This is a genomic window from Pseudomonas sp. ATCC 13867 (assembly GCF_000349845.1).
GTDB lineage: Bacteria > Pseudomonadota > Gammaproteobacteria > Pseudomonadales > Pseudomonadaceae > Pseudomonas.
Genome location: NC_020829.1, coordinates 1483906 through 1541207, shown reverse-complemented (window position 1 = coordinate 1541207; position 57302 = coordinate 1483906). Strand labels below are relative to the sequence as shown.

Below are 57302 nucleotides of genomic sequence, written 5' to 3'. Positions count from 1 at the left end.
CGCCCGGACGGCACCTCGACGGGCATGATCTCGCCGGCGAAGAAACCGGCCTGCAGCGCCGCCTGGTAGCGCGCCTGGGAGGCGGCGGCGAAGCGGTCCGCATCCTCCCGGGCGATGCCGAACTCGCGCGCCACGTTGTCGCCGGTCTCCGGCATGCTGTCGTTGCCATGCCGCTCGACCAGCCGCGGATTGGCGAAACGCGCGCCGATGGTGCTGTCGAAGACGTTCAGCGCCCGGCTGAAGGCGCTGTCCGCCTTGCCCATGACGAACGGCGCGCGCGACATGCTTTCGGCGCCGCCGGCCAGGTACAGCCGGCCCTCGCCACAGGTGATCGCGCGCGCCGCGTCGATCACCGCCGACAGGCCGCTGGCGCACAGGCGGTTGACCGTCTGCCCCGGCACCCGCCAGGGCAGGCCGGCGGCGAGCAGGGCGTTGCGCGCCAGGTTGCGGCTATCCTCGCCGGCCTGGTTGGTGCAGCCGAGGATCACATCCTCCAGGTCGTCGACAGCGAAGCCGGAGGTTTCCACGACCCGCGCCAGCAGCGCGCCGACCAGGTCGTCTGGGCGTACCCGGGACAGGGCTCCGGCATGGCGGCCGAACGGAGTGCGCAGGCCGGCGTATATATAGGCATCGAGCATGATCAGGTTCTCGCAGGGAAAGAGGGATGGTCAGGCCGGCAACGGGTTTTCCGGCTGGCACAGGGAAATCCCCAGGCTGGCGCGGCGGCGCAGCCAGGGGCTCGGGCGGTAGCGCGGGTCACCGTTGAGCGCGTGGATGCGTTCGAGGATGCGCAGCAGGCGCGCGGCGCCCAGCCGGTCGCCCCACTCCAGCGGCCCGTGGGGATAACCCAGGCCGAGACGCACCGCCAGGTCGATATCGGCCACCGAGGCGATGCCCTGCTGGGCGATGTCGCAGGCCAGGTTGACGATCGACGCGAGCGTGCGCTGGACGATGAAGCCCGTGCTGTCGCGGATCACCGTCACCCCGGCGCCATCGCGGGCGAACAGCGCGTGGGCGGCGCGCTGCATGTCCGCGCGGGTCAGCGGGTTGAGCATCAGGCAGCGATGCTGCGCGAGGTCCGCCAGGGTATCGACGGCCACCACTCGCGCCGGATCGACGGCGAAACGCTGCGCGGCATGGGTGGCATCGTCGCCGAGCGGCGCCAGCAGGCACAGCGCATCGTCGGAGGGACGCTCGCCGGACTCGACTTCGGCGCCCAGGCGCTCCAGCAACGCCAGCAGGCGGGTACGGCCGAGCTGGTCGTCGGCGCCCAGCCACACCGGCGGCGACACCGTGCAGGCCGGCGCGGCCTGGGCCGTAGCACGCGGCGCCGCGCCTTCGCCGTCATATGGATAGAAGCCCTGGCCGCTCTTGCGCCCCAGGTGCCCGGCCGCGAGCATCTGCCGCAGCAGTGGATGCGGCCGGTAGCGCGGCTCCTCGTAGAACTGCCGGTAGACCGACTCCATCACCGGCAGGCTGACGTCGAGCCCGATCAGGTCGAGCAGCTCGAACGGTCCCATGCGGAAGCCGGCGCTTTCGCGCAGCACGGCGTCGATCGCCGCCGCGTCGGCCACGCCCTCGCCGAGGATGCGCAGCGCCTCGGTGCCGAACGCGCGTCCGGCGTGGTTGACGATGAAACCGGGAGTGTCCCTGGCGCGCACCGGCTGATGGCCCATGACGCTGACCAGCTCGCACAGGCGTGCGCCGACCTCGCCGTGGGTGGCGAGGCCTTCGATCACCTCGACCAGGCGCATCAGCGGCACCGGGTTGAAGAAATGCAGGCCGGCGACGCGGCCGGAATCGCGGCAGACCGAGGCGATGGCGGTGATCGACAGCGACGAGGTATTGCTCGCCAGGATGGTTCCCGCGTCCAGCACCTCCTCCAGCTGGCGGAACAGCGCCTGCTTGGCTTCGAGGTTCTCGACGATGGCCTCGACCACCACCTGGCAGTCGCGCAGCGCCTCCAGGCTCTGCGCGACGTGCAGGTTGCCGACCGCCCGGTCGGCGGCCTCGGCCGTCAGCCGGCCCTTTTCCACCCGCTTCGCGAGGATCGCCGCGATACCGTCGCGGGCACTCTGCGCCGCGCCGGCGCGGACATCGAACAGGTACGCCTGCAGCCCGGCCTGCGCCGCGACCTGGGCGATGCCCTGCCCCATGGCGCCGGCACCGACGATGCCGACGCTGGTGATCGGTTGACTGCTCATTCTCCGCGATACTCCGGCTTGCGCTTGTCGAGGAAGGCGCGCATGCCTTCCTTCTGGTCCTTCGAATCGAACAGCAGCTGGAAGGCCTTGCGCTCCAGCGCCAGGGCGTGGTCCAGCGGCATATCCATGCCGGCCAGCACCACCTCCTTGATCTGCGCCAGCGCCAGCGGCGGCATGGCGGCCATGCCGCGGGCCAGTTCCAGCGCCCTGGGCAGGGTCTGGGCGTCGGCCACCACCTCGCTGACCAGCCCCATCGCCAGCGCCTCTTCGGCGCGCACCATGCAGCCGGTCAGCAGCATGCGCAGCGCCTGGTACTTGCCGACCGCCCGCACCAGACGCTGGGTGCCGCCGGCGCCGGGCATCACGCCAACCTTGATCTCTGGCTGGGCGAAACGCGCGGAGGCACCGGCGACGATCAGGTCGCAGTGCATCGCCAGTTCGCAGCCGCCGCCCAGGGCGTAGCCGTTGACGGCGGCGATGACCGGCTTGGCGCAGCGGGAAATCGCCTGCCAGTGGCGCTCGACGTGGCGCCGGTAGATCTGCAGCGCGCCGGCATCGACCATTTCGCCGAGGTCCGCTCCGGCGGCGAATACTTTGTCGCCGCCGGTGACGACGATCACCCGGGTCTCGGCGCAGTCGTTCAATTGCACGAAGTGCTCGGCCAGCTCCTCGCGCAGGGTCATGTTCAGGGCGTTCAGCGCCGCCGGGCGGTTCAGCCGCAGCAGGGCCACACCCTCCTCCGGACGTTCCAGCAACAGCGTGGATTCGGGGCGCACGGCCCCCTGGCAAGAGCTCATGACGATCTCCGGCTATTCGATTCGGGAAGTCGGCGGCCGGCGATGCCCGGCCGCTTCGACGGAGGCGCGTTTCAGCCGCGAACGATGCCGCGCTGGAACAGGGTCTCGATCACCTCGGGGGCAGGGCCGAGGTCTTCGAGCACCTCGCGGGTGCTTTCGCCCAGCGCCGGCGGCGGGCTGCGGTAGCTGGCGGGGGTGCGCGACAGCTTCACCGGCGAGGCGAGGCCACGGTAGTCGCCCATTTCCACCAGCAGCCCGCGATGGCGGGTGTGCGGGTGCTCGACCACCCGGTCCACCGTGGCGATGGCGCCGCAGGGCACGCCGAGTCGGATCAGCCGCTCGGCCAGCTCGCGGCCGTCGTGCGCCGCCAGATGGCCTTCCAGCACCTGCTTCAGCGCCAGGCGGTTGACCGAGCGCTTGCCGTTGTCGGTGAAGCGCGGGTCTTCCAGCAGTTCGCCGGCGCCCAGGTATTCGCACAGCCTGGCGAACTGCCGGTCGTTGCCGACCGCGAGGAAGATCGGCTCGGTGCCGGTACGGTAGCTGTCGTACGGAGCGATGTTGGGATGGGCGTTGCCGGTGCGCTGCGGCGTGCGGCCGGAAGCGAAGTAGTTCGGCATGTGCGGATGCAGCAGGGAAATGCCGCAGTCGTACAGGGCGATGTCGATGGACTGCCCGTGCCCGCTGAGCTGGCGCTCGTTCAGCGCCAGCAGGATGCCGACCATCGCGTTCAGCCCGGTGACCATGTCGACGATCGGCAGGCCGATGCGCAGCGGCTCGCCCTGCGCATCGCCGTTCACGCTCATCAGCCCGGCCATCGCCTGGATCGCCGCGTCGTAGCCGGGCAGCCCGCCGAGCGGACCATCGGCGCCGAAACCGGAAACCGCGCAGTGGATCAGCCGCGGGAAGCGCCTGCTCAGCACGTCCTGGTAGTCGATGCCCCAGCGCGCCAGGGTGCCGGGCTTGAAGTTCTCGATCAGCACGTCGGCGCCTTCCAGCAGTTGCAGCAGCACCTCGATGCCTTCCGGCTTCGACAGGTCGACGGCGATGCCCTTCTTGTTGCGGTTGACGCCGATGAAGTAGGACGCCGTGTCGCCTTCGAAGGGCGGCCCCCAGCCACGGGTCTCGTCGCCGCCCAGGGGTTCCAGCTTGATCACTTCGGCGCCGTGGTCGGCCAACGCCTGGGAACAGTACGGGCCGCCCAGGACCCGGCTCAGATCGATGATTTTCAGGCCACGCAGGGCACCGGTCGCATTGTTCATGGCAGCTCTCTGATTGTTATTGGTTGAGCGCGGTCAGGCCGGCAGCAGTTGCATGGCCTCGGCCTGCGACAGGCTCGCTTCGCCGACCACCCTGGCCAGCAGCTCCGCCCTGCCTGCCCAGTCCGCCAGGCGCAGCGGGTCGCGCGGCAGCAGCTTGTGTTCGAGGAGCAGGTGGGCCAGCGCCAGGCGGCGGTAGTCGGGCGCCTGACGGCCGGCTTCCCAGGCCATGAAGATCGCCGTGCAGATGTGATAGAGCGCGCTGCCCGCCTGGCGGACCTGCTCGTCCTGGCGCTGCCCGGCCACTTCGCGCATGCAGTCCAGGGTGCGTTCCAGGACCGACTCGAAGAGCGCGCGGCTGTTCTCCGCCAGCCCGCTGTCATCCAGCAGCCCGCGCAGGTACTGGTGCAGGGGCTCCAGGGCCTGTTCGCGGGTGACCGCGCGGGCGATGTCCAGCGCCACGATGTTGCTGGTGCCTTCCCAAATCGAGCCGAGGTGGGCGTCACGCACCAGGCGCGGGTCGCTCCACTCCTCGATGTAGCCCACGCCGCCGCGCACCTCCATGGCGTCGCCGGTCACCCGGCGGGCGTCGCGGCAGGCGCGGAACTTGATCAGCGGGGTGAGGATGCGCACGCATTTCTGCGCGCCGACGTCGCCGCCGTCGGCACGCGGCAGCAGCGTGGCGATCTGCATGAACATGGAGCGCGCCTGTTCGGCGGGCAGCATCATCTTCAGCAGTTGCTTCTGCATCAGCGGCATGTCGATCAGGTGCTTGCCGAAGGCGCGGCGGTTGCGCGAGATGAACAGCGCTTCGTTCAACCCACGGCGCATCAGGCCGGCGGCGCGCACGCCGTTGGACAGGCGCGACATGTTGACCATGTCGGCCATCTGCTGGAAGCCACGGCCGATCTCGCCGATCAGGTAGGCGGTGGCGCCTTCCAGGCAGATCTCGCCGCTGGCCATGGAGCGGCTGCCCAGCTTGTCCTTCAGGCGCAGGATGCGATAGGCGTTGCGCGAGCCGTCCGGGCGGATCTTCGGCAGGAGGAACAGGGTGACGCCCTGCATGCCTTCCGGCGCGCCTTCGGGGCGGGCGAGGACCATCGCCAGGTCGGCGTCCGGGTTGGAGCAGAACCACTTGTCGCCGTACAGCTTCCACTCGCCGTCCTCCAGCCGCGCGCGGGTCCGGGTGCGGGCGACGTCGGAGCCGGCGGCCTGTTCGGTCATGAACATCGCGCCCTGGAACAGGCTGTCGAAGTCACGCGAGGCCAGCGACGGCAGGTAGCGCTCGACCAGTTCCGGCGAGCCGTACCTGCGCAGGGTGCGGGTCAGCGAGTCGGTCATGCTGACCGGGCAGCAGAGGCCGAACTCGGCCTGCACGAACAGATAGGTGAGCGCGTATTTCACCAGCGGCGGCGGGCCGTCCGGGCGGTGGCTCATGGACGCCAGGCCGAGTTCGGAGTAGGCCACGCGCTCCAGCGCGACGAAGTCCGGGTGCTTGTGGATGCTCTGCACATCCTCGCCGCGGCGGGTGCGGGCGGCCAGCAGCGGCGGGTTCTTGTCCGCCGACAGCGCCAGCATGTCCAGTTCGTCCCCCGCCCGCGCGCCGAGCTGCTGGAGAACCGGCAGCCACTGGGCGAGCACATCGGGCTGCAGGTAGACATCGAGCAGCCGGCGCAGCCCCGGATCGCAGGAATACAGGTTCATCCCGCGGCTGTCCGGAATGTTCAGGTCATCTACGGGAAGTACTTCGGGCATGGACGTCATGGCGTAGCTCCTACTTGTTTTACGCCGAGACTAGGGGAAGGTTTCGATAAGTATCCAATACAATAAAAATCACCTACGATAAGAAAAACAAATCGTAGAAATGCGTGCGCCCCCTATGGACCTCAAGCAACTCCGCTACTTCATCGCCGTCGCCGAAGAGCTGCATTTCGGCCGCGCGGCGGCGCGCCTGTTTATCTCCCAGCCGGCGCTGAGCTTCGATATCAAGAAGCTGGAGGAGCAACTGGGCATCCAGTTGCTGGTGCGCAACAACAAGTCGGTGAAGCTGACCACCGCCGGCCAGGTGCTGCTGGAGGAGGCGCGCAACCTGCTGCTGCAGGCCGAGCAGGTGAAGCGCCTGACGCAGTTGTCCGCCAAGGGCACGGTCGGCCGGCTGCGCGTGGGGTTCGTCAACTCCATGCTCTATCGCGGCCTGCCGAAGGCGGTGACGCGCTTCGAGGAAGAGCACCCCAACATGGAAGTGGTGCTGATGGAGATGAACACCTCGGAACAGGCGCTGGCGCTGCAGCGCGGGCAGATCGACATCGGCTTCGTGCACTGGAGCAAGCTGCCGCCGGAGATCGTCTCCGAATGCCTGATCGCCGACCCGTTCCTCTGTTGCCTGCCCCCGCAGCACCCGCTGGCCAGCGGCTCGCGGATCGACCTCGCCGAGCTCAGGGAGGCGGATTTCATCCTCTTCCCGCGCACCGTGTCGCCGCACTACCACGACCTGATCATCGCTCGCTGCGTGGATGCCGGCTTCAGCCCGCACATCCGCCACGAGGCGCGGCTCTGGCAGACCATCGCCACCATGGTCAGCCTCGGCATGGGCGTCGCCCTGCTGCCGAAGACCCTGTGCCTGGCCTGGAAGGACCAGGTGAGCTGCCTGGAGATCGAACAGCCCGGCGCGCTCTCCGAACTCCACGCCATTCTCTCCGCCAATGACGCGCCGCAGGCGGCGGAAGGCTTCCTCGCGGTGATGAAGACCTGCCTGGCCGCCCCGTAGAGCCCGCGCGGCCCGCGCCATATGGAATCGATTATCGAACAATAAGATTAAAAGATTATTTATTTCACCAGGTGCCGCATAGACTCCGCTCACCCCGGGGCAAAACCGACCGCACGCAAGACGGCGAAACCTCTCGTTTCGCTTCCCCCGCCGCACCCAAACGACGCGGCAAGGACCTGCGTATCTGCGGAAAACAAAAATAACCAGGACTTGCCCTATGCACAGCACAACGCCCCGGGACGACTCCGTCCTCCACAAGAAGGCCCGCAAGGCGGGTATCGCCTCCTTCATCGGCACCACCATCGAGTGGTATGACTTCTACATCTATGGCCTGGCTGCCGCACTGGTATTTGGCAAGGTGTTCTTCCCCAGCGACATGGACCCGGGCCTGGCCACGCTGCTGTCCTTCGTCACGCTGTGGTCCGGCTTCATCGCCCGCCCGCTCGGCGGCATCATCTTCGGCCACCTCGGCGACAGGATCGGCCGCAAGAACACCCTGGTGATCACCCTGATCATGATGGGCATCGCCACCACCTGCATCGGCGTGCTGCCGGTCTATGCGGACATCGGCATATGGGCGCCGATCGCGCTGGTGGTGCTGCGCATCATCCAGGGCATCGCGGTGGGCGGCGAATGGGGTGGCGCCATCCTGATCGCCAGCGAGAGCGCGCCCAAGGGCAAGGGCATCCTCTACGCCGCCTTCGCCCAGCAGGGCTCGCCCACCGGCAACCTGCTGGCGACCGTGGTGTTCTTCGCCCTCAGCAGCCTGCCGGCCTCCGAGTTCATCCTCTGGGGCTGGCGCATTCCCTTCCTGCTCTCGGCGGCCCTGGTCATCATCGGCATGGTCATCCGCCTGCGGCTGGAAGAGTCGGAAGACATGAAGCGCCTGCTGCAACAGAAGAAGACCGTGAAACTGCCGATCGCGGAGGTGCTGAGCAAGCACTGGCGGATCGTCCTGCTGGGCGCCGGCGTGCTGCCGATCATCCACGTCACCTACTTCAAGAGCACCTTCGCCCTGTCCTGGGCGACCAAGACGCTGGGCTACAGCCAGGGCACCTTCCTCAGCATCATCGTCATCGCCCTGGTGGTGCAGTTCATCAGCCAGCCGATCGGCGCGCTGCTCACCTCGCGGATCGACATGCGCAAGGCCGTCTGCCTGATGGTGCTGCCGGAGTTCATCCTGATGCCGGCGATGTTCTTCGCGGTGGAAACCAAGATCTACTGGATCGCCGCCGTCGGCATGTGCCTGGCCACCGTGCCGCACGCGATGTTCTACGGCGCGGTGGGCGGCATCCTGGCCCGCGCCTTCCCCGCCCGCGTCCGCTATACCGGCCTGTCGCTGGCCTACCAGCTCTGCTCGCTGCTGATCGGCGGCGGTACGCCGGTCCTCGCCCAGTGGATTCTCAACAGCACCGGCAGCATCGTCGGCGTGGCCATCGCCTCGGCGATGTACGCGGTGGTTTCCCTGGCCTGCACCCTGATCCTGCTCAGGCTCACCGGCTTCCGCGCCAGCGACCTGTCCACCGCCGAGCAGGCCGACGCCGAGGAACTGCGCGAGGAAAGGAGCGCAGCCAGCAAGCAGGAACCAGTCGCTCATCAACCCGCTGCGCGACGAGCTCTCGCCTGAGTTCGGCGCGCGGCACCGACTACGCCCTCTTCCGGAAACAGCAGAGGGCGTTTTTCATGGTTCATCGCGCCTTCCCAGGCTCTGCGGAGAGCCCAAAAAAAAGACCCGCCATTGCTGGCGGGCCAAGAACGTTAACGATTGACTAGTCGATCAATCATTAGGGCGCCCTGTAGGAACAGGGCACGGACATATGATCCAACAGCTGACAGCCACCTCCAAGCCCAGATATCCGCGTAAGAAAAAACCTCAGAAGATTGGGATAAAGACTACATCGTCGGCATTTTCCTGAGGCACATGGACCTCAGGCTTCCGAACAGTAGATATTTCCCACTTCGTCCTCCGAAGACTGAGATTGAAGGGCGCAGGAACAGTGAACGAAAAAAGCCCATCCTCGCGGATGGGCTTCAGGGGGCTAACGGATGCAACGTCTTTCTCGTCGTCAGATGCCGCTGACGCCACGAGATGGGGATCGACGCGGCGTTGGGGCAATCATTGATCAGCAGCGCTGATTGACAAAGAAAGCCACAAGCAAAAAAGAAACTTCCCACATAGCTTGAGATCGTTTTCGCAAAACACGCACTGATCTCCCGGCACGTCCCGAATGCCGCTACGCCATCGCCCTGGCCGGGACGCAATCACGGCACCTTGGCCTCGGCGGCCCGGGCGTGTTCCGCCGCCCACTGCTCATCGCGCTCGCGCACGCGGGCGAAAGCCGGCCGCGCCGTGACGAGTTCGACGTAGCGTTCGAATACCGGCAGTTTGGGCACCACGCCGAAACCGATGGTCCAGCTCAGCGCCGACCCCCACAGCACGTCGGCAGCCGTCATGCGGCCGCCCAGCAGGTAAGGCCCCTGCTCCAGTTGCGCGGCCAGGGTTCTGATCACGCTGTCGTAGTCGCCGTACGGACTCATGGCCGGCGGCGGCGGGTCGCGCTTGAGCGCGCGGTCGAGGATGGCCGGCTCGAAGCTGGAGCCATAGAACACCAGCCAGCGCAGGTACGGGCCGCGCAGCGAGTCATCCAGGGCGGGCGCAAGGCCTGCGCGGGGGAACAGGTCGGCGAGGTAGAGGTAGACCGCGCCCTGCTCGGTCACCAGCGCCTCGCCGTGGCGAATCGCCGGGACCTTGCCCATCGGGTTGATGGCCAGGTATGCCGGCTGGCGCTGCTGGCCGGCCTTCATGTTGATCAGTTCGAGGTCATAGTCGGCGCCCAGCTCCTCCAGCAGCACCAGGGTGCCGCTGGAGCGAGTCTGGGGCGAATGGTACAGGGTGATGCGGGACATGGCGGGGGCTCCTCGGGCACCGCATGGAGCCCCCAGCATAGCCCCGCCAGACCGTTATGCCTCGTCGAAGTGCATCTCCGGCGGTTGCTCGCGGAAACCGCCGGTGATCACCGCCAGGTAGACCACGCCGATCGCCAGCCAGGATGCGCCGAGCCAGATCGCCAGGTGGTCGAGACTGACCATCAGCCACAGGTCGGCAAGCAGGCCGATCAGCGGGAACAGCAGGAACAGCACCCGCTCGCGCAGGCCACGGCGCTCGGCGTTCAGGTAGTAGTGGAAGATCACCGAGAGGTTCACCAGGCTGAAGGCCAGGAAGGCGCCGAAGTTGATGAACGAGGTGGAGGTGGTGACGTCCATGCGCAGCGCCAGCAGCGCCACCACGCCGCACAGCACGATGCTGTTCACCGGGGTCTCGAAGCGCTTGCCGATGCGACCGAAGAACGGGCGCGGCAGTACGCCGTCGCGGCCCATCGCGAACAGCAGGCGCGAGGCGCTGGCCTGGGCCGACAGTCCGGAGGTGAACTGGCCGACGATCAGGCCGACGAGGAAGAAGCTGACGAACAGATCGCCACCGATGTTGCGGGCAATTTCGTAGGCGGCGGAATCGGCGTTCTGGAACTCCAGCGACGGATGCGCCAGTTGTACGAAGTAGCTGGCGGCGATGAAGATGCCGCCACCGATCAGGGTGATCAGCAGGATCGCGCGCGGAATGGTCTTGCGCGGCTCATGGGTTTCTTCGGTCAGGGTGCTGACCGCGTCGAAGCCCAGGAAGGAGTAGCAGGCGATGGCCGCGCCGCCCATGATCAGCGGCAGTTGGGTGCCTTCCTTGAGGAAGGGCTCCAGGGTCCACAACGGACGGCTGGCGTCGCCCATCACGTAGTGGATCGCCAGGCCGACGAAGGCCAGCAGCACCAGGAACTGCACCAGCATCAGCACGCCATTGATGTTCTTCGCCAGGCGCAGGCCGACCACGTTGATCGCGGTGGTCACGCCGATGAACGCCAGCACCCAGAGCGCCTGGGGCACCGCCGGGAAGGCGGAGTGCAGGTAGGCCGCGCCGATCAGCCAGATGGCCATCGGCAGGAACAGGTAGTCCAGCAGCACCGCCCAGCCGGCGAGGAAGCCCAGTTTCGGGCTGATCGACTTGCGCACGTAGGTGTAGGCGGAGCCGGCCACCGGGAAGGCGGCGGCCATGCGCCCATAGCTGAGCGCGGTGAAGAGCATCGCTACCGAGGCGACGAGATAGGCCGAAGGCACCACGCCACGAGTGACGTCGGCGAGGATGCCGAAGGTGCCGAGGACGATGATCGGGGTCATGTAGGCGATGCCGAACAGCACCACCGAACCCAGCGACAGGGTTCGTTTCAGTCGAGCCATTACTGCTTACTCCGCATTGTGTTTGTTATGGCAGCGCAAAGTTGCTGGCCTGCGCTCACCCGCAGGCCTCGCGGGCGCTCTCGTCGCCCGTCGATCGTGGAACAACGCTGTGTCGGCGCGGCCCTGCGCCCCGGCTCCGCAGAAGCCGGATGGGACACTCAGGTGGGAATGATCAATTCGCGCAGGCCGCCGTCGTGCTCGCGCATCTCGCCCGGCAGTACGAAGCGGCGCTCGGCCAGGTAGCTGTAGTCGCGGCGCGCCTGGGCCAGGCGTTCGAAATCCAGCTCGACGATCTGCCGGCACTCTTCGCGGCCGGCCTCGCAGAGCAGTTGGCCGAAGGGATCGACCGCCGCGCTGCCGCCGACGAACACCAGCTCGTCGTCACCCTCGCCGACGCGGTTGACCATCACGGCGTAGGCCTGGTTTTCCATCGCGCGGCCCATGATCGCGGTGCGGTGGGTCGGGCCGTAGGGGTCCATGTTGCCGTTGGTCACGATGATCAGCTCGGCGCCCAGTTGGCCGAGGGCGCGTACGGACTCGGGAAACTCGATGTCGAAGCAGATCACGATGCCGACGCGGATGCCGTTCCACAGGCAGGTGGCGTAGCGGTCGCCGGGGGTGAAGATGCCGCGGTCCGATGCCCACAGGTGCGTCTTGCGGTATTGCATGGCGATACCGTCGGGGGTGACCAGCAGCGTGGTGTTGTAGAAGCGGCCGTCGGCGGCTTCGGCAAAACCCACGGCGACCGAGATGTTCTTCTCCCGTGCGGCACGCAGCACGGCCTGCACGCTGGGACCGTCGATCGGTTCGGCGATGGCAGCGATGTTGGCCTCGGTGGGGAAGCCGGTCAGTTGGGTTTCGGGGAACACCACCAGTTGACTGTCCGGGGCGCAGGCGTGGATGGCGTCGAGGGTACGCGCCAGGTTCCAGGCCACATCGCCATCACGGCCAGCGAGTTGAACGAGTTCGACTTTCATGGGGGCTCCTCGGGTGTTTCATGGACGGGCGCGAAGACATGACCCGATGCCGCAAAAGGGTCAGAATGCGCACCGCGCCGGCGTAAAGGCATTCACCGAGTATGCCGGCGGCGCCCTCACCGGGTAATTACGCCCGCGTGGTAACCCAACGGGGGTAGAGTCATGGGCCTTTCCCTGCAGGACATCGCCTGGCACCGCTCGGTCGGGCAACTGATCGAGGCGCTGGACAAGCCGAACTTCTGGACCTCGCTGGTGCGCCTGCTGGGTCAGTATGTGCCCTTCGACAGCTGGGTGGTGCTGCTTTTCAGCAATGGCAGGCCGCAGGTGTTCGCCGAATGTCCCGGCGAAGATGGCGGGCCGGACCCGCTGTTCCAGGACTACCTCAGGGGCCTCTACCTGCTCGACCCGTTCTACATCGCCAGCCGCGAGGCCCCCGGCAGCGGCTTGTTCCGCCTGGACGACGTGGCCCCGGAAATGTTCGAGCAGACCGACTACTACCAGCGCTACTTCAGCCTCAACGTGGTGGCCGACGAAGTGCAGATCAACGTGCAGCTCGACGGCGAACGCACCCTCTGCTGCTCGCTGGGCAGCAAGGGCCGCTTCACCCCGGAGCAGATCGCTTTACTCGCGCTGGTGCAGCCCTGGGTCGCGGGCCTGATGCGCCAGCGCATGGCCTTCGAGCGCGAAGTGCAGGAAGCGCCCCCGCCGCCGCGCTGGCAGAACCGCCTGGAAGCCACCGCCCAACAGGTGGAAACCCCACTCACCGCCCGCGAACTGGAAGTCGGCCGCTTGATGCTCAGTGGCTGCTCCAGCAAGGAAATCGCCCGCAAGCTGGCCATTTCCGCCGAAACGGTGAAGGTCCACCGCAAGCACATGTACGCCAAGCTCGGGATCAAGTCGCAGTCGGAATTGTTCTCGCTGTTTTTGCAGGCGCAGGGGTGACATCGCACCTTACGCGTTTGTAGGAGCGAGCTTGCTCGCGAACCGCGCGCCAGCGGAGATACCTGGAAATTCTGTTCGCGAGCAAGCTCGCTCCTACAGAAAGCAGCCAGCCGTCGAGCAGCCGGTGAGCAACCGCGGCATTGCGGGTCCATGCTTGAGGACAGGAGGAATCCCCCATGACCCTCAGTGTTTTCGACATGTTCAAGCCCGGCGTCGGGCCATCCAGCTCCCACACCGTGGGGCCGATGCGCGCTACCCGCGAGTTCGTCGACCGCCTGCGGGCGGACGACCGACTGGAGCGGGTGGCGGCGATCGAGGTGCACCTCTACGGCTCCCTCAGCGCCACCGGCAAAGGTCACGCCACCGACCGCGCCTGCCTGATCGGCCTGCTCGGCATCGATCCGGCGGAAGCCGATCCAGCCGCCCTGGCGCCACAGGTGGACGACATCCTGCTGCGCCGTCGCCTGCGCCTGGGCGGCGCGCGGGAGATCGACTTCGATCCGGCGCGGCACCTGGTCTTCCACGACGGCAGCCTGCCCGCCCATCCCAACGGGCTGCACCTGCGCGCGCTGGACGACGACGGCCGGTTGCTGGCCGAGCGCGTCTGCTATTCCGTGGGCGGCGGTTTCGTGGTGGACCAGGCCGACTTCAACACCGACCGCGCCCTGCCCGGCAACCCCACGCCCTACCCCTTCCACAGCGCCGAGGAGCTGCTGCGCCTGTGCCATCAGCATGAGTTCAAGCGCATCAGCGACCTGATGTGGGCCAATGAACTGGCCGTGCGCAGCGCGGCGGAAATCCACGCCGGCCTGGCCCATATCTGGGACGAAATGCAGGCCTGCGTGCGCCGTGGACTGGAAACCGAAGGCACCCTGCCCGGCGGGCTCAAGGTGCGCCGTCGCGCCCCCATGCTCTACCGCCGGTTGAACGAAGCGGACAGCGGCAACCTGATCGCCAGCACCCTCGGCGCGATGGACTGGGTCGATCTCTGGGCGCTGGCGGTGAACGAGGAGAACGCCGCCGGTGGCCGGGTGGTGACCGCGCCCACCAACGGCGCCGCCGGCATCGTTCCGGCGGTGCTGCACTACTACGCGCGCTACGCCCCCCGGGCCGACGCGGAGGCCATCGAACGCTACCTGCTGACCGCCGCCGCCATCGGCATCCTGTGCAAGCTCAACGCCTCGATCTCCGGCGCCGAAGTGGGTTGCCAGGGCGAAGTCGGCTCGGCCTGCGCGATGGCCGCCGGCGCCCTGGCGGAAGTCCTCGGCGGCAGCCTGGAACAGGTGGAGAACGCCGCCGAGATCGGCCTGGAGCACAACCTCGGCCTGACGTGCGACCCGGTGGCCGGCCTGGTGCAGGTACCCTGTATCGAGCGCAACGCGATGGCTTCGCTCAAGGCCATCAACGCCGCCCAACTGGCCCTGCGCGGCGACGGCCAGCATCTGGTCAGCCTCGACAAGGCCATCGACACCCTGCGCGACACCGGGCGGGACATGATGGACAAGTACAAGGAGACCTCCAAGGGCGGGCTGGCAGTCAACGTGATTGCCTGTTAATCCGGCTGAATGCGGGTTCGCGAGCAAGCTCGCTCCTACGAAGTGCAAGCCGGTGCCAACCCTGTAGGAGCGAGCTTGCTCGCGAACAGCCCAGGTACGGATGTGGCCGTTTCTCGCAGCTCCCGAAACACCCTTTCTCAGTCCCGGAAAAAATCGTTAGCCAGCTTTCTTTTTCCCCTGCTTCGGGCTACCGTCGGTGCCCGCCAGAACTGGAATGACCTCCGAAAGCCCATCGCCTTGCCCTTTGTCCAGGCACGTTCGCGCAATACCTGCCATGCTCTGTGACGGCCCTTTCGACCCAACCTGACCGTGATAAGCCCAACGACTGGAGACTCCATGAACCTGTCGCTGCTCAGCCGCTACGCCTTCTTCGCCGCCTGCATCCTGTTTACCCTGATCAGCCTGCCCTTCCTCGGCCACGTCTGGCCCCTGACCCTGCTGACCTTCGCCCTCAGCGTGCTCGGCGTCATCGACCTCCGCCAGCAGCACCACGCGGTACGGCGCAACTACCCGATCCTCGGCAACATCCGCTACCTGGTGGAAGGCATCCGCCCGGAAATCCGCCAGTACCTGCTCGAGGGGGACAACGACGCCCTGCCCTTCTCCCGTGCCCAGCGGGCGCTGGTCTACTCGCGGGCGAAGAACGAGAGCGCCGACAAACCGTTCGGCACCCTGATCGACGTCTACCAGTCGGGCTTCGAGTTCATCGCCCACTCCATCCGCCCGGCGCCGGTGGCCGATCCCTGCACCTTCCGCGTCGACGTGGGCGGCCCGGAATGCAAGCAGCCCTACTCCATCTCGGTGTTCAACATCTCGGCGATGAGCTTCGGCTCCCTCAGCGCCAACGCCATCCGCGCGCTGAACAAGGGCGCGAAGATGGGCAACTTCATCCACGACACCGGCGAGGGCAGCATCAGCCCCTACCACCGCGAGTACGGCGGCGACCTGACCTGGGAACTGGGCAGCGGCTACTTCGGCTGCCGCACCCCGGATGGCCACTTCGACCCGGAGCGCTTCGCCAGGCAGGCGGTCGACCCGCAGGTGAAGATGATCGAGATCAAGCTCAGCCAGGGCGCCAAGCCCGGCCACGGCGGCATCCTGCCCAAGCACAAGGTGACCCCGGAAATCGCCTCCACCCGTGGTGTACCGCTGGGCCAGGACTGCATCTCGCCCTCCTCCCACAGCGCCTTCAGCACGCCCAAGGAGCTGCTCGACTTCATCGTCAAACTGCGCGAACTCTCCGGCGGCAAGCCGGTGGGCTTCAAGCTGTGCATCGGCCACCCGTGGGAGTTCATGGGCATCGCCAAGGCCATGCAGGAGACCGGCATCCTCCCCGACTTCATCGTGGTCGACGGCAAGGAAGGCGGCACCGGCGCCGCGCCGCTGGAGTTCACCGACCACATGGGCCTGCCGATGCGCGAGGGCCTGTTGTTCGTGCACAACACCCTGGTCGGCCTGAACCTGCGCGACAAGATCCGCATCGGCGCCAGCGGCAAGATCGTCAGCGCCTTCGATATCGCCAGCGTGCTGGCGATGGGCGCCGACTGGGCCAACTCGGCGCGCGGCTTCATGTTCGCCATCGGCTGCATCCAGTCGCAGAGCTGCCACACCAACAAGTGCCCGACCGGCGTGGCCACCCAGGACCCGCTGCGCCAACGCGCCCTGGTGGTGCCGGACAAGGCCGAGCGGGTGCGCAACTTCCACCGCAACACCCTCAAGGGCCTGGCCGAGATGATCGCCGCGGCCGGCATCGAGCATCCCTCGCAACTGGAAGCCAGGCATCTGGTGCGTCGCGTGTCGGCCACCGAGATCCGCCTGTTCTCGCACCTGCACTACTTCCTCAAGCCCGGCGAACTGCTCTCGGGCAACATCGAGGGCGAGTTCTACGAGCGCATCTGGCGTATGGCGCGCAGCGACAGCTTCGAGGCGGCGGCGGGCTGACGCCGGCACGAAAAAAGCCCCGGCAACCTGCAGGTTGCCGGGGCTTTTCCTGGCTCAGATGGTCCGCGAGAAGCGCTCCTGCTGCCCACCGCCCAGGTAGGCATCGAAAGCCATCGCCACGCTGCGCATCATCAGTTGCCCCTGGGGCAGCAGCACCAGCGCATCGCCGTGCAGCTCGATCAGGCCGTCGCCGACCTGCTCCTGCAACTGCTGCAGCGATTCCTCGAAATACTCCCTGAAACGGATACCGTGGCGCGCTTCCAGCGGTGCGTAGTCCACGCGGCCATGACACATCAGCGCGCCGATCACCTCGCGGCGCAGGCGGTCGTCGTCGGTCAGGCGGTAGCCCTTGTGCACCGGCAGCAGCCCCTCGTTAAGGCGCGCGTAGTACTGCGACAGCTCCTTCACGTTCTGCCCGTAGGTGTCGCCGACCTTGCTGATGGACGACACGCCCAGGGCGATCAGGTCGCAGTCGGCGTGGGTCGAGTAGCCCTGGAAGTTGCGTTGCAGCGTACCGTTGGCGCGGGCCACGGTCAGCTCGTCGTCGGGCAGCGCGAAGTGGTCCATGCCGATGTAGGCATAGCCCTCCCCGGTCAGCCGGCGGATGGTCAGTTCCAGCAGTTCCAGCTTGCGCTCGGGCGGCGGCATGTCCTCGCGGCGGATCAGCCGCTGCGCGCGCACCCGCTCGGGCAGGTGGGCGTAGCTGTAGGCGGCGATGCGGTCGGGACGCAATGCGACGATCTTGCTCAGGGTGGCGTCGAAGCTCTCCACCGTCTGCAGCGGCAGGCCGTAGATCAGGTCCACGGAAACCGACTTGAAGCGCGCCTCGCGGGCGGCGTGGATGAGGTCGAAGATCTGCTGCTCGCTCTGTACGCGATTGACCGCCGCCTGGACCTTCTCGTCGAAATCCTGCACGCCGAAGCTCAGGCGGTTGAAGCCCTGGGCGCGCAGCTCGGCGATGCGTTCGCGGCTGATGGTGCGCGGATCGACCTCGATGGAGAACTCATGGTCGTCGCTCTCGTCCAGGTTGAAATGCTCGCGCAGGCAATCCATCAGCTCGGTCAACTGTGCACTGGTCAGGTAGGTGGGCGTACCGCCCCCCAGGTGCAATTGGGTGAGCTTGCGCGAACCGTCGAACAATGCCGCCTGCATGGCGATCTCGCGCTTGAGGTAGTCGAGGTATTCGACGGCGCGGTGGGTCTTCTGGGTGATGATCTTGTTGCAGGCGCAGTAGTAGCACAGGCTCTGGCAGAACGGGATGTGGATGTACACCGAGAGTGGCTTGGACGGTGCCTCGTTGCTGCGCCGGGCCGCTGCGCGGTAGTCGTCGGCGGCGAAGGCGCCGTGGAACTGCGGCGCGGTGGGGTAGGACGTATAGCGCGGGCCGGGGCGGTCGTACTTCTCCACCAGCGCGCGGTTGAAACTCATAGATTCGGGCATGACACGGCTCCTCTGGCGCTGGCAGTCTGTCGCTGCAAGTCGCCGACGCACAATACACCGATCACGCTACGCCGCTCCTGTGCAGGATCAAGAACTTCCCACTCGATGCCGCCCGAAGCATCCTCCGGACGGGGCATGCCAGGCGCAGCCGGACAGCCTGTAGCGCCTCAAAGGATACCGGTGCGCCGCAGCGCCTCGCGCAGGTGTTCGATGAACGCATGGATCTTGCGCGTGGCCCGGCGGTTGCTCGGGTACACGGCGAGGATCTGCGAGCCGAAGGTGTCCGGCTCGAAGTAGAACGCATCCAGCACCGTGACCAGCCGTCCGCAGCGCAGGTGATCCAGCACGCTCCAGCGTGGGCACGGCAGCAGGCCGTGTCCGGCCAGGCAGGCGGTGAGCAACATGGCCTGGTTGTCGCTGCTCAGGCGTCCGCTGCGCGGCGTGGAGTAGCGCTCGCCGTCCAGGTCGAACCACCAGCGGTCGTCCAGCGCCGGGTGGCGGTAGATCAGGCAGTCGTGCTCGATGACCTCGCGCGGATGCTGGGGCGTGCCGCGCCGTGCCAGGTACAGGGGACTGGCGCAGACAGCGATGCGGCTTTCCGCCAGTGGCTGCGCGATCAGCCCCGGCAGGTCGCTGTTGCCCATGCGCAACGCGAGGTCGTAGCGGCCGTCGAGCAGGTCGAGGTAGCTGTCGGAGAGGTCCACCTGCAGGCGTACGTCCGGGTGCAGGGCGAGGAAGTCCGCGCAGGCCTGGTCGAGGAAGGCCGGGCCGAACAGCAGCGGCGCGGTGATGCGCAGCACGCCCCGCAGGCTGTGCTGCAACTGGGCGATCTCCTCGGTGGTCTCGCGCATCCGCTCCAGCACCTCGCGGGCGCCGTCCAGGTAAAGCTGGCCGGCCTCGGTCAACGACATGCTGCGCGTGGTGCGCTCGAACAGCCGCGCGCCCAGTTCGCTCTCCAGCAGGCCGATGGCCTTGGTGACGGCCGAGGGAGTCTTGCCCAGTCGCTCGGCTGCGCGGCTGAAACTGCCGGTTTCAGCGCTGGCAACGAACATCGTCAGGCTGCTGAACTTGTCCATATTATTTCCAGATTTTCACAAGTGTTATGAGCCGTTGCGCCTTCCTGGCCGCTGGCCGCCCCGATAGCCTCTTGCGCAGACCAATAAAAATCAACCGGTACACAAGGGGAAGTCATGCACACGTTGCTCAAAGGCGCGCTGGCCGTTGCAATCGCGCTCGGCACTTTGGAAGCACAGGCACAGAACGCGGACCTGATCCTGCTCAACGGCAAGGTTTTCACCGCCGAGCCGGGCCAGGCGCTGCAACAGGCGGTCGCGGTGGCCGATGGCAAGGTGCTGAAAGTGGGCACCAACGACGAGATCCGCGCCCTGGGCGACGCCGGCAGCAAGGTCGTCGACCTCGGTGGCAAGGTGCTGATGCCCGGCTTCATCGACAGCCACTCGCACTCCATCTTCGGTGGCCTGGAGCTGATCTCCGCCAGCCTGCAGGATGAGGAAATGGACCTCGACGCCTTCGTCAAGCGCTTGAAGAAGGACCGCGACAGCGGCAGGGCGATGGCGGGCGACGTGGTGGTGATGAACGGCATGAACTCCACCTACTGGTCCCAGTCCGAGGGCCTGGCGCAGCGCCTGAACAACGGCGAGTGGGAGAACGTGCCGGTGATCCTGATCGGCAGCGACCACCACACCGCCTGGGCCAACGCCGCCATGCTCAAGCGCGCCGGGCTCGATGCGCAGCGCCTGCGTGGCCTGAGCGCCCTGGAACAGCAGAACATCGCCCACGACAAGCACTTCAATCCCACCGGCTTCCTCGTCGATTCCGGCTTCGACCTGGCCGCGGCCGCCATGCCCGTCGCCGACACCCAGACCATGAAGCGTGCGGGCGTGGCCGCGGTGAAGTACAACAACAGCCTCGGCATCACCGCCTGGATGGACCCGGCGGCCAACGGCGCACCGGGTGAGGCGCTGTTCAACATCACGCCCACCGAGAAGAGCGTCGGCGTGCTGCCGGTGTACCGCGACCTGGCCCGTGACGGCCAGCTCAGCGCCCACGTCGCGGCGCTGCTGGTGGCCAATCCGAAGAGCCGTCCGGCCGATCTCGCGGTGCTGGACAAGGTGCGCCAGCAGTTCCAGGGCATCCCCAACCTGACCCTGCCGGGGATCAAGATCTTCGCCGACGGCGTGATCGAGTTCCCGGCGCAGTCCGCCGCGCTGCTGGAAGACTACAAGAACAGCCACAAGCCCGGCGAACTGCTGATCGACCCGCAGCATTTCGGCGAACTGGTCAGCGCCGCCGACGCCCGTGGCTGGCTGGTGCACATCCACGCCATCGGCGACCGCGCGGTGCGCGAATCGCTCAACGGCATCGCCCAGGCGCGCAAGGACCGGCAGAGCGGCATCCGCCACTCGATCACCCACCTGCAACTGGTCAGCCCGCAGGACTTCCCGCGCTTCAAGTCGCTGGGCGTGATCGCCTCGATGCAACTGGACTGGGCCACCGCCGAGCCCTACACGGTCGAGTTGGTGAAGCCCTACATCGCCGACGACGCCTATCGCTACATGTACCCGGCGAAATCGCTGCTGGACAACGGCGCCACCATCGCCGGCGCCAGCGACTGGCCGGTATCCACCCCGGACCCGCTGAAGGCCGTCTACCAGGCGGTGACCCGCCAGGGCGAGCAAGGCGTGCTGAATGCCGCCGAGCGCGTCGACCGCCAGACCATGTTCTACGCCTACACCCGCAATGCCGCGCAGGCCATCGGCCTGGAGCGGAAGATCGGCAGCCTGGCCCCCGGCAAGCAGGCCGACATGGTCGTCCTCGACCGCGACGTGTTCAGCGTGCCCGAGCAGCAACTGGCCGAAGCCCGCGTGCTGCACACCCTGTTCGAAGGCCGCGAAGTCTACCGCGCCGACGACGCTCCGGCTCTCTGACGAGCCGGGCTCCTGCGTCGGGACCTGAACACCCCCGGCGCCCTGCCCGCCAGCCCAGCCCTTCCTCCAAGCCCCCGACGACGCCGGGAGGGCTGGCGCTGCGCGGGCCTTTTCGCCCTGCCCCACAGACAATCACAACAAAGGGACAACCGCATGAACCGCCCGCAATGGCTCATCGGCGCGCTGCTCGCCTGCGCGCCGCTCACCCCCGCCCTGGCCGTGGAGCTCAGCCAGGACTTCGCCCTGCAGATCGACGCCGCGCTGCTCAGCGACTACCGCACCCGTGGCATCTCGCAGACCCAGGGCGACCCGGCCGCCCAGCTCGGCCTCACCCTGCAGCATGCCAGCGGCCCGTACCTGGGGGCCTGGACCTCCAACGTCGACTACGGCTACGACCACAAGACCCGCCAGGAAATGGACTACTACCTCGGCTGGTACTGGCAGGCCAACGACGATGTCGCCCTGGACCTGGGCTATCTCAAGTACAGCTACCCCAAGGAAAGCCAGTTCAACCAGAGCGACGTGTACGCCATCCTCCACGCCTATGGCTTCGAGCTGGCGGCCTACTACGGTGACGACTACCCCACCTATTTCGGCGAGAAGCAGAGCAATCTCTACACCTACCTGGCCTACAACGCCGAACTGCCGGCCGAGTTCCAGTTGCGCGTGCGCTATGGCCGCAACGACGCGAAGGACCCGCTCTACCTTTCCGGCGGCGAAGACACCCGCGACACCTACCACGAGTGGGAGGTCAAACTGAGCCATGAGCTGGTGGGGCTGGATTGGGCGGTGAGTTACATCGATACCGACCTGTCCCGGTACGAATGCCTGAACAACTTCGGCTTCAAGGACGCCTGTACCGCCACGGTGGTGGCCAGCGTGGCGAAGAGTTTCTGAGGCGAAAGCCAACCGGGGCGCCGCGTGAATCGCGGCGTCCCGATGCACACGGGGAGTTCGCGTTGCGCCCGCCGGCCTCAGAACTTGTAGTTGACCTCCAGCGTCAACGAGCGCTCGGGGGCGGGCTGCCGTCCCCAGGGGCTGGTGTCGATGCCACGGAAGTAATACTGGCGATTGAACAGGTTGCTGATACCGGCCGACGCCGTCAGGACACTCTGGTCCTGCAGGGGAAACTCCCGCTGGATCGCCGTATTCCACAGCCAATAGGCTGGCAGTTCCCCGACCGTCGCATTGGCATCCTCGTCAGCGCTATTCGCGGCGTCGGTATAGGCGCTGCTGACATACAGACCATCCAGGCTGTAGGTCCAGAACTCGGCGAAGCGGTACTGGCCATCCACACCGAACTGCTGCCGGGAGGCATAGGGCACGTCGTTCCCCTTGAACTCCCCACTGCGCTGCTCGGCATCCAGGTAGGCATAGCTGGCGTGCAGATCGAGCTCGGGCAGGGCTTCCGGCGTCCAGAACACCTCGGTCTCGATACCCTGGTGCCGGGTGCTGCCGATGTTCTGGAAGCGGTCGGTGGTCGCCGAATAGACGATCTGGTCGTCGAAATCGATGCGGTAGACACCGAAGTCCACACGCAAGCCATCCCAGGGGATGTAGCGGACCCCGGTTTCATAGTTCCAGGCCAGTTCCGCGCCGACATCCCCCTCCTTCACGATCTGCGTCACTTGCGGCGGGCGCAGGGACTTCTGGGCATTGGCATACAGGTACCACTCGTCAGTGGCCTGGAAGCCGATGGTCAGCCCCGGAAGCCACTCTTCGGATCGGTTGTCCTTGCGGACCTGGGTCAGGCCGTCGTCATAGTCCATGCGGGCGTTTTCATAACGCACCCCCGGCGTGATGGTGAGGCGGCGATCCATCAGGCCGATGGCATTGCTCAGGTAGACCGCCTGGGCGTCATCGTTGAACTTCCAATCACGGAACGGCGTGGTGACGCCCGTCGCCAGGCTCTGCCTGTTCACCTTGTAATCGATGTCCTCGCTGACGTAGCGCGCCCCGACCAGCCAGGTCTGGCTGACCTGCTCGTCGTCGATGCTCAGGCTCAATCGCGGCTCGCTGCCCCAGACCTTGAAGTCACGCGGGCCATCCTGGCGGGTCAGGGGCGACGCATCGGGGGTGAACGGCAGGCCGACCACGAAGTTGCGGTAGCTGTCGTGGGCGAAGTTGGTCCAGCTGAACTCCACCGAGTCGAAGGGCCCGATGCTGCCCAGTTGCTCGGTGTAGGTGCCCCAGACTCGCGTCGTATCGCCTTCGAAGCGGTCAAGCGGACGGGTGGACTGGCGCGGATCGTGTCGATAGTCCTCCGGCGACAGCGCGCCGGCCAGGTCCATGTCGGCCTTGTAGTACTGGACGCCAAAGCTCAGATCGCGGTAGTCGTCGATATTCCACTGTCCGCGTAGCCGGTAGTTCTGCACATCGGTATCGGAATGCTCGCGCCCGGCCTCGCCGCTGAGCGTATTGAGGTCCAGTTGCAGGCCGAAGTTGTCGGTCAGGAAGCCGCCGGTGCCGACATAGGTGTCCCACAGCTGCCGCCCTCCGGGGTAGAAGGTCGCCTTCTCCTTGAGGTTGGTTTCCCAGGTGCGCGGGATCGGCCGGCTGATGAAGTTGATCACGCCCCCGACGTTGTTGGGGCCGTACTGGACGGCCGCGCCGCCCTTGACCACGTCGATTCGATCGACCATCGCCAGCGTCACCGGAAACAGGGAAAGACCGGTTTGCCCATAGGGCGCCAGCGCCAGCGGAATGCCGTCGGACAGGGCCTGGATGCGGCCACTGCGGCTTTCATAGAGGCCGCGGACGGCAATCTGCGGCAGTGCGCCCGTACCGGTCTCGTCGAAGATCTTCACCCCTGGCACGCGCTGGAGCGCATCGTCCACGCCCCGCACGCTGGGCTTCTGCAATTGGGCGGAATCCACCAGGGTACGGCTGCCGGCATAGCTGATGACCTCCGGCGCGCTGGCATTCCCCAGCACATCGCCGGTGATCACCATCGGTGCGAGAGGGGCAGGCGCTTCCGCCTGGACGTTCTGCCCGGTGGCAGTCCCCGGCACGATGATGAAGGTTCCATCCTCCTTGGCGACGGCGTGCAGCCCGGTGCCTTCCAGCAGTTTCTGCAGGGCCTGCTCGAGGGTGTAGCTGCCCTTCAGCGCCGGGCTGGGCCGGTCATTGGCGATATCGCTGGCGAACAGGATTTGCGACGAGGACTGCCTGGCCAGGTCGTTCAGGGCGTGTTCCAGCCTGGAGCTGGGCAGGTCGAGGGTGAAGGTGTCCTGGGCACTCGCATAGGCGGCCAGCAACAGATTGCCGGCCAGCACGGAAAGCGACAACAGGGCTCGGGGCACAGGGGTGCGCATGGGGAGGGATTCCTTGTGAATGATTCTGGTTTCCCTCCATGCCGCTGCCCGAACGGCAAAACCCTACCTCCGCCCTGATTATTTTTTCGCAGGTCGCCTTTGCAGGTGCGCCGTGCCATCCGAATCGAAGCTCAGTTCGACGGGCAGGACACCCGGCAGCAGCTTGAGCAGCGACTCCACGTTCTCGCTCTTGAACACCCCGTTGATCGGCAGGTCGGCCAGCTCCGGATCGTCCAGGACAATCCTCGGCCCCCGGTAACGCTGCATCGCCTCCAGCGCCTGTTTCAGCGGAGTACGCTTGAAGACCAGCTTGCCGTCCTGCCAGGCCGTCGCTGTGGCGGTGTCCACGGTTCTGGGAGCGGAAAGCCGCCCGTCATGCGTGATGGCCTGCTGCCCGGGCGCAAGGTGCGCTTCGCTGTCCCCCGCGCCAACCAGGACGCTGCCACGCAACAGGGTCACCTGCACGTCCGCTCCCGCATTCAGCACATTGAACAGCGTGCCCTTGACCTGTACCCGGGTGGTGCCGGCGAGGACCTGGAACGGGCGCAGGCGCGCCCTGGAGACATCGAACAGGGCTTGCCCGTCCTGCAACTCGGCGCGGCGCGAGCGAAGGTGCCAGGCCAGCGACACGCGGGTGCCGCCGTCGAGGGTCAGATGGGAGCCATCGGCCAGCGCCAGGGTTCGACGCTGCCCCGGCTCCGTCGCGAACTGCTCGTGACGGTAGGCGGGGTCCAGCCAGAACAGCAGCGCGATGAGCAGCAACGACGCTACGCCGGCCAAGGGCGCACGGGGTTTGCGCGGCTTCGGCACGGGCAGGGGGAAACGTTCGCGGAGCAGGTCGCGGTGACGCTCCAGGACGTCCTCTTCGGGCTGGAAGGGTTGCTTGTTCGGACCGGATGCACTCACGGCGATTATCCTTTTCGCTCCAGATGCGCGCGACACGCCAGCATGCCCAGGCGCAAGTGCTTCTCCACCGTCTTCAGGGATATGCCCATCTGCCTGGCAACCTCGCCCTGCGGGAGGCCGTGGATCTTGTGCATGACGAACACCATCCGGCAACGGACCGGCAACGCTTCGATCGCCTCGACCAAACGCTCCAGTTCACGCTCGGACTCGCAGTGCCGATAGGGCGAAGGCGCCGGGCAAACCGGCTCGGCCGCCTCGACCAGAGGGGCCGTCAGCGCGCGCCGGCGGCGCTCGCTACGGTAGCGGTCCACCGCGCGGTCGCTGGATATCTTCCGCAGCAGCGCCAGCGGCGATTGTATGCCGTGCCGTTCGGAGCGCTCCAGCATCTCCACGCAAACGTCGTGCACCACTTCCTGGGCAAATCCACGGTCCCCGAAACGGCGGCGTACATGCTCCACCAACTCATCGTAGTGATGGACCAGCGCAGCGAGTAAAGACGGCTTGGCGGACATGGATGGCAGCGCGGACGGATGAGTGGGTAGGCAGCCGTCGATCATAAATGATATTTAATCGCATTGGTAACCTATTCTCTATTGATCCGTCGCCTCGAACGCTCGACGCCAGGTGGAGCTCGCCTGCCCGCTGCCTCACGGCCACCGGCAGGGCCGCGCTACCCATTGCCCAGGAAACGGCCCCGGTACTCCGCCGAAGGCATCAGGCAGCGGTCCTCGCGGCCGAACAGGCGATAGCGGTTGCGGGCGATACGGTCGTAGAGCCCGTCGCGCAACGACATCGGCACCAGCCACAGGACGCGCAGCCAGTTCCACGGCGCCGGCAGTTGGCCGATCACCCGCAGGAAGGCTTCGCTGCGCTCGTAGCCGCAGTGGCCGTCGATGTACAGCAGGGTGTCGAAATAGTCGGTCGGCAGCCCGAACCAGTCGAGGATCGCCTGGCCTTCCGGGGACTGCACGCTGCACAGTTTCAGGCGCCGGTCGCGATCATGGCGCAGCAGGAAGCGGCTCCAGCCCGTGCAGAGGCGACAGACGCCATCGAACAACACAACCTTGTCACCGGGAAGCATGTCGGGGGGCAGCGGCATGGCGTCGTCTCCAGAACCCTGGTACGCACACTCTGCCCGCCGTATGTGACAACTACGGACTTTCGTCGCTCACCCCATTGGCCAGTGAATACAACCGGTACTCCACCCAGCCCGGTCCCAGCCGCCCCTCGCCCACCGCGAGCAGATGGTTCAGCCAGCGGTAGCGCTCATCCCCGACTTCGAAGCGCGGCTGGATCATGAAATAGGTATCGCCATACTCCGTGCTCTCGCCCCGGGACACCGCCGTGATGACCCTCGGATTGGCCACCAGCAGCCCGTTATGCTGCATCAGTATCCGCGCCCCATCGTCGGTGCGCAGCACCAGGCGCACCTCCAGGTGCCAGCCGCCATCGTTATCCACCAGGATCCAGTCGCCCCCGCCGGGCAACACGTCGCCGCTCAGGCGCCGCCCCTGGAAGGTCCCCCCGCCGGCCGCCGAGATCAAACGCTGACCGTGGGGCACCCGGCCGATCTCCAGCGGCACGCTCGCCTTCACACTCATGGTCATCAGCGGCTCGAGTTTCATCGACAGCTCCTGTCAGGCATCTTCATGGCCCCTTGAGTAAAGCAGCCGCCCCCGACACCGGCCACGCTCAGCCGAAGCGATAGCGCAGCAGCCGCCCCATGCGCCGCAGCGCCGGAATCGCCAGGGTGATCCGGTAGAGCAGGCGTACGCCCAGGGACATCCGGGCGATCTGCGCCTCGTCGTAGGGCTCGACGGCGTCGACGAAACGCAGGCCGGGCACCTGCGCCTCCAGTTCGGCATTGTCGTCGATGCCCCAGTGCAGGATGGCGCCGGTCTTGCGAATCATCGGATGGTATTGCATCCAGCGGATGCCCTGCCGCGTGTAGCCGTCGAAGATCAGCTCGCCGCTGCCGCAATGGGCGACCAGCGCGCGCAGCAGCCAGGGCAGCGCATCGCTTTCCACATAGGGCAGCACACCCTCGGCGACGATCAGCACCGGCTGGCCGACCGGCACCACGCGCCACCAGTCCGGCTCGGTCAGCGCGCTGGATACCAGGTGGCAGTTCTCCCGCTCCGGATACAGGCGCTCGCGCAGGGCGATCACCTCGGGGAAATCCACCTCGAACCACTGCACCGTGGAGGGCGGATCGATACGCCACACCCGGCTGTCGAGGCCGCAGCCCAGTTGCAGGATCACCGCCGCAGGGTGGCGCGCGAGAAAGTCGCGCACCCAGTCGTCGAACAGCTTGGCACGCAGCGCCACGCCGATCTGCCCGGCACGGCCGATGTGCAGGCGGGCGAAGTCATAGTCGACCCGGTCCAGCGTCCGGCGGGCGACGTGGTCGTGCAGCAGGCTGTCCGCCAGCTCGCTCTCCTTCGCCTTGGCATAGAAGGTGATCAGCAGCGTTTCCGGCGTCCCGTGCAGGTCGATGCGTTCCACGTCACGGGTGCAGGTAGTAGAGCTTGTTGATGATCGACCACTGCGAACCGATGCGCAGCAGCGACAGGTAATCGGTGAAGTGCATGCCGAGGAAGTCGTCCGTCACCTTCGCCACCGCGCTGTCGCCGGTGACATCCAGCGACTTCAGCTCCCACACCGGCGGAGCCCCGGTCGGCGGCGGCGACTCGGCCTTGATCGCGCCGATGAAATCGTCCAGCGAGGCCCACTCCAGGTCACCGTGGTAGTTGCCGATGATCTTGCACGACGGATGGAACGCCTGGCGCAACCTGGCCTCGTCGGCAAAGGTCATGCCCTCCACGTAATCCGCAAGGACCCGGTTGATGGCGGCGCTGTCCGCCGTGTAATTGCTCATCTGTGCTGCCCTCCCTGCCGGTGCGTCCGGTCATCGGGCAAGGCTAGCACCGTGCCCCGGCCGCGCCGTTCGCGGCGACGACCGGGGACGCGCTTCGCAAGGGCGTCAGACCACCGCCAGATGCCGCTTGCGCGTGGGCGGCGGGAAGGCGGCGTCGAGCGCTTCGAGGTCCTCGGGCGTCAGGCGCAGTTGCAGCGCGGCGGCGTTGTCACGCACGTGCAGCGGCTCCACGGCCTTGGGAATGGCGATCACGCCCGGCTGGTGGATCAGCCAGGCCAGCGCCACGCGGGCCGGGGTGGCGTCGTGGCGGCCGGCGATTTCGGCCAGGGTACGATGGCGCAGCAAGCGACCGCCCTGCCCGACCGGACAGTAGGCCATCAGCGGCATGCGCTCCTCCTGGCACCAGGGCAGCAGGTCCCACTCGATGCCGCGCTCCTCCAGGCTGTACTGCACCTGGTTGGTGGCGCAGGCCGGCTCGTTCAGTTCCTGCATGTCGTCGAGGTCGAAGTTGGACACGCCCCAGCGGCGGATCTTGCCGGCCTCGCGCAGGCGCTCGAAGGCTTCCACCGTTTCCTCCAGCGGATACTGGCCGCGCCAGTGCAGCAGGTAGAGGTCCAGGCAGTCGGTGCGCAGGCGCTTCAGGCTGCGCTCGCAGGCTTCGGGGATACCGCGCCGGCTGGCATTGTGCGGATAGACCTTGCTGACCAGGAAGACCTGGTCGCGCAGCCCGGCGATGGCCTCGCCAACCACTTCCTCCGAGCCCCCTTCGCCATACATCTCGGCGCTGTCGATCAGGGTCAGGCCGCGCTCGATGCCTTCGCGCAGGGCAGCGACTTCGCGCTTGCGCTGGAAGCTGTCTTCGCCCAGGCGCCAGGTGCCCTGGCCGATGGCGGGAACGGCGGTGCCGTCGGCGAATACCACAGTGTTCATCTCGTGCTCCTTGTTGCGGCTGTCATGCTCGCGATTGTCATGGCGACACGGGGCCAGCCGCCCGAAACCGGACGACGGGCACACAGGGTAGCGCAGAAGCAGGAGCCAGGTTGCGGATCAGCGGTTGGTCTGCAGATGCCGGCGCGCGGCGTGGCGCTCGATGGCCAGGTCGATCAGCCGGCTGACCAGCTCGCTGTAGGTCATCCCGGCGGCCTGCCAGAGCTTGGGGTACATGCTGATGCGAGTGAAACCGGGCAGCGAGTTCAGCTCGTTGACCAGTACCTCGCCGCTGTCGGTGAGGAACACGTCGACCCGCGCCAGCCCCGAGCACTCCAGGGCGAGGAAGGCCTCCACGGCAAGCTGACGGATGCGCTCGCTGGCCTCTGCGGGAATGTCCGCCGGCACCACGACCTTGGCGGCATCCTCGTCGATGTACTTGCTGTCGTAGGAGTAGAAGCCACTGCCCACGACGATCTCGCCACAGCCGCTGGCGATGGGCTGCTCGTTGCCCAGTACCGCGCACTCGATCTCGCGGCCCTGCACGGCGGCCTCCACCAGCACCTTGTCGTCGAAGGCCAGCGCGAGGCGCACGGCTTCGTCGTAGGCGGCCTCGTCTTCGACCTTGCTCACGCCCACCGAGGAACCCATGTTCGCCGGCTTGATGAACAGCGGCAGGCCGAGCTTGCGCTGCGCCTCGTCGAACGACGTGCGCGAGACATTGGCGCGGGTCAGGGTGACGAACGGCGTGATGGCGATGCCGGCGTCGCGCAGCAGGCGCTTGCTCACGTCCTTGTCCATGCAGATGGCCGAACCGAGTACGTCGGAGCCGACGAAGGGAATGTCGGCCATGCGCAGCAGGCCCTGCAGGCAACCGTCTTCGCCCTGGGTGCCGTGGACGATGGGGAAGATCACATCGACGTGATCGAGCAGTTGGCGGCTGCCGGTTTCCACCAGTTGCTGCTCAGCCTTGCCCGGCACCACGGCCAGTTCGCGGTTGGAGCGGTTGAGGGCGATCAGTGCCGGGTTTTCCTGGTTGAGCAGGTAGTCGGAGGCATCGTTGAGGTGCCAGCGGCCTTCCTTGTCGATACCCACCAGCACCGGTTCGAAACGCTCGCGGTCCAGCGCGTCGACGATATTCTTCGCCGATTGCAGGGACACTTCGTGCTCCGCCGAACGCCCACCGAAAATCACCCCAACGCGCAACTTGCCCATGACAGTCTCCGCATGATCGATGGGCGCTTTCTAACACGGGCTCCGGCGCTTGGGTAGGAACAGTGGCTGGCGAACAGACGAGCCGGCGTTCAGTACCTGCCCAGCTCCTGCGCCAGCTCGCGGGCAGCCTGCCCGCTGTGCACGCCGGGGAACAGGTGGGTGAAAGGCAAGGCCACGAAGCGCCCTTCGCGCACGGCGCGCAAGCGCGAGAGCACCGGGTCGGCGCGCAACGTTCGGATCTTCTGCCCGGCCGTGGACCACAGTGCATCGGCCAGCAGGATCACGTCCGGATCGCGCGCCAGCAGTTGTTCGCTGTTGGCGGTGAAGCCACCCAGGTCGACATCCTCGAACAGGTTGTGCGCGCCGGCAGCGTGCAGCAACTGAGTGACCACGCCGCGCCGCCCCTGGCTCTCCAGGCCGTTGCTGGCGCTATCGAGGTAGAAGACGTCCAGCAGTTGGCGGCCGGTCGAAAGCCGGCGCGCTTCGGCCAGCTCGGCGCGCTGCCGGCGGATCAGATCCTGCGCCCGCTCCTGCTCGCCAAGCAGATCGCCCAGAGTCTTCAGGTCCGTCTCGACACCAGCGAACAGATCGTCCTGCCAAACTCCGCAACCGGCATCCAGCAGGTAGCTGGCGACGCCGTGGCCGGCCAGTTCCTCGCGAGACAGATTGCCCAGCCGAAAGGCCGAGGCGAAGCCGGCCACCACCAGGTCCGGGCGCTGCGCGTAGACCGCTTCCGCCGACGGATACTGGCGCGACAGCAGCGGCACGCCGCGATAGCTTCCTTTGGTCAGGTCGAGATCGTCATCGATGTAGGCCACGCCGATCAGCCGCTCCCCGGCGCCCAGCGCCAGCAGCAGGTCGGCGGCGTGCTGGTTGAGGGCGAGGATGCGTTGCGGCGGGTGGTCGATCTGCCAGGTACGGGCGCAGTTGCGGTAGTCCTGCGCGGAAGCAGTTACCGACCCCAGAATCAACGCCAAACCAAGCGCCAGGCTTGACCTGTAGGAGCGAGCTTGCTCGCGAACAGCGCCAGCTCTGAAACATCGCGGACGAAGTCCGCTCCTACGCTCCTGGGAAGTCCGTACCGGGATTCTCCCTTCACCCCGACCCTCTAGCAGCCTATGCCGGCTGAAAGCTCGGCCTTCCCCTGTACCGAACGGTCCCATCTCCCTCCGGGCAGGGGTTAGGGTGAGGAGCCGTTGAAGGAGGACGACGAACCCAACTCCCTGCATCCAGCGGTTCGCGAGCAAGCTCGCTCCTACGAAGCGCGAGTGCGTCATAGTTCATCCACCCGCAGCTCCGCCACCGGCACGCCGTCACGCAGATGCTCCGCCACCACCCGGCACACCTGCTCGTCACTGCGCAGGCCATACCAGACACGTTCGGGATACACCGTCAGCAGCGGCCCGCGATTACACGGGAACTGGCAGCCGGTGCGGGTCAGCAGGGCGCCCTCGGCGTTCTCGTAGAGGTCGAGGCGGATCAACTCGCGGCGCAGGGTCTTCCACAACGGTAGCGCGCCGCGCCGCACGCAGCGCGGCCCGGTGCAGAGGAACAGGTGATACCGGTGTGGCGGCGGCGCAGACCAGTCCGGCTGCGACGGCACCGCGCCGACGCCCTGGCAGTCCAGCTGTTGCGCCGGATCGTCAATCGCCGTCAGCACCGCCGCCACATCCAGCCCGCGCCGACCGAGCGCCGAAGCGGTGACCTTCGGCAACGGCGCCTGCGGATGCTCCCCGCACAGCGCAGCCAGTTCCGCGCGCAGCCACTCGAGATAGGCGCCGTCGGCGGTCGGTTCGAGGTCCACCAGCAGCAGTTCGATACTCTCGGCCAACAGCTCGCGCACCCGCCCCCAGAGCGAATCGAAACCCTCACCGGTGTCGATGCATTCGACGCCGGCGAGGCGCGCCGATACCTCGCGCAGTAGGCGTTCGCCCTGGGCTCCGGCCAGCGGGCCGACCAGCAGGATGGCCTTCATCAGAAGCTGAAGGTGTAGCGCAGCTCGGCGGTGCGCGGCCGGCCGAGGTTGTCCACCTGGCGGATGCCGTTGCTGCTGCGGCCGGTGGCGTAGTCGCGGTCCAGCAGGTTCTCCAGCAGCAGGCTCAGGCGATGCGCGCGGGCGCCGTCGAGGTATCGGTAGGCATCGCCATCGAGCACGCTGTAGTGACCGTAGTCGTCGTCCTGGGCGCTGACGATGGAGCCGACGTAGCGCGCGGCAAGACCGGCCCCCCAGAGGTTGTCGTCATAGCCCAGGCGCAGGCGGGCAAAGAAGTGCGGGATGTTGTTCACCGTCACGCCGTCGTGGCTGTCCACGAGATTGCGCGTGGCGTCGGCGGAGAGCTGCCAGTGCCGGCCGAACTGCCACTGGCCGTTGGCTTCCACGCCACGCACGGTGATCTCGCCATTGCCGTTCACCCATTGATCGCCGACGAGGGTGATGAGGTCGGTGATCTCGCGACGGAACAGGGTGACGCTGCCGCTCCACGGCTGGTCGAACAGCTCGCCGGTGTAGTCCAGGCCCAGTTCGGCGTTGCGGCTGCGCTCGGGCTTGAGGTCGCGATTGCCGACTTCGTCGCCTGGTTCGTTGACGAACAGTTGCTCGGCGGTAGGCAACTTGAAGGCGGTGCCCAACTGGCCGCGCAGTTTGAGCTGCTGCGTGAGGTCGTAGAGCGAGGTCAGCATCCACACCGTGGCGCCCTCACCGCCCGAGATTTCCTCGCGGCGCACGCCCAGGCTCGGGTGCCAGTCGGGCAGCGCCTCGATGTTCGGTCGCAGCTGGGCGTAGAGCGCGTGGGATTCGGCCTTGTCGTTGTCGATGATCAGCACATCGTCCTGGCCCTTGTACCACTGGTTGTCGTTGCCGAAGACCAGCTCGTGGCCACCGCCGAAGCGTGCCTTGCCTTCGAGCTGCGCGCCCCAGTCGGTGAAGCCCCAGTAGTCGTTGTGATTGAGCACCTGGGTAGCGCCGCCCTGCAGGTTGTAGACGCGGTCGTAGCGGGTGTCCCAATCGTTGAGGTGGGTCTTGGCGAACCAGCTGAAATCGTCGCCGACACTCTGCTGGAAGGTCGCCGTGGCGATCTGCTGCACGCGGTTGTTGCTGGTGTGGTGGTTGGAGGTCGGCCGGGCGAAGTCCAGTTCGGCATCGGCGTACTGGTAGAACAGCTCCAGGCGCGAAGCGTCGCCGATGGCCTGGATGGCCTTGGCGCCGAACACGTTGACGTCGTACGAGCGACGCTTGTCGCTGACCGTACTGGTCATGTCCTGGTCGCGGTACGGCTGGTAGCCGTCGGAGCGGTTGTGGCTGACGTAGGCCATCAGGCCAAGGTCGCCCAGGCCGTTGTGCACGATCTTCTCGGCGCGGGCATCACCGCTGCGCCCCTTGAAGGTGTCCAGGCCGAGGTTCACCTCGCCGGATGCCTCGCGACTGCGCGCGCTGCGGGTGACGATGTTGATCACCCCGGACACCGCCTGGGTGCCGAACAGCAGGCCCTGGCCGCCCTTGAGCACTTCGATGCGCTCCACCGCGGTGGTCGGCAGGGTGTCGAGGTAGATGCCGCCGTAGAGGCGGTTGTTCAGGCGCACACCGTCCAGCAGGATCAGCGTGTCGTCGTTGCGTCCGCCGAGCAGCGAGTAGGTGCCGTAGTCGAACGGGCCGTTCTTCGGCGCGACGAACAGGCCGGGCACGTACATCTGCAGCACGCGGGTGATGTCGGCGCTGGGGCCGGCGCGTTCGATCTGCTGGCGGTCGATGACCTCCAGCTTGCTGCCGTAGCGGGCCATGTCCGCCACGGTGGTGGACTCCACCGAAGGCGCGTTGACGACTTCGTCGGCCAGGTTCAGCGGCGCTGCCGACAGGTGCGGGCCGAGGACGCAGAGGGAGAAAACGGGAGTCCAGCGCAGGGCACGCCGGTTCGGATAGATAGGAAGTTGCAAGGTGATCGCCTCGAAATCGGGATTTCGCAGGCGGCGCAGCGACACCCGGAACGAGCGCGCCCCGGGAACCGGCTCACGCCCGCCCACCGCGGGTTTGCCAAACAGGTTCCAGGCCGGTCTCCGGGCTTGCGAGGATCATGAAACATCCGCCTTCCCATGCCTGAGCACAGTGGCCTTGTGGATGCTCCGCTCGCTTACCGTTGCGGGGGCAGCGCCGGACTGATCGCACGAGGGCGACGCACCGGCTTCCCGTTTCACCCCACGCACGGCGGCGGGGGGCACCTGAAACGGGGCGAATCTGAACATTCGGGGAACGAAAGCGTCAAGCACGGGGGTTGAACAGGATGTTGCGGGAGCGGCGCAAAAGCGCAGGATCAGTGCCAGGGATCGTAGGTACCGAAACTCCAGATGTGCCCTTCCGGATCACGGCAGGTGAAACCCTGGCCGCCGTAGTCCTCGTCCTTGATGTCGATGACGATCTGCGCGCCACCGTCCACTACCGCGCGATACAGCGCCTCGGCATCCCTCACCACCACATAGATGCTCTGGGTGCAGCCGCCAATCTCGTCGGGCTGGCGCATCAGCCGGCCGTACTCGTTGTCGTGCAGCGACCCGAGCATCACCAGCCCACTGCCATCGGCCAGCGCCAACTGCGCGTGGGCGATGCCGCCGTGGTCATCGGCGACCACCAGCTGCCGCTGGAAACCGAAGGTGGCGCACAGCCAGTCGATGGCCTGCGGCGCATCGCGGTAGCGCAGGCAGGGAATGACGCTGGGGCGGGCGATGGGAGCGGGCGTGGGCATGGCGATCTCCGGCGAAAAAGGGCGCGAGGTTCTGAGCATAGTCGCCCGCTTTGCGCTGCTCAGCGCTGCCCGGCGACCAACCGCAACACGGGGAGCGACACCGAAGCGCAAGTTCCTGCAAGACCGCTCCAGGGACCAGCAGTAGTTTGGACAGAACGATCCCAAGGAGAAAACCACCGTGACCCAACGCCAACCGATCAACCTGCAGGACAAGCTCGGCCGCATCACTGAGACCTGGCAGCCGCGAGTGATCGCCGAGATGAACGACTACCAGTTCAAGGTGGTGAAGCTGCACGGCGATTTCGTCTGGCACAGCCACGCCGACACCGACGAGACCTTCATCGTGCTCGACGGCGAGCTGCGCATCGACTTCCGCGACGGCCCGCTGACCCTGCGAGCCGGCGAACTCTACGTGGTGCCTCGCGGCGTCGAGCACAAGCCCTATGCCGAACACGAGGTGCAGGTGATGCTGATCGAACCGCGCGGCGTGCTGAACACCGGCGACCAGGGCGGCGAACGCACGGCGGAGAATGATCGCTGGATCTGACCGTCGATCACCTGCCCTGGCGACCGCCGATCAGCGGCCGCTCCCGCTTCGCTGGCTGCTGCTATGCCTGTCGGAAGAACGCCGCTCCCAGCCGGAGACTGTCACGCCTGGGATACACAGGCGCGGCTCTGGCGGCGTCGCCGGTTCGGGTCCGCGTCCAGCGAAGCCCGGAGCCGGGCCGGAGGTGCGACATGCTTTATCTGGTGAACTGGACCATCCCCATCGAGAACCGCGACAGGATCATCCAGCGCTTCCTCAAGACCGGCGGCCAGCCGCCGCCCGGCGTGAAGCTGGTCGGTCGCTGGCACGCTATGGGCCACATGCTCGGCTTCGGCCTGGCGGAAGCCGAGAACCCCCTCGACGTGCAACGCTGGATGCTGCAGTGGACCGACCTGATGCACCTGCAGGTGCACCCGGCGATGACCGACGCGGAATATGCACCGCTGCTCGCGCAGATGCTGCAGCAGGCGGCGGACACCCCATCGGTCAGTCCCTGAGCGCGACCTCGCCCGGCTTGGCGCCGAAGCGCTTGCGGTAGTCGCTCGGCGCCATGCCGGTGATCTTGCGGAAGGTGCTGCGGAACGAGCCTGGATCGAGGTAGCCAACGGTGTAGGCGATGTGGTCCACCGTACCGTTGGTGAACTCCAGCAGCTCGCGCGCCTTGCCCACCCGCAGGTGCTGGCAGTACTCGGTAGGCTTGAGTCCGGTAGCGGAGCGGAAACGGCGCAGGAAGGTGCGCTCCTCCAGCCCTGCCTGGGCGGCCATGGCGGCGAGGCTGACGTCCACCGCGCCATTGCCCTGCAGCCAGTGCTGCACCTTGAGGATCGCGGCGTCGCCATGCCCCAGCAGCGGCGCGAAGTTGCTGCCGCACTGCTGGGCGCTGTCGCTGTGCTCCACCACCAGGAAGCGCGCGGTGCGGTTGGCGATGCTCGGGCCGAGCAGGCGGTCGACGATGCGCAGGCCGAGGTCCGACCAGGCCATCAGCCCGGCGGAGGTGATCAGGTCGCCATCATCGACGATCGGCTTGTGCGCCTCCAGGCGCACCCTGGGAAAACGCCGGGCGAAGGCCTCGGCCCCGCTCCAATGGGCGGTGGCGGAACGCCCATCGAGCAGGCCCGCCTCGGCCACCAGCAGCCCGCCGATGCACACCGAACCGACGATGGCGCCCTGCGCATGGCGCGCGGCCAGCCATTCGGTGAGATGGCGCAAGGGCTCAGCATCCGGCAGGCCGAACAGCGCCGGAGGGACGAGCACGGCGACCAGCCGGCTGTCCACGTCCGGGCGCGTGTCGAAGATACGCCGGGGCTCGCCGCCGTCCTCGCCGGACCAGTGGCTGACGCGCAGCGCCGGCAACTGCTGCGCGGCTTCTTCGCCAGCGATCCGCTCGGCCACCGCGAACAGGTCGGTCAACCCATGCAGCGCCGCCGCCTGCACACCGGGGTAGAGCAGCAACCCGATCTCGACGACGCTCCGTTGCACAACCATTGTCAGTTTTCCCCCGGTTATTGTCGTTCCGCCTGATCCCCCCGCGGCGCGCGGCGAACCATACTGGTTCCACTTCCTCACCCCTCAACGTTCAAGAAGGACTTCGGAAATGGCCAAGCAAGCGCTCATCCTAGTGGATATCCAGAACGACTACTTCCCTTCCGGCAAATGGCCGCTGGTCGGCATCGAGGCCGCCGCCGACCAGGCCGCCAGGGTGCTCGCCGCCTTCCGCGAGCGCGGTGATCTGGTGGTGCACGTGCGTCACGAATTCGAAAGCGCCGACGCGCCGTTCTTCGCCCCCGGCAGCGAGGGCGCCAAGATCCACGGCAAGGTAGCCAATCTGCCCGGCGAGCCGGTGGTGCTCAAGCATTTCGTCAACTCGTTCCGCGATACCGACCTGAAGGCCATCCTCGACCAGCACGGCATCGAGTCGCTGGTGGTCGTCGGGCACATGAGCCACATGTGCGTTGACGGCGCCACCCGCGCGGCCGCCGACTTCGGCTACCCGGTCACCGTGCTGCACGATGCCTGCGCCACCCTGGACCTGGAGTTCAACGGCGTGAAGGTGCCGGCCGCGCAGGTTCACGCGGCCTACATGGCAGCCCTGGCCTTTGCCTACGCCGAAGTGGTGTCCACCACCGAGTACCTGAATCGCTGAAAAGCACCGTAACGCTTATGTAGGAGCGAGCTTGCTCGCGAACCGCTTGACACCTTGGGTACCGGGCAGGTTCGCGAGCAAGCTCGCTCCTACAGTTGAGGACGGTCCTGCATATTGGGGAAAGGACGAGCACCGCTTTGCTGGCTTTCCGCTATGATCGACGCTCAATCGCCTGTCGATAAGGACATCCCATGAGCGTTTCGTCGATCGTCACCCTGGCCATCATCGCTGGCGTGATCTTCCTGCTGATCAGCGTGTTCAACCGCCTGGTGGCACTGCGCAACCGCTACCAGAACGCCTTCGCGCAGATCGAAGTGCAGCTCAAGCGCCGCTACGACCTGATCCCCAACCTGGTGGAAACCGCCAAGGCCTATCTCAAGCACGAGCGGGAAACCCTGGAAGCCGTGATCGCCGCGCGCAACGCCGCCGTCGCCGGCCTCAAGGCCGCCGCCAGCCAGCCGGGCGAAGCCTCGCGCATGGCCCAGCTGGCCAGCGCGGAAAGCGCCCTGGGCGGTGCCCTGGGCCGCCTCAACGTGACTCTGGAAGCCTACCCGGACCTCAAGGCTTCGCAGAACCTGCAGCAGGTCAGCGAGGAACTGTCGAGTACCGAGAACAAGGTCGCCTTCGCCCGCCAGGCCTACAACGATGCGGTGATGGAATACAACACCTACCGCCAGTCGTTCCCCGCCAACTTCCTGGCCACCACCTACGGCCACAGCAAGGACGCCAGTCTGCTGGAGTACGAGGACAGCAAGGCAATCCAGGCCGCGCCGAAAGTCGCCTTCTGACCTGCTCGTCGATGAATTTCTTCGAACACCAGGACCGCGCCCGCAGGCAGACCGGGCGCCTGGTCCTGCTGCTCACCATCGCGGTGGCCTGCCTGGTGATCATCACCAGCCTGGCGCTGGGCTGGCTCTGGCGCTACCTGGGTGAGCCCACGCTGCACCTGACCTCGCGCACCTCCCTGCCCGATCCGGAGCTGTACCTGTCGGTGGCCGCCGTGATCGTCGGCGTGGTCGTGCTTGGCGCGCTGTACAAGCAGGTGCAATTGAGCGCCGGCGGCAAGGTGGTGGCCGAGAGCCTGGGCGGCCGCCTGCTCAACCTCAGCGCCAGCAACGCCGACGAGCGCCGCCTGCTCAATGTCGTCGAGGAAATGGCCCTGGCCTCCGGGTCGCCGGTGCCGCCGGTGTACGTGCTGGAAGACGGCTCGATCAACGCCTTCGCCGCCGGCCTGACCCCGCGCGATGCGGTGATCGGCATCACCCGTGGCGCCATCGAGCAGCTCGAACGCAACGAGCTGCAGGGCGTGATCGCCCACGAATTCAGCCATATCCACCACGGCGACATGCTGCTCAACACCCGGCTGACCGCGCTGCTGCACGGCATCCTCCTGCTCGGCCTGATCGGCGGCATGCTGCTGCGCGGCTGGAGCGAGACCAGCACCGGCATCCGCGTCGGCAGCCGGAGCAGCAGCAACGACAAGAACGGCGGCGGCAGCGTGGTGCTGCTGGTGCTGGGCGCCGGCGTGGTGCTCTATGTGCTGGGCTACGTCGGCACCTTCTTCGGCCAACTGATCAAGGCTTCGGTGAGCCGCCAGCGCGAGTACCTGGCCGACGCCTCGGCGGTGCAGTTCACCCGCGATCCCTCGACCATCGCCGGGGCACTCAAGAAGATCGGCGGCAACCCGCTGGGCGCCCTGCTCAGCGCGCCGCGCGCCGCCGAGTTCAGCCACCTGTACTTCGGCGATGGGGTGGGCAGCAGCTGGTTCGACACCCACCCGCCGCTCAAGGATCGCATCCGCCGCGTCGATCCGGGCTGGGACGGCCGCTACCCGAAATTCGAGCCGCGCCTGGACATAGCGCTGATGAGCAAGGAAGCCTGGACCGCCGCCGTCACCGGCCAGCCTTACCAGCCCAGCGCGGTGGAGGTGGCGGTCGCCGCCGTCGGCGCACCGACTGCCGCCCACCTGCTGGAAGCCCGCAGCACCCTGCAGCGCCTGGACGAGCGCCTGCAGCGCGCCGCCCATGACAGCGAAGGCGCCGAGGCGCTGATCTACGGCCTGCTGCTGGACAGCGAGCCCGGCCAGCGCGCGCGCCAGTTGGAAGAGATCAAGAAGCGCCTGAACCTGAGCCTGGCGCTACAGCTCGACCTGCTGGAGGAGCCGCTGCTGCACCTCGACCCCGGCCAGCGCCTGCCATTGCTGGACCTGGCCATGCCGGCGCTGAAGCAGTTCGACGTCCAGGGCTTCCTCACCCTGCGCGAGAACATGGCGCTGCTGATCAAGTTCGACGGCGCGGTGAAACTGCTGGAGTGGACCCTGCTGCGGATCGTCGAACGCAACCTGCGGCCGGGCAGCGGGAAGATCGGCAATATGCCGCTGGCGGAGCTCGCCGAGGAGTCCGCGACACTGCTGGCCTTCCTCGCCCGCGTCGGCGAAAGCCGCGATCCACAGGTCGAACAGGCCTTCGCCGATGCCTGGGGCGGCCTGCCCTTCACGCCCCGGCCGCTGCCGGCCGCCGGCCGGTTGCGCGAACTGGAAGGCGCGCTGAAGCGGCTGGAACACCTGCGGCCACTGCAGAAGCCGCAGTTGCTCAAGGCAATGGCCCGTTGCATCGAGCACGATGGCCGCATCAGCCCCGCCGAAGCCGAGCTCATGCGCGCCGTGGCGGACATTCTCGACTGCCCCATGCCGCCGTTGCTGGCGACCTGACGCCGCCTTCGCAAGCGCAACCGGCTGGCACCGAACTCAACCTGTAGGGGCGAGCTTGCTCGCGAACCCACCACACCAAACCCACCGGCGGATCACGGGCGGAGTCCACATCGACACAGGCGCTAAGCTCCGGCCCCCATTGGAAGCCGGGAGTCATCCGCGATGGATTCCGCGGACAGGTCCGCTCCCACGAAGGACGCGATCCGCCCCTGCTCCGGCGTGTGAAGCCCTCCAGATACACGTCCGCATGCCCCTTTCAGGGCCGAAGCTGAAAGGCGCACAAAAGCAAAGGGCCTCCGAAGAGGCCCTTTGCATTCACGCAACCATCGCTTACGCGCGGCTGGCGGCACCGCCCTGCTCACCCTTGGGCGCCAGGTTCAGTGCGTAGTACAGCACCGTCAGCAGCACCAGGAAGGCCGGGCCGATGTACAGCGCGATGCGGGTGTCCTCGAAGAACGCCATCAGCACCACCACCAGCACCAGGAAGGCCATCGCCAGATAGGAGCTGACCGGGTACAGCCACATCTTGAACTGCAGCCTGCCGGCTTCGGCGGCGGAGAGGCCACGGCGGAACTTGAGCTGGGCCAGCAGGATCATCGCCCAGGTCCAGATCGCACCGAAGGTGGCGATGGAGGTCACCCAGGTGAACACCTTTTCCGGCACCAGGTAGTTCAGCAGCACGCCCAGCAGCAGCGCGACGATGGACAGCAGCAGTGCGTTGCGCGGCACGCCGCCTCTGGAGGTCTTGGCGAACACGGCCGGGGCCTGGCCATGCTGGGCCAGGCTGTAGAGCATGCGCCCGGTGCTGAAGATGCCGCCGTTGCAGGACGACAGCGCGGCGGTGATCACCACGAAGTTGATGATGCCGGCGGCGGTCTTGATGCCCAGTCGCTCGAAGGTCATCACGAAGGGGCTGCCCTGGGTGCCGATCTCGTTCCACGGGTAGATCGACATGATCACGAACAGCGCGCCGACGTAGAACAGCAGGATGCGCCAGAACACCGAGTTGATCGCACCGGGAATGGTCTTCTGCGGGTTCTTCGCTTCACCGGCGGTGAGGCCGATCATCTCCACGCCCAGGTAGGCGAACATCACCATCTGCAGCGACATCAGCACGCCGCTGATGCCGTGGGGCATGAAACCACCGTTGCTCCAGATGTTGGAGATGCCGGTGGCGATACCGTCGTTGCCCAGGCCGAAGAGGATCATGCCGCCGCCGACCAGGATCATGGCGACGATGGTGACGATCTTGATCAGGGCGAACCAGAACTCGAACTCACCGAAGGCGCGCACCGCCACCAGGTTGATGGTGCCCATGCTCGCCAGGGCGGCCAGCGCCCAGATCCAGCGCGGCACGTCGGGGAACCAGATGCCCATGTAGATGGCCACCGCGGTGATCTCCGCGACGCAGGTCACCAGCCAGAGGAACCAGTAGTTCCAGCCGGTCAGGTAGCCGGCCAGCGGGCCGAGGTAGTCCTGCGCATAGCGGGCGAAGGAGCCGGCCACGGGATTGTGCACGGCCATCTCACCGAGGGCGCGCATGATCACGAGGATGGCGAGACCGCCGATGATGTAGGAGAGCATGATGGCCGGGCCGGCCATCTGGATGGCCTTGGCCGAACCGAGGAACAGGCCGACGCCGATGCAGGCGCCCAGGGCCATGAGACGGATGTGCCGCTCGTTGAGATCCCTTTGGAGATCGTGGGACGACATGGTGATGCAACCTCATTTTGTTCTTGGGGAATATCAGCCACGGACTCTGAGTGCAGTCGGGATGCGGAACCACCGAAAAGGCTTCGCCACCGCGCCGTTCGGCACGGAGGGAGAAGTGTCTGGCAATTCCAGGACGGCACACCGGAAGAGGCTGCCCGCTCTTGTGAAGCGGACGTGGGCATTGCGGGAGGACCACGGCTGAGGTCGCCGCCGAATGTACACAAGTCCACCGAAGACGTCTGCCCCAATCGGGTGCAATTTGACCAAAGGCGTAGAGACGATTCGTCGCGTCAGGCGCAACCCGGTCCTACCCAGCCGCCCAGCGGTTGCACCTCCAGCAGCAGCGAGCCGGGCCTGCCGCTCTCGGGATGGCGCGGCTCGCGCAACTGCCGCACACGCCAGCCGCTACCGGCCAGCAGCGCCAGCCAGGACTCCAGGGTACGGAAGAACCAGGGCATCGGCGCGCTGAAGGCCTCGCCGAAGGCGGCGAAGGTTTCCAGCCGCCAACCATCGGCATAGGGCTCGTCGCCGCAGGCGGACCAGGGGTGCACGGTCTGGATCAGCAGGCGGCCGCCGGGGTCGAGGCGTTCGCGCAGCGCCAGGAGCAGCGGCGCAATGGATTCGTCGAGCAGGGCGAAGTTGCAGACCAGTACGTCGAAGCGGCCCAAGCTTTCGCCCTCGGCGATCAGGCCGGCGTAATCCATCACCTCGAAGCGTCCTCCACCCGCTTGACGGGCCGCCTCGATCAGCGGCGCGGACGCATCCACCCCCACGCACTGGCTGCCGCGCTCCGCCAGGGCCCGGCACAGCCAGCCTTCGCCGCAGCCGATGTCCAGCAGGCGGCGCGCCGGCCCGGCGGCGACGGCGCTGAGGATCGCCGCGTCAGTCACCAGGCGCCGGCTCTCGATGCGCTGCTCGCGCACGGCGCGGGTCCAGGCGTCGGCGTTGGCCTGCCAACTGTGGCGGATGCGGGCGCTCGGGTCGGTCACGGAAGCCTCCTGCTGTGCATGCGATGAACCATGCCTTGCGAATCGCGGCGCTGGTGTCGGGCGGTTCGCGAGCAAGCTCGCTCCTACAGGTGGACTCCGGCACGCCTTTCGTAGGAGCGAGCTTGCTCGCGAACCCCGCCCAGCTATCGAAACAGGAATGGACTCTCTCGATCCTGCGCAAACCTGCCACACAGGCGTGAACCTCGGCCCCTCGGCAACGGCTACTGCGTCTTCCACGCCTTGGGCACCGCCAGCCCCTTGGTCGACGGTCCCTGTGGCAGCATCTCGCGGCAGCCGGCGTCGCGGAACGGCCCTCCGACCTTCTGCCAACCGTCCCCCGGCGAGGTCTGCTGGCAGGTATAGCGGCCGTCCAGCCTGCTCTGCCACTTGTAGAACGGCATGGGCGCGGCGACGGCGCCGAACGAAACCAGCAGCAGGGACGCAACGGGCAGAAATAACGAACGCATGGCCGGAAAGTCCTGTCGAAGAAGTGAGGGTCTACCGACGCTGGAGCACGGTACGGCAAAACCTGGCAGACCCGACCATTGCACCTGCTGGCCGTCGGCAAATCAACCCGGTGGGCCTGGAAGGGTACTCCAGGCGCGCAGATTTCCCGCCGCCGACTACGCTGGAAATTAGGAAAGCCGCTGTCCCAGGGCTTTCGCGGCGTCGGGAGGGGCGTCGGTCGTCACGTGGGCGGAGTCCGCTTACCTAGGCTGTTGTCTGAGCATGGGCAGGTCGTGAAATGGATAGCTCGAAGCATTCCGGTACGCACAGTGCAGCTCAACCGGGTCGCTCGGAGCCCGGTATTTCCCCGACGAAAGTTCATCATCATCGTTTCCTGCTGCTGTTCCTCTTCCTGTTGCCGCTGCTCGCCGCCATCGGTGCCGCCCTGCTCTACGAGGCGCGTACGTCCATACTGCAGGCGCGCGAGCTGGCGCGCTACGCCGGCGAGCTGACCTGGAAACTGGCGCAGGGCCCCAGCAGCGAGGTGGTGTATCCGCAGAACGGCCCGTTCGACCGCCGCCTGGGCTACCTGCAACTGCCGGCCTTCCTCGATCGCCTGCACCAGCGCAACTACATCACCCTCAGTCAGGCGCGCTTCTCCGCACCGCTGATGCAGTACGCCAGCCACGGCCTGTTCCCGCCCTACCCCGAGAAGTCCCAGGCCGGCGTGGACATCGCCGACTGCCGCGGCCTGCCGATCTACAACTTCCGCTATCCGCAGCGGCTGTACGCCAACTTCGAGAGCGTTTCCCCGCTGATCGTGCAGAGCCTGCTGTTCATCGAGAACCGCGACCTGCTGGACACCCAGCGCCCCTACCTGAACCCGGCCATCGACTGGAGCCGCTTCACCCAGGCCTCGGCGGCGCAACTGGGCAAGATGGTCGGCATGGGCAACCACGCCCCCGGCGGCAGCACCCTGGCCACGCAGATCGAAAAGTACCGGCACTCCGAGGACGGTCGCACCAACTCCATCGCCGACAAGCTGCGGCAAATGGCATCGGCCAGCGTGCGCACCTACCAGGGCGGCGCGGAAAACCTGCTGGCACGGCGCAACGTGGTGCTCACCTACCTCAACTCGGTGCCGCTCTCGGCGCAGCCGGGCTACGGCGAAGTCAGCGGCCTGCCCGATGGCCTGTGGATCTGGTACGGCGCCGACTACCAGCAGGTCAACCAGTTGCTCAACGCACCGCCGGCCAGCGGCGTCTCGCTGGTCGAGCAGGGCAAGGCGCTGCGCCAGGTCGTCTCGCTGATGATCGCCCACCGCCGCCCCTCCTGGTACCTGGCACGTGGCCGCGACCAGCTGTCGGTGCTGACCGACAGCTACCTGCGCCTGCTGGCCCAGTCCGGCGTCATCGCCACCTCGCTGCGCGATGCGGCGCTGAACCAGCAACTGGCCTTCCGCGATCCGCGCAACCAGCCCACCGTCACCCCGCTGGAGAACAACAAGGGCGTGACCCTGGCGCGCACCCGCATGGCCGGGATGCTCGACGTGCCGCTGTATGACCTGGACCGCTTCGACCTGTCCTTCAGCACCACCCTGCAGCACGAGCTGCAGGAGCAGGTCACCGCCTACCTGCGGCGCCTCTCCGATCCGGCGTTCGCCGCGCAGATCGGGCTGTTCGGCGAACACCTGCTGTCCGAGGACAAGACCCGGGACGTGCGCTACAGCTTCACCCTGTTCGAGCGCACCCCCAGCGGCAACCGCGTGCGCGTACAGACCGACAACACCGAGCAACCGTTCGACATCAACGAAGGCAGCAAGCTGGAACTGGGCTCCACCGCCAAATTGCGGGTACTGGCGAGCTACCTGGAAACCGTGGCCGAGCTGCACCGGCAATACGCGGCGCTGCCGGCCGCCGAGCTGAAGAAAGTGCCGGTGGAGCCGCTGGACTTCATCAGCCGCTGGGCCGTCGACTACCTGCTCACCACCAAGGACCGCAACCTGCCGGACATGCTGGCCGCGGCCATGCAGCGCAAGTATTCCGCCAGCCCCTACGAGAGCTTCTTCACCGGCGGCGGCATCCACACCTTCAGCAACTTCCGCAAGGAGGACAACGGCCGCATCCCGACCCTGCAGGACGCCCTGCGCGAGTCGATCAACCTGCCCTTCGTGCGCCTGCTGCGCGACCTGGTGCGGCATGACATCTATGCCAACTCCGGCAGCAAGGTCGCCGTGCTGGCCGACGACAAGGACCCGCGCCGCCGCGACTACCTCGACCGTTTCGTCGACAAGGAAAGCCAGGTCTACCTGCTGCGCTTCTGGCAGAAGTACAAGGGCAAGACCACCGACGAACGCCTCGACACCTTCCTCGACGGCCTGCGCGCCTGGCCGGTGCGGTTGGCAGCGATCCACCGCTACCTGCAGCCGCAGGCGGACCTGCCGACCTTCAGCGCCTTCCTCCAGGAGCGCCTGAAGAAAGGCAAGTACGCCGGCGACAAACTGACCGACAAGCGCATCGCCGACCTCTACACGCGCTACGGTCCGGGCGCCTTCGACCTCAACGACCAGGGCTACGTGGCCCGTGTGCACCCGCTGGAACTCTGGCTGCTGAGCTACCTGCAACGGCAGCCGGCGGCCAGTTTCAACGACGCGGTGGCGGCCAGTGCGGAGGAACGCAAGCTGGTCTATGGCTGGCTGTTCAAGTCGCGGCACAAGTACGCGCGCGACAAGCGCATCCGCATCATGCTGGAAGTGGAAGCCTTCCTCGACCTGCACGAACAGTGGAAACGCCTGGGCTACCCCTTCGACCACCTGGTGCCGTCGCTGGCCACCGCGCTGGGCAGCTCGGGCGACCGCCCGGCGGCGCTGGCCGAGCTGATGGGGATCATCCTCAACGACGGCGTACGCCTGCCGACCCTGCGCATCGACAGCCTGCGCTTCGCCGCCAACACGCCGTACGAAACCAGCCTCGGCCCGCAATCGAACACCGGGCGCCAGGTGATGCGTTCGGAAGTGGCCCAGGCCCTGCGCACCGCGCTGTCCCGGGTGGTGGACGCCGGCACCGCGCGGCGCCTGTCCGGCACCTTCAAGCTGGCCGACGGCAGCGCCCTGGTGATGGGCGGCAAGACCGGCACCGGCGACAACCGCATCGAGAGCGTGACCCGCAGCGGCTGGGTGAAGAGCTCCAAGGCGATGAACCGCACGGCGACCTTCGTGTTCTACCTCGGCCCGCGCCACTTCGGCACCCTCACCGCCTACGTGGCCGGCAGCGAGTCGGACAACTTCAAATTCACCTCGGCCCTGCCGGTACAAGTGCTCAAGGGCATGGCGCCGATGCTGGCGAGCTACCTGGAACCGGGGATCAGCACCGGGTGCCAGGAGCGGATCGACAATCTGCGGGTGAGCTGGCGCTGAACACTGGCGCCAACTCGCCCAGCTCCCACGGGGTAGCCATCCCGCACCGACGCCACCTGGGGGTTGTAGGAGCGAGCTTGCTCGCGAACCCCACCCGGCCCCCAAGGCATCAGGCGGTTCGCGAGCAAGCTCGCTCCTACAAGAGCCCCCCTCACTTGCCCTGGACAGACTTCACGAACAACGCCTCAACCTGCTCCCGCGCCCAGGGCGTGCGGCGCAGGAAAGTGAGGCTGGACTTGATGCTCGGGTCGTTCTTGAAGCAGCGCACGTCGATGCGCTTGGCCAGGCCGTCCCAGCCGTACTGCGCGACCAACTGGTTGAGGATGGCTTCCAGGGTCATGCCATGCAGCGGGTTCTTCGGTTTGTCGTTCATGTTCGGTGCCGTCGTGGAGAATGCGCGGCACCTTACCACCAAGAATCAGCCACAGGCGATCAGGCCCGCAACCCGGCCACGCCAGCCACGATCAGGGCGACCGACGCCAGCTTGGTCAGGGTCAGCGCCTCGCCCAGCAGCAGGAAACCGAAGAACACCGTGCCCAGCGTGCCGATGGCCGTCCACACCGGGTAGGCGATGCTCACCGGCAACTGGCGCATCGCCAGGGTGAGGAAGAAGATCCCGCCGATCACCGCGAGCACCGTCACCACGGTCGGCAGGGGCCGGGTGAAGCCCTCGGCATACTTCATCGACACCGCGAACATCACCTCGAACACCGCGGCCACCATCAACATCGCCCAAGCCATCACGCACGCGCCCACTCGCTCTCGGCGAGGTCGGCCAGGGCCTTTTCAGCCTGTTGACAGGAGGCGCGGAAGGCTTCGGGATTGCCCTCCTCACCCTCGGCGGCAATCACCTGCACGTCTTCTATACCGAGGAAACCCAGCGCCACGCGCAGCCAGGCGTCGGCATGGTTCATCCACTCCAGCTCACCCCCCGGCCCCATGCCTGCGCCGCCACGGCTGGTGACGATCAACGCCTTGCGCCCCTTGAGCAGCGGCTCGTACTGCGCCTCGCCCTCCTTCAGGTGCAAGTCGAAGGTGCGGCCGATGCGGACGACCTGGTCGACCCAGGCCTTCAACCCGCTGGGCACGCTGAAGTTGTACATGGGCGTGGAGATCACCAGCAGATCGTGGTCGAGCAGTTCGTCCACCAACTCGTCGCTCAACGCCAGATCAGCCTGCATGCTCGCCGGGCGGTTCTGCGGTTCGGGATGGAACGCCGCCGCGATGAAGGACTCGCCCACATGGGGCAGATCGGCGCGCCCGACTTCGCGGCGGGTGAGCCGCGCCTGTGGCAACGCGGCGAGGAAGCCTTCGGCCAGGCGCCGGGAATGGGAGCGCTCGGCGCGGGGACTGGCGTGAATGGCAAGAATCCTGTTCATCTATAACTCCTTCAACCGGATGTACACTGGAAAGGCCCTGAATGAGCCTCTCTTTTGCCGCCAAAGCTATTTCCCGGTGAATGGACAAACAACTGAGGGGAACTGCATCCAGATGAATCCAACTCATCCGTGGAGAACGCCATGTTCGCCAACCTGCCACTGCCGGCCCTGCGCACCTTCGAATCCGCCGCCCGCCAGCTGAGTTTCAAGGCCGCCGCCCAGGAACTGTCGGTGACCCCCACCGCGGTATCCCACCAGGTCCGCGCGCTGGAGGACTGGCTCGGGCTGCCGTTGTTCGAGCGCCTGCCGCGCCAGGTGCGCCTGACCGAGGCCGGCGAACGGCTGTTCCGCAGCCTCCACGGCGCGCTGCTGGAGGTGTCGCAGGCGGTGGACAGCCTGCGCCCGCAGCGCAGCGCCGGCAGCCTGACGATCTCCACCACGCCGGCCTTCGCCGCGCTGTGGCTGGTGCCGCGCCTGGGGCGCTTCTACGCGCGCCACCCGCACATCCGCCTGCGCCTGGACAGCCAGTGCGAACTGCTCGACCTGCAGCAGGACGCCAGCGTCGACCTGGCGATCCGCTACGGCTTCGGCGACTACCCGCGCATGCATAGCCAGTTCCTGCTCGGCGAACGCTTCGCGGTGTACGGCGCACCGGCCCTGGTGGCCACCGCCGACGTGAACGTGCCGGAGATGATCGGCGTGCGCTGGCACAACTCCGAGCTCTACGAGCGCGGCTGGAAGGCCTGGTGCGCGGTCGCCGGCGAAGAGTGCCTGCTGACCCGTGCGGTGCAGCGCGAATACGAGGAAGAGTTCTATGCATTGCAGGCGGCCATCGCTGGCCAGGGGCTGGTGCTGGCCAGCTCGCTGCTGGTCTCGGAGTCCGTGGAGAAGGGCCTGCTGATGCCCTACCGTCCCGAGATCAACGTCCCCGGCGCGCGCTACACCGCCCTCTGCGTGCCGGGCCGCGAGCGCCATCCTCCGGTGCGCGCCTTCCTCGACTGGCTGGCCGAGGAATCGGCCCAGGCCGCCGACCCGCTGATCGACAACGCCGCCTGAGGCCGGTCAACGCGCTTGTCGCTGCACCCGCGCACGCCGGCCTCGCCGTGCGCGATGGGCAACCCGTGGGTAGAATTACGCCTGCCGCAACAACAATTCTTCTTTGCCAGGGACACGCCTCCTGCGTGATTCCACGGCACGGCCTGAGCCCCACTTCACCTCAGGATTCCCATGAACACCGCGCAACACACCCACACCGGCAGTTGGCTGAGCGTCATCGCCCTGGCCCTTGCCGCCTTCATCTTCAATACCACCGAGTTCGTTCCGGTGGGCCTGCTCAGCGACATCGGCAAGAGCTTCGACATGCGCCCGGAACAGACCGGGCTGATGCTCACCCTCTACGCCTGGGTGGTTTCCCTCACTTCGCTGCCGCTGATGCTGCTGACCCGCAACATGGAACGCCGCCGCCTGCTGGTGGTGATCTTCTGCCTGTTCATCGGCAGCCACCTGCTCTCGGGCGTCGCCTGGAACTTCACCGTGCTGATGCTCAGCCGCTTCGGCATCGCCTTCGCCCACGCGGTGTTCTGGTCGATCACCGCCTCGCTGGCGGTCCGCGTGGCGCCGCCAGGACAGCAGGCGAAAGCCCTTGGCCTGCTCGCCACCGGCACCATCCTGGCGATGGTGCTGGGCATTCCGCTGGGGCGCGTGCTGGGCGAGGCGCTGGGCTGGCGCACGACCTTCCTCGCCATCGCCGGGGTGTCGGTGGTGGTGGTGCTCTGGCTGGCGCGCTCGCTGCCGCTGCTGCCGAGCCAGAACTCCGGCTCCCTGCGCAGCCTGCCGCTGCTGCTGCGCCGTCCGGCGCTGGTGTCGATGTACGCGCTCACCGTACTGGTGATCACCGCGCAGTTCACCGCCTACAGCTACATCGAACCGTTCGCCCGCGAGGTCGCCGCGCTGGACAGCCAGAAGACCACCCTGCTCCTGCTGCTGTTCGGCGGCGCCGGGGTGTTCGGCTCGATCCTCTTCAGCCGCTACAGCGAGCGTTTCCCGCGTGCCTTCCCCTGCACAGCCATCGCCGTGCTCGGCGCCTGCCTGTTGCTGCTCCTGCCGCTGGCGCGCTCGTCCACCGCGCTGCTGGTCCTGAGCCTGTTCTGGGGCGCGGCGATTCTCTGCTTCGGCCTGGCGCTGCAGGCCAAGGTGCTGCAACTGGCCCATGACGCCACCGACGTGGCGATGGCGATGTTCTCCGGCCTGTACAACGTCGGCATCGGCGGCGGAGCGCTGCTCGGCAGCCGTGTGGCGGCGGGCGCGGGGCTGCAGTGGATCGGCCATGTCGGCGGCGCGCTGGCGGTGGTCGGCCTGCTGCTGTGCCTGTTCGCCTGCTGGCGCTATGCGGCGGCGCTCAGCGGTGGCCACGCTTCGCACTGACGCATCAGCGAAACCTGTAGGAGCGAGGGGGACGCCATCGTTATTGCTCGCGACCCCGCCCCGCTGCGATCCCCGTTCGCGAGCAAGCTCCTACGAAGAGACCCAAACGAAAAAGGCCGCGCCTCCCTTCCGGGAGCGCGGCCTTTCTCATTCAGCGAAGGATCAACGGCTGGCGGCCGACGAACCCTCCGGCAGATGCGCTTCCGCGTACTCGGCCTCGGCGGCCTCGAAACGCTGGATCATCGCCTTGGACGGCGCGGAGCCGAGCAGGCTGAACACCACGATGGAAACGCTGGAGAAGATGAAGCCCGGAATGATCTCGTACAGGCCGAGCCAGCCGAACTGCTTCCAGACGATCACGGTGACCGCACCGACGACGATGCCGGCCAGCGCACCGTTGCGGGTCATGCCCTTCCACAGCACGGAGAACAGCACCAGCGGACCGAAGGCGGCGCCGAAGCCGGCCCAGGCGTAGGACACCAGGCCCAGTACGCGGTTGTCCGGGTTGGCGGCCAGGGCGATGGCGATCAGCGCCACCAGCAGCACCATGGCGCGACCGACCCACACCAGCTCGACCTGGCTGGCGCTCTTGCGCAGGAAGGCCTTGTAGAAGTCTTCGGTCAGTGCCGAGGAGCACACCAGCAACTGGCAGCTCAGGGTGCTCATCACCGCGGCGAGAATGGCGGACAGCAGCACGCCGGCGATCCACGGGTTGAAGAGGATCTTCGCCAGCTCGATGAAGATGCGCTCATGGTTCTCGCCCACGGCGCCAGCCTGCTCCGGGTGCGCCTGGAAGTAGGCGATGCCGAAGAAGCCGACGGCCACGGCGCCGCCCAGGCAGAGGATCATCCAGGTCATGGAGATGCGGCGGGCAGCCGGGATCGACTTGACCGAATCGGCGGCCATGAAGCGCGCCAGGATGTGCGGCTGGCCGAAGTAACCCAGGCCCCAGGCCATCAGCGAAATCACGCCGACGAAGGAGGCGCCCTTGAACATGTCGAAGTTGGCGGCGTCCTTCAGCTCGATGGCGGCGAAGGCCGGATCGATACCGCCGGTGGCGAGCAGCACGAAGACCGGCGTGAGGATCAGCGCGAAGATCATCAGCGAGGCCTGCACGGTGTCGGTCCAGCTCACCGCCAGGAAGCCACCGACGAAGGTGTAGGCGATGGTCGCGGCGGCACCGGCCCACAGCGCGGTCTCGTAGGACATGCCGAAGGTGCTTTCGAACAGGCGGGCGCCGGCGACGATGCCGGAGGCGCAGTAGATGGTGAAGAACACCAGGATCACCAGCGCGGAAATCACCCGCAGGATGCGGCTGTTGTCCTCGAAGCGGGTGCTGAAGTAGTCCGGCAGGGTCAGGGCGTTGCCGTTGTGCTCGGTGTGCACGCGCAGGCGGCCGGCGACGAACAGCCAGTTCAGGTAGGCGCCGCAGATCAGGCCGATGGCGATCCAGCTTTCCGAGATACCCGACAGGTAGATGGCGCCCGGCAGGCCCATCAGCAGCCAGCCGCTCATGTCCGAGGCGCCGGCCGACAGCGCGGTGACGAAGCTGCCGAGACTGCGGCCACCGAGGATGTAGTCGGAGAAGTTGTTGGTCGAACGATAGGCGGCCAAGCCGATCAGAACCATAGCCGCGATGTAGATCACGAAGGTGATCAGGGTTGGCGTGTTGACGCTCATGGGGACTCCCCTACAGCTTGTTTTTATCCAGGCCCGCTGGGTAACGCGGGCCCTTGACTGGCAGCCGGCGCGGTTGGCGCCGACCGGTTAGCGCTTGCCCTCCAGCAAGCCGAGGTGCGCGTGGCGCCAGGTGGCACCGAACCGCTACGCATCCCGTCGCAGGCCCGCCGTCGTCCTTGCCGGCGCATTCCTGCGGCCGCCGTCTCACCACGGCGACCTTCCGTCCACCTTCGCCGATGGGGCGAAGTGCGGGCGGCATGACCGGGCATTGCCCGGCGATCCGTCAGGCGCCGGGTCTGGCGCCCATGATCCGCCGAAAGCCCACGGGCCGCATGATACGCGGCTTGCCGTGGCGGCTAGGGCGATCGATCAGAACTGTGCTCACGCGCGCCATGAGAGGCGGCAAGGGGTGGCCGGCGCGCGAAGGCGCGGATTGTACAGAAAGCGGGGAAGTCGGTTGCACCAGTCCGACCGACGACGGCACAAGGCCACGGGCGGGCGTCGTGGGCCGGGCCGTGGCGGAGCTGGCGCGGGCGCCAGGAAGCGCGCCGCAGGCGAAGACAGAACCGGTGATGGGCATATTGCCCCTCCCGCGTATCGGACTGGATGTTGTTCTTGATCTTGACCGGGTTGCACCTAGGAACACCTGCAACGCGGTTGGCGGACTCTATGGGTTGCACCCAACGAATTTCTTGCCGAAAACTCTGGAGTTCTTGCAAAAGACTCCGGCCCGCGCCGGAAATCACTGACCATTTGGTCAGCTATACCGGCAGTGCAGGCGGGCGAACTCAGCGGCGGCGCAGGCTGCCCGGGGTCAAGCCCAGGTAACGGCGCATGGTGGTGGTCAGCGCGCTCTGGCTGGAGAAGCCGCACTCCCCCGCCACCCGCACCAGCGGCAGGTCGCTTTCGCGCAGCAGGCGCGCCGCGCGATCCAGGCGCTGGCGCAGCAGGTACTGGTGGGGCGTGAGGCCAATCCGGTCCTTGAACTGCGCATGGAACTGGCTGGGGCTGAGGCAGGCGACCTGCGCCAACTCCGCCACCGTGATGCGCCGGGCCAGGTGCTCGCCGATGTAGGTATCCAGCCGCTCCAGGTCCAACGGACCGCTGCGCGGCGCCTGGTCCTCACCGAACAGGCGAAGGTGCAACGCCCGCAGCAGGACGCCACCCAGCGCTCGGGCCAGCAGCGGATCGTTGCCGTAACGGGCGATTTCGGCGCCGGCGTAGCTGAGCAGGTTCTGGAAATCGGCATCCAGGGTCGGATAGCGCGGCGCCTCGAACAGGCGCGCCAGCAGGTCGCGATCCTGTTCGCCGGTGCCGGCTTCGTCGAGATCGACAATCAGCATGCGGTTGTCGCCCAGGCCGGCGAACTCGTGGTCGACATCCCCCGGCACCAGGCAGGCGCGCATCCGGCAGACCTCGCCGCCCCGGCCATCGACCTCGAACTCCGCGCGGCCACTGAGCGACATCACCAACTGGTGATGGCCGTGGGCGTGGTGATGGGCTTGGTCGGACAGGCGAGCGAGACGGGTTTCGAACATGGCACGAACTGATCAAATTTTGAGCATGGTACGGGATTCGGCCAGGCCTGCCCAGTACCCAGGTGCAACCAGGCGCAACTCCAAAGACACGCAAGCACCAAAGCCTCTAAGCCGGAAAATATTGCTAACCAACAGATATGTTATGTTATAACAAATAACACATTTCCACTTTGCCCTTCCCCGCCGCCTGGCGCATCCCTGACCACGAGGGAGGGGTTCGCTTTGCCAGAAGAAAAACCAGGAGTTCGTCATGCCCCCATCCCTTTCCCGCCCGCGCTGGCGTCTAGCACCGCTGGGCCTGGCCCTGTGCGCCGGCACGCCGTCGCTGGCGGATGCCGCCCCCACCGAACTGGAGCCCCAGGTGATCACCGCTAACCCGCTGGGCGATAGCTCCCCCGCCGCGCCCAGCAGCGTCCTGCAGGGCGACGAGCTGACCCTGCGGCAGAAAGGCAGCCTGGGCGAAACCCTCAACGGCACGCCCGGCGTGTCCTCCACCTGGTTCGGCCCCGGCGCCAGCCGCCCGGTGATCCGCGGCATGGACGGCGACCGCATCCGCCTGCTGCGCAATGGCGTGGGCGCGCTGGACGCTTCCTCGCTGTCCTATGACCACGCCGTGCCGGAAGATCCCAACGTGGTCGAGCGCATCGAGGTGGTCCGCGGCCCGGCCGCCCTGCTCTACGGCGGCAACGCCATTGGCGGCGTGGTCAACAGCTTCGACAACCGCATCCCCAGCGAACCGGTGGACGGCATCCACGGCCAGGGCGAGCTGCGCTACGGCGGCTCGGACACCACCCGCAGCGCCGCCGGCGCGCTGGAAGCCGGCGACGGCAACTTCGCCCTGCACCTGGACGCCGGCTCCCGCGAGTTCAACGACCTGCGCATCCCAGGCTATGCCCACTCCAGCCGCCAGCGCGCAATCGACGGAGACGAGCGCAAGCATCGCGTCGATAACAGCGACGGCCGCCAGGACAGCGGCGCCATCGGCGGCAGCTACCACTGGGACCACGGCTATGCCGGCCTGTCCTACAGCGGCTACGACAGCAACTACGGCTCGCCCGCCGAAGACGACGTGCGCCTGAAGATGCAGCAGGACCGCTACGCCTTCGCCTCGGAAATCCGCGACCTCGACGGCCCCTTCAGTTCGGTGAAGCTGGACGCCGCCTACACCGAGTACCAGCACAAGGAAATCGCGGACGGCGAGACCGGCACCACCTTCAAGAATGACGGGTACGAAGCGCGCATCGAGGCGCGGCACAAGCCCATCGGTCCGCTGGACGGCGTGGTCGGCGCGCAGGTCGCCAACAGCCGCTTCTCGGCACTGGGCGAAGAAGCCTTCGTGCCGCACACCGAGACCGACAGCGCCGCGCTGTTCTTCCTGGAGAACTGGCAGGCCAGCGAACGTCTCGCCCTGAACCTCGGCGGTCGCGCGGAACACACCCGCATCGACCCGAACGCCAAGGACAACGAGCGCTTCGCCGAGAACGACGGCTCGCGCAGCTTCACCGCCGGCAGCCTGTCCACCGGTGCGGTCTACACCCTGACGCCGATCTGGTCGCTGGCCGCCACCCTGGCCTACACCGAGCGCGCGCCGACCTTCTACGAGCTGTACGCCAACGGCGCCCATGCCGCCACCGGCACCTATGAAGTGGGCGACGCCGACGCGAGCAAGGAAAAGGCCGTCTCCACCGACCTCGCCCTGCGCTTCGACAGCGGCCGCCACAAGGGCAGCGTCGGCGTGTTCTACAGCCGCTTCTCCAACTACATCGGCCTGCTGGCCAGCGGACGCTATCGCGACGAGGAAGGCGCGGTGGTGGACGCCGGCGACGACGAGGCGCTGCCCGAATACCTCTACAGCGGCGTGAAGGCGGACTTCTATGGCGTCGAGGCGCAGGACCGCATCCACCTGCTGGACAGCCCCTACGGCCGCTTCGACCTGGAGCTCTCCGGCGACTACACCCGCGCCAAGAACAAGGACACCGGCGAAGCCCTGCCGCGCATCGCCCCGCTGCGCCTGAACAGCGCGCTACTGTGGGAGCTGCAGCAATGGCAGGCGCGGCTGGAAGTGGAATACGCCGCCGACCAGAACCGCGTGCCGGAGAACGAGCTGCGCACCGACGGCTACACCACCCTCGGCGCCAGCCTCGGCTATAGCTTCGACCTGGGCGACAGCCGCTGGCTGGCCTTCGTCAAGGGCGAGAACCTCACCGACCAGACCGTGCGCTACGCCAGCTCGATCCTGCGCGACAGCGTACCGGCCGGTGGGCGTGGTATCCAGGCCGGCGTGAGAGTCGCCTTCTGACGATCTAGGGCCGACGCCCGGCGTAATCCCGGGCGAACTGCGCGGCGATCCGCCCGGACCGCGACCCGCGATGGGTCGCCCAGCGGATCGCCGCCTGTTCCCAGCCGTCCTGCCGCACGCCGCCCAGGCCGTGGTACTCCAGCCAGCGGGCGACCGTTTCCAGGTACTGCTCCTGGCTGAAGGCATAGAAAGATATCCACAGGCCGAAACGCTCGGAGAGCGAGACCTTCTCCTCCACCGCCTCGCCGGGATGCAGCTCGCCGCTCTCGCTACGCTGGAAGGCCAGATTGTCCTCGGCGCGCTCGGCCAGCAGGTGGCGGCGGTTAGAGGTGGCGTAGATCAGCACGTTGCCGGACTGCCCGGCCACCGAGCCGTCGAGTACCGTCTTCAGGCCCTTGTAGCCGGTCTCGCCGTCCTCGAAGGAGAGGTCGTCGCAGAACAGGATGAAGCGCTCCGGGCGATGACGCAGCAGGTCGATGATCTGCGGTAGGTCGGCCAGGTGCTCCTTGTCCACCTCGATCAGGCGCAGCCCTTCGGCCTGGAAAGCATGCAGGCAGGCTTTCACCAGCGAACTCTTGCCGGTTCCGCGCGCGCCGGTCAGCAGCACGTTGTTGGCCGGACGGCCGGCGACGAACTGGCGGGTGTTCTGTTCGATCAGCCCTTTCTGCCGGTCGACGTTGCGCAGGTCGCCAAAGGCGATCAGCGCCGGCTCGCGCACCGGCACCAGGCGCGGCTGGCCCTGGCGGTATTCCCACAGATGGGCGATGGCGCCCTCCTCCAGCACCAGTTCGGGGCGCGGTGGCAGGGATTGTTCGAGCAACCGGGCGATACGAGCCAGTTGTTCGGCGATAATGGACATGTCGTTCATGGCGGGATCATCGAAGCAGATGGGGACTGTTCAGCAGCCTAGCGATGGGGGAAAGTGGGCGTCTA

At 66.9% G+C, this 57302-nt stretch carries 49 protein-coding genes and 1 riboswitch (1 of these 50 running past the window's edge); of the genes, 16 read left to right on the top strand and 33 right to left on the bottom strand.

All coding sequences use genetic code 11. From position 1 onward, the window contains the following. The 5 genes from H681_RS07035 to H681_RS07015 all read right to left on the bottom strand — a co-directional run. Positions 1-638, bottom strand: the 5' portion of a protein-coding gene (locus tag H681_RS07035; protein ID WP_015476154.1) for a 3-oxoadipyl-CoA thiolase. Its footprint begins 565 nt before the window's first position; only the first 638 of its 1203 coding nucleotides appear in the window; its start codon is at positions 636-638; the stop codon falls past the left edge of the window. 30 nt (positions 639-668) lie between these two features. After that, positions 669-2204, bottom strand: a complete 1536-nt coding sequence (locus H681_RS07030; RefSeq protein ID WP_015476153.1) for a 3-hydroxyacyl-CoA dehydrogenase — start codon at positions 2202-2204, stop codon at positions 669-671. Continuing rightward, positions 2201-3001, bottom strand: a complete 801-nt coding sequence (locus H681_RS07025) for an enoyl-CoA hydratase (RefSeq protein ID WP_015476152.1) — start codon at positions 2999-3001, stop codon at positions 2201-2203. The genes H681_RS07030 and H681_RS07025 overlap by 4 nt, the downstream gene beginning before the upstream one ends. A gap of 71 nt (positions 3002-3072) precedes the next feature. Then, positions 3073-4260 carry a CaiB/BaiF CoA transferase family protein gene (locus H681_RS07020; RefSeq protein ID WP_015476151.1) on the bottom strand — a complete coding sequence of 396 codons (1188 nt, stop codon included), beginning with the start codon at positions 4258-4260 and terminating at the stop codon, positions 3073-3075. A 33-nt stretch (positions 4261-4293) separates the two neighbouring features. Then, positions 4294-6021, bottom strand: a complete 1728-nt coding sequence (locus H681_RS07015) for an acyl-CoA dehydrogenase family protein (protein ID WP_015476150.1) — start codon at positions 6019-6021, stop codon at positions 4294-4296. A gap of 115 nt (positions 6022-6136) precedes the next feature. Here H681_RS07015 and H681_RS07010 point away from each other — a divergent pair, with 115 nt between their 5' ends. After that, on the top strand, positions 6137-7024 hold the full coding sequence (locus H681_RS07010; protein ID WP_015476149.1) for a LysR substrate-binding domain-containing protein: 888 nt from the start codon (positions 6137-6139) through the stop codon (positions 7022-7024). A gap of 217 nt (positions 7025-7241) precedes the next feature. After that, positions 7242-8651 carry an MFS transporter gene (locus H681_RS07005; protein WP_015476148.1) on the top strand — a complete coding sequence of 470 codons (1410 nt, stop codon included), beginning with the start codon at positions 7242-7244 and terminating at the stop codon, positions 8649-8651. A gap of 635 nt (positions 8652-9286) precedes the next feature. Here H681_RS07005 and H681_RS07000 read toward each other — a convergent pair. The 3 genes from H681_RS07000 to H681_RS06990 form a co-directional block, all read right to left on the bottom strand. Beyond that, on the bottom strand, positions 9287-9931 hold the full coding sequence (locus H681_RS07000; RefSeq protein WP_015476147.1) for a glutathione S-transferase family protein: 645 nt from the start codon (positions 9929-9931) through the stop codon (positions 9287-9289). 54 nt (positions 9932-9985) lie between these two features. After that, a complete protein-coding gene (locus tag H681_RS06995) occupies positions 9986-11308 on the bottom strand; it encodes an APC family permease (protein ID WP_015476146.1) in 1323 nt (440 codons plus the stop codon). 158 nt (positions 11309-11466) lie between these two features. Then, positions 11467-12285, bottom strand: a complete 819-nt coding sequence (locus H681_RS06990) for a carbon-nitrogen hydrolase family protein (protein ID WP_015476145.1) — start codon at positions 12283-12285, stop codon at positions 11467-11469. Positions 12286-12447: 162 nt separating this feature from the next. Here H681_RS06990 and H681_RS06985 point away from each other — a divergent pair, with 162 nt between their 5' ends. From H681_RS06985 to H681_RS06975, 3 genes are all read left to right on the top strand, one after another. Further along, positions 12448-13227: a helix-turn-helix transcriptional regulator gene (locus H681_RS06985; protein ID WP_015476144.1), complete on the top strand. Its 780-nt coding sequence runs from the start codon at positions 12448-12450 to the stop codon at positions 13225-13227. A 176-nt stretch (positions 13228-13403) separates the two neighbouring features. Beyond that, positions 13404-14783, top strand: a complete 1380-nt coding sequence (locus H681_RS06980) for an L-serine ammonia-lyase (RefSeq protein WP_015476143.1) — start codon at positions 13404-13406, stop codon at positions 14781-14783. Positions 14784-15119: 336 nt separating this feature from the next. Beyond that, entirely contained in the window at positions 15120-16724 is a 1605-nt protein-coding gene (locus tag H681_RS06975; RefSeq protein ID WP_015476142.1) for an FMN-binding glutamate synthase family protein, read from the top strand. Positions 16725-16778: 54 nt separating this feature from the next. Here H681_RS06975 and hemN read toward each other — a convergent pair whose 3' ends face one another. Next, positions 16779-18164: an oxygen-independent coproporphyrinogen III oxidase gene (hemN, locus tag H681_RS06970; RefSeq protein WP_041711795.1), complete on the bottom strand. Its 1386-nt coding sequence runs from the start codon at positions 18162-18164 to the stop codon at positions 16779-16781. Positions 18165-18331: 167 nt separating this feature from the next. After that, on the bottom strand, positions 18332-19240 hold the full coding sequence (locus H681_RS06965) for a LysR family transcriptional regulator (protein ID WP_015476140.1): 909 nt from the start codon (positions 19238-19240) through the stop codon (positions 18332-18334). Between the two features lie 114 nt (positions 19241-19354). Here H681_RS06965 and H681_RS06960 point away from each other — a divergent pair, with 114 nt between their 5' ends. Then, entirely contained in the window at positions 19355-21112 is a 1758-nt protein-coding gene (locus H681_RS06960) for an amidohydrolase (RefSeq protein ID WP_015476139.1), read from the top strand. A 153-nt stretch (positions 21113-21265) separates the two neighbouring features. Beyond that, positions 21266-22009: a TorF family putative porin gene (locus H681_RS06955; protein ID WP_015476138.1), complete on the top strand. Its 744-nt coding sequence runs from the start codon at positions 21266-21268 to the stop codon at positions 22007-22009. A gap of 77 nt (positions 22010-22086) precedes the next feature. Here H681_RS06955 and H681_RS06950 read toward each other — a convergent pair whose 3' ends face one another. The 13 genes from H681_RS06950 to H681_RS06890 all read right to left on the bottom strand — a co-directional run bounded on the left by H681_RS06950 (position 22087) and on the right by H681_RS06890 (position 35085). Continuing rightward, complete coding sequence (locus tag H681_RS06950) at positions 22087-24426, bottom strand: TonB-dependent siderophore receptor (protein WP_015476137.1); 2340 nt, start codon at positions 24424-24426, stop codon at positions 22087-22089. Between the two features lie 78 nt (positions 24427-24504). Next, complete coding sequence (locus H681_RS06945; protein WP_015476136.1) at positions 24505-25332, bottom strand: FecR family protein; 828 nt, start codon at positions 25330-25332, stop codon at positions 24505-24507. A 5-nt stretch (positions 25333-25337) separates the two neighbouring features. Further along, on the bottom strand, positions 25338-25853 hold the full coding sequence (locus H681_RS06940; protein WP_177324595.1) for an RNA polymerase sigma factor: 516 nt from the start codon (positions 25851-25853) through the stop codon (positions 25338-25340). Positions 25854-26002: 149 nt separating this feature from the next. Continuing rightward, complete coding sequence (locus tag H681_RS06935) at positions 26003-26431, bottom strand: thiol-disulfide oxidoreductase DCC family protein (RefSeq protein WP_015476134.1); 429 nt, start codon at positions 26429-26431, stop codon at positions 26003-26005. Between the two features lie 52 nt (positions 26432-26483). After that, positions 26484-26957, bottom strand: a complete 474-nt coding sequence (locus H681_RS06930) for a DUF3237 domain-containing protein (protein WP_015476133.1) — start codon at positions 26955-26957, stop codon at positions 26484-26486. 67 nt (positions 26958-27024) lie between these two features. After that, the gene (locus H681_RS06925) at positions 27025-27837 is read right to left on the bottom strand and encodes a class I SAM-dependent methyltransferase (protein ID WP_015476132.1); all 813 of its coding nucleotides are present in this window, start codon (positions 27835-27837) and stop codon (positions 27025-27027) included. Position 27838: 1 nt separating this feature from the next. Continuing rightward, the gene (locus H681_RS06920) at positions 27839-28210 is read right to left on the bottom strand and encodes a nuclear transport factor 2 family protein (RefSeq protein ID WP_015476131.1); all 372 of its coding nucleotides are present in this window, start codon (positions 28208-28210) and stop codon (positions 27839-27841) included. A 105-nt stretch (positions 28211-28315) separates the two neighbouring features. Continuing rightward, positions 28316-29140 (bottom strand): aldo/keto reductase, encoded by an 825-nt coding sequence (locus H681_RS06915; RefSeq protein WP_015476130.1) that lies wholly within the window; start codon positions 29138-29140, stop codon positions 28316-28318. Between the two features lie 117 nt (positions 29141-29257). After that, on the bottom strand, positions 29258-30352 hold the full coding sequence (gene ddlA / locus H681_RS06910; RefSeq protein ID WP_015476129.1) for a D-alanine--D-alanine ligase: 1095 nt from the start codon (positions 30350-30352) through the stop codon (positions 29258-29260). An 89-nt stretch (positions 30353-30441) separates the two neighbouring features. Further along, complete coding sequence (locus H681_RS06905; protein WP_015476128.1) at positions 30442-31323, bottom strand: ABC transporter substrate-binding protein; 882 nt, start codon at positions 31321-31323, stop codon at positions 30442-30444. Between the two features lie 302 nt (positions 31324-31625). Next, positions 31626-32327 (bottom strand): (2Fe-2S) ferredoxin domain-containing protein, encoded by a 702-nt coding sequence (locus tag H681_RS06900; RefSeq protein WP_015476127.1) that lies wholly within the window; start codon positions 32325-32327, stop codon positions 31626-31628. Further along, positions 32327-34282, bottom strand: coding sequence for a TonB-dependent receptor plug domain-containing protein (locus H681_RS06895; protein ID WP_442961252.1), 1956 nt, complete (start codon positions 34280-34282; stop codon positions 32327-32329). Before H681_RS06895 ends, H681_RS06900 begins: the two co-directional genes overlap by 1 nt. Before the next feature lie 94 nt (positions 34283-34376). Beyond that, a riboswitch (cobalamin riboswitch) is annotated at positions 34377-34583 on the bottom strand. Positions 34584-34656: 73 nt separating this feature from the next. After that, the gene (locus tag H681_RS06890; protein WP_015476125.1) at positions 34657-35085 is read right to left on the bottom strand and encodes a VOC family protein; all 429 of its coding nucleotides are present in this window, start codon (positions 35083-35085) and stop codon (positions 34657-34659) included. Between the two features lie 178 nt (positions 35086-35263). Here H681_RS06890 and H681_RS06885 point away from each other — a divergent pair, with 178 nt between their 5' ends. Together H681_RS06885 and H681_RS06880 are read left to right on the top strand one after the other, a co-directional pair. After that, positions 35264-35632: a cupin domain-containing protein gene (locus H681_RS06885; protein ID WP_015476124.1), complete on the top strand. Its 369-nt coding sequence runs from the start codon at positions 35264-35266 to the stop codon at positions 35630-35632. A 191-nt stretch (positions 35633-35823) separates the two neighbouring features. Further along, positions 35824-36129, top strand: coding sequence for a DUF3303 domain-containing protein (locus H681_RS06880; protein WP_015476123.1), 306 nt, complete (start codon positions 35824-35826; stop codon positions 36127-36129). On the opposite strand, the gene H681_RS06875 is transcribed toward H681_RS06880, so the two are convergent. Further along, entirely contained in the window at positions 36119-37117 is a 999-nt protein-coding gene (locus tag H681_RS06875; RefSeq protein ID WP_015476122.1) for a GlxA family transcriptional regulator, read from the bottom strand. The two genes, H681_RS06880 and H681_RS06875, sit on opposite strands and share 11 nt — an antisense overlap. Before the next feature lie 109 nt (positions 37118-37226). Here H681_RS06875 and H681_RS06870 point away from each other — a divergent pair, with 109 nt between their 5' ends. The 3 genes from H681_RS06870 to H681_RS06860 all read left to right on the top strand — a co-directional run bounded on the left by H681_RS06870 (position 37227) and on the right by H681_RS06860 (position 40485). Beyond that, on the top strand, positions 37227-37775 hold the full coding sequence (locus H681_RS06870; RefSeq protein ID WP_015476121.1) for a cysteine hydrolase family protein: 549 nt from the start codon (positions 37227-37229) through the stop codon (positions 37773-37775). A 191-nt stretch (positions 37776-37966) separates the two neighbouring features. Then, positions 37967-38563, top strand: a complete 597-nt coding sequence (locus H681_RS06865; protein ID WP_015476120.1) for a LemA family protein — start codon at positions 37967-37969, stop codon at positions 38561-38563. A gap of 11 nt (positions 38564-38574) precedes the next feature. Continuing rightward, entirely contained in the window at positions 38575-40485 is a 1911-nt protein-coding gene (locus H681_RS06860) for a M48 family metallopeptidase (protein WP_015476119.1), read from the top strand. Positions 40486-40815: 330 nt separating this feature from the next. Here H681_RS06860 and H681_RS06855 read toward each other — a convergent pair whose 3' ends face one another. The 3 genes from H681_RS06855 to H681_RS06845 all read right to left on the bottom strand — a co-directional run bounded on the left by H681_RS06855 (position 40816) and on the right by H681_RS06845 (position 43654). Beyond that, positions 40816-42198, bottom strand: a complete 1383-nt coding sequence (locus H681_RS06855) for an amino acid permease (protein WP_051070427.1) — start codon at positions 42196-42198, stop codon at positions 40816-40818. 290 nt (positions 42199-42488) lie between these two features. Then, the gene (locus H681_RS06850) at positions 42489-43187 is read right to left on the bottom strand and encodes a class I SAM-dependent methyltransferase (RefSeq protein ID WP_015476117.1); all 699 of its coding nucleotides are present in this window, start codon (positions 43185-43187) and stop codon (positions 42489-42491) included. A 221-nt stretch (positions 43188-43408) separates the two neighbouring features. Further along, positions 43409-43654, bottom strand: a complete 246-nt coding sequence (locus H681_RS06845) for a hypothetical protein (RefSeq protein WP_015476116.1) — start codon at positions 43652-43654, stop codon at positions 43409-43411. A 278-nt stretch (positions 43655-43932) separates the two neighbouring features. Between H681_RS06845 and H681_RS06840 the strand changes: the two genes are divergently transcribed. Further along, complete coding sequence (locus tag H681_RS06840) at positions 43933-47049, top strand: transglycosylase domain-containing protein (RefSeq protein ID WP_015476115.1); 3117 nt, start codon at positions 43933-43935, stop codon at positions 47047-47049. A 151-nt stretch (positions 47050-47200) separates the two neighbouring features. Here H681_RS06840 and H681_RS06835 read toward each other — a convergent pair whose 3' ends face one another. Genes H681_RS06835 through H681_RS06825 form a run of 3 tightly spaced genes read right to left on the bottom strand, consistent with a single transcriptional unit; the run spans position 47201 to position 48428 of the window. Continuing rightward, complete coding sequence (locus tag H681_RS06835) at positions 47201-47422, bottom strand: VF530 family DNA-binding protein (protein ID WP_015476114.1); 222 nt, start codon at positions 47420-47422, stop codon at positions 47201-47203. A gap of 59 nt (positions 47423-47481) precedes the next feature. Further along, positions 47482-47790: a DMT family transporter gene (locus tag H681_RS06830; RefSeq protein ID WP_015476113.1), complete on the bottom strand. Its 309-nt coding sequence runs from the start codon at positions 47788-47790 to the stop codon at positions 47482-47484. After that, a complete protein-coding gene (locus H681_RS06825) occupies positions 47790-48428 on the bottom strand; it encodes an FMN-dependent NADH-azoreductase (RefSeq protein ID WP_015476112.1) in 639 nt (212 codons plus the stop codon). The genes H681_RS06830 and H681_RS06825 overlap by 1 nt, the downstream gene beginning before the upstream one ends. Positions 48429-48569: 141 nt before the next feature. Between H681_RS06825 and H681_RS06820 the strand changes: the two genes are divergently transcribed. Further along, entirely contained in the window at positions 48570-49484 is a 915-nt protein-coding gene (locus tag H681_RS06820) for a LysR substrate-binding domain-containing protein (protein ID WP_015476111.1), read from the top strand. A gap of 171 nt (positions 49485-49655) precedes the next feature. After that, the gene (locus tag H681_RS06815) at positions 49656-50852 is read left to right on the top strand and encodes a sugar transporter (protein WP_015476110.1); all 1197 of its coding nucleotides are present in this window, start codon (positions 49656-49658) and stop codon (positions 50850-50852) included. Positions 50853-51014: 162 nt separating this feature from the next. On the opposite strand, the gene putP is transcribed toward H681_RS06815, so the two are convergent. Then, positions 51015-52532, bottom strand: a complete 1518-nt coding sequence (putP, locus tag H681_RS06810; protein ID WP_015476109.1) for a sodium/proline symporter PutP — start codon at positions 52530-52532, stop codon at positions 51015-51017. 788 nt (positions 52533-53320) lie between these two features. Continuing rightward, a complete protein-coding gene (locus H681_RS06805; protein WP_015476108.1) occupies positions 53321-54070 on the bottom strand; it encodes an AraC family transcriptional regulator in 750 nt (249 codons plus the stop codon). Between the two features lie 250 nt (positions 54071-54320). Between H681_RS06805 and H681_RS06800 the strand changes: the two genes are divergently transcribed. Then, the gene (locus H681_RS06800) at positions 54321-56369 is read left to right on the top strand and encodes a TonB-dependent receptor (protein WP_015476107.1); all 2049 of its coding nucleotides are present in this window, start codon (positions 54321-54323) and stop codon (positions 56367-56369) included. 4 nt (positions 56370-56373) lie between these two features. Here H681_RS06800 and H681_RS06795 read toward each other — a convergent pair whose 3' ends face one another. Further along, positions 56374-57237, bottom strand: a complete 864-nt coding sequence (locus H681_RS06795; RefSeq protein WP_015476106.1) for an ATP-binding protein — start codon at positions 57235-57237, stop codon at positions 56374-56376. Positions 57238-57302: the final 65 nt, after the last annotated feature.

Excerpts from the sequence above, each read along its gene's own strand:
- H681_RS06840 (WP_015476115.1), top strand. The coding sequence starts at position 43,933 with ATGGATAGCTCGAAGCATTCCGGTACGCACAGTGCAGCTCAACCGGGT.
- H681_RS06875 (WP_015476122.1), bottom strand. The coding sequence starts at position 37,117 with ATGGTTGTGCAACGGAGCGTCGTCGAGATCGGGTTGCTGCTCTACCCC.
- H681_RS06975 (WP_015476142.1), top strand. The coding sequence starts at position 15,120 with ATGAACCTGTCGCTGCTCAGCCGCTACGCCTTCTTCGCCGCCTGCATC.
- putP (WP_015476109.1), bottom strand. The coding sequence starts at position 52,532 with ATGAGCGTCAACACGCCAACCCTGATCACCTTCGTGATCTACATCGCG.
- H681_RS07000 (WP_015476147.1), bottom strand. The coding sequence starts at position 9,931 with ATGTCCCGCATCACCCTGTACCATTCGCCCCAGACTCGCTCCAGCGGC.
- H681_RS06870 (WP_015476121.1), top strand. The coding sequence starts at position 37,227 with ATGGCCAAGCAAGCGCTCATCCTAGTGGATATCCAGAACGACTACTTC.
- H681_RS06955 (WP_015476138.1), top strand. The coding sequence starts at position 21,266 with ATGAACCGCCCGCAATGGCTCATCGGCGCGCTGCTCGCCTGCGCGCCG.
- H681_RS07020 (WP_015476151.1), bottom strand. The coding sequence starts at position 4,260 with ATGAACAATGCGACCGGTGCCCTGCGTGGCCTGAAAATCATCGATCTG.
- hemN (WP_041711795.1), bottom strand. The coding sequence starts at position 18,164 with ATGCCCGAATCTATGAGTTTCAACCGCGCGCTGGTGGAGAAGTACGAC.
- H681_RS06845 (WP_015476116.1), bottom strand. The coding sequence starts at position 43,654 with ATGCGTTCGTTATTTCTGCCCGTTGCGTCCCTGCTGCTGGTTTCGTTC.
- H681_RS06990 (WP_015476145.1), bottom strand. The coding sequence starts at position 12,285 with ATGAAAGTCGAACTCGTTCAACTCGCTGGCCGTGATGGCGATGTGGCC.
- H681_RS07025 (WP_015476152.1), bottom strand. The coding sequence starts at position 3,001 with ATGAGCTCTTGCCAGGGGGCCGTGCGCCCCGAATCCACGCTGTTGCTG.
- H681_RS06825 (WP_015476112.1), bottom strand. The coding sequence starts at position 48,428 with ATGAACAGGATTCTTGCCATTCACGCCAGTCCCCGCGCCGAGCGCTCC.
- H681_RS07010 (WP_015476149.1), top strand. The coding sequence starts at position 6,137 with ATGGACCTCAAGCAACTCCGCTACTTCATCGCCGTCGCCGAAGAGCTG.
- H681_RS06930 (WP_015476133.1), bottom strand. The coding sequence starts at position 26,957 with ATGAAACTCGAGCCGCTGATGACCATGAGTGTGAAGGCGAGCGTGCCG.
- H681_RS07005 (WP_015476148.1), top strand. The coding sequence starts at position 7,242 with ATGCACAGCACAACGCCCCGGGACGACTCCGTCCTCCACAAGAAGGCC.
- H681_RS06890 (WP_015476125.1), bottom strand. The coding sequence starts at position 35,085 with ATGCCCACGCCCGCTCCCATCGCCCGCCCCAGCGTCATTCCCTGCCTG.
- H681_RS06805 (WP_015476108.1), bottom strand. The coding sequence starts at position 54,070 with ATGTTCGAAACCCGTCTCGCTCGCCTGTCCGACCAAGCCCATCACCAC.
- H681_RS06900 (WP_015476127.1), bottom strand. The coding sequence starts at position 32,327 with ATGAAGGCCATCCTGCTGGTCGGCCCGCTGGCCGGAGCCCAGGGCGAA.
- H681_RS07030 (WP_015476153.1), bottom strand. The coding sequence starts at position 2,204 with ATGAGCAGTCAACCGATCACCAGCGTCGGCATCGTCGGTGCCGGCGCC.
- H681_RS06880 (WP_015476123.1), top strand. The coding sequence starts at position 35,824 with ATGCTTTATCTGGTGAACTGGACCATCCCCATCGAGAACCGCGACAGG.
- H681_RS06860 (WP_015476119.1), top strand. The coding sequence starts at position 38,575 with ATGAATTTCTTCGAACACCAGGACCGCGCCCGCAGGCAGACCGGGCGC.
- H681_RS06935 (WP_015476134.1), bottom strand. The coding sequence starts at position 26,431 with ATGCCGCTGCCCCCCGACATGCTTCCCGGTGACAAGGTTGTGTTGTTC.
- H681_RS06980 (WP_015476143.1), top strand. The coding sequence starts at position 13,404 with ATGACCCTCAGTGTTTTCGACATGTTCAAGCCCGGCGTCGGGCCATCC.
- H681_RS06820 (WP_015476111.1), top strand. The coding sequence starts at position 48,570 with ATGTTCGCCAACCTGCCACTGCCGGCCCTGCGCACCTTCGAATCCGCC.
- H681_RS06920 (WP_015476131.1), bottom strand. The coding sequence starts at position 28,210 with ATGAGCAATTACACGGCGGACAGCGCCGCCATCAACCGGGTCCTTGCG.
- H681_RS06865 (WP_015476120.1), top strand. The coding sequence starts at position 37,967 with ATGAGCGTTTCGTCGATCGTCACCCTGGCCATCATCGCTGGCGTGATC.
- H681_RS06985 (WP_015476144.1), top strand. The coding sequence starts at position 12,448 with ATGGGCCTTTCCCTGCAGGACATCGCCTGGCACCGCTCGGTCGGGCAA.
- H681_RS06995 (WP_015476146.1), bottom strand. The coding sequence starts at position 11,308 with ATGGCTCGACTGAAACGAACCCTGTCGCTGGGTTCGGTGGTGCTGTTC.
- H681_RS06800 (WP_015476107.1), top strand. The coding sequence starts at position 54,321 with ATGCCCCCATCCCTTTCCCGCCCGCGCTGGCGTCTAGCACCGCTGGGC.
- H681_RS07015 (WP_015476150.1), bottom strand. The coding sequence starts at position 6,021 with ATGACGTCCATGCCCGAAGTACTTCCCGTAGATGACCTGAACATTCCG.
- H681_RS06830 (WP_015476113.1), bottom strand. The coding sequence starts at position 47,790 with ATGGCTTGGGCGATGTTGATGGTGGCCGCGGTGTTCGAGGTGATGTTC.
- ddlA (WP_015476129.1), bottom strand. The coding sequence starts at position 30,352 with ATGGGCAAGTTGCGCGTTGGGGTGATTTTCGGTGGGCGTTCGGCGGAG.
- H681_RS06795 (WP_015476106.1), bottom strand. The coding sequence starts at position 57,237 with ATGAACGACATGTCCATTATCGCCGAACAACTGGCTCGTATCGCCCGG.
- H681_RS06815 (WP_015476110.1), top strand. The coding sequence starts at position 49,656 with ATGAACACCGCGCAACACACCCACACCGGCAGTTGGCTGAGCGTCATC.
- H681_RS06915 (WP_015476130.1), bottom strand. The coding sequence starts at position 29,140 with ATGAACACTGTGGTATTCGCCGACGGCACCGCCGTTCCCGCCATCGGC.
- H681_RS06855 (WP_051070427.1), bottom strand. The coding sequence starts at position 42,198 with ATGTCGTCCCACGATCTCCAAAGGGATCTCAACGAGCGGCACATCCGT.
- H681_RS06950 (WP_015476137.1), bottom strand. The coding sequence starts at position 24,426 with ATGCGCACCCCTGTGCCCCGAGCCCTGTTGTCGCTTTCCGTGCTGGCC.
- H681_RS06965 (WP_015476140.1), bottom strand. The coding sequence starts at position 19,240 with ATGGACAAGTTCAGCAGCCTGACGATGTTCGTTGCCAGCGCTGAAACC.
- H681_RS06835 (WP_015476114.1), bottom strand. The coding sequence starts at position 47,422 with ATGAACGACAAACCGAAGAACCCGCTGCATGGCATGACCCTGGAAGCC.
- H681_RS06960 (WP_015476139.1), top strand. The coding sequence starts at position 19,355 with ATGCACACGTTGCTCAAAGGCGCGCTGGCCGTTGCAATCGCGCTCGGC.